A 49,661-nucleotide genomic window follows, 5' to 3' on the forward strand; every position below is an offset into this window, starting at 1 on the left:
CGCGGAACGGAGCGATGCGGAGCTTCTTGATCAATTCAAACTTGAAAATGATCAGGATGCACTGGCGCATTTATACCTGAGATACAGCGATTTAATATATGGTGTATGTCTGAAATACCTGGAAGATCCGGAGGATGCAAAAGATGCTGTTATGAACATTTACCAGGAAATCAGGGAAAAGCTGCCCCGGCATGAGGTACAGCATTTTAAAAGCTGGCTGTATGTGCTGGCTAAAAACCACTGTCTCATGATCCTGAGAGCGGCCAAAAAAAATATAACGGTAAATTTAGATACACAGGTTGTGCAATCAGGCGATCTTTCGCATCTGGATAGTGTTATTGAAAAAGAGGAGACCTTTAAAAAACTGGAAAAATGTATGGAGTCGCTTCCCGGTGAACAGGAAAGAACGATCCGGTTGTTTTACTATGAAAACAAATGTTATAATGAAATAGCGGAAACAACCGGGATGGAATGGAATAAAGTGCGGAGCCTGATACAAAACGGGAGAAGGAATTTAAAAAACTGTATGGATAAAAATGTCAACTGATCCTACATATCAGTATACAATTGAGGATATCCGGCGCTATCTGAGCGGCAGTATGTCTCCTGCAGAAATGCATGAAATGGAGAAGGCTGCGCTAACAGACCCATTCCTGGCAGATGCGCTGGATGGGTACCGGAATGCAACACCATCCGTTACAGATGCACATCTCAACGAGATCCGGAGCCTTGTCGCCGGGCAGGGAAAACAGAAAGCCTCAGCACCTCCTGTAGTGATACTGCACAAACCCCGTGCAAAATGGTGGCGGGGACTGGCTGCTGCGGCCGTCATCGGCATTATGGCCGCCGGCGCCTGGCTCTTTATGAAGCCGGAGCCTGCCCCTGCTCCCCTTGCAAAGAATACAGCAGCTGCAGCGCCTCCGGCCACCGCTGAGCAGGCAACGGGAACGGGTGCCGGCGCAGCAGATACTGCCATTAATACGCCGTTATCCAATAAAGTTGCCATTGCAGAAAAAAAAGCAGCCCCGCAATCTTCCGCTAAAAAAACGGTTCCACGGGTCAATGTTCCGGAGTCACCGGCAGACGACGCGAAGGCTATTGCCGCTGACGCTGCCCCCAATGTTGCAACAGCTCCTGTGGTCAGTGCGCTCCGGGGCTCATTACCCCCCGCCAACGCAGAAGCAGCCAACCGTTCAGCCGCCAATCCAATGCTCCGCATACGTGGTATCAATTCTGCAAGAACGACGCCGTTCGGAAACCTGGATACGAAGAACCAGTGGGGAGGCCCCATTGGTGCTACTGCAAAAACGCCCCCCGCTACGGGGAATTTAAATTTCATAATGGCCAAGAACGAGGAGCAATCCTATTACCTGGGCAGGGTTACCGATACTGCCGGTGTCCCTATTGCCGGTGTAACCATTACTACGTCCCGAAACTATTCAACGCTCTCCAATGCAGATGGCAGCTTCCGCTTGCCTGCGCAGGACTCTGCCGGCAACCTCGCTTTTATGGCTCCCGGGTATGGCCTCAGGACACAGCAACTTCTCGCCGGCAAAACAGCCGGGGTACAGTTAACCGCGTCGGATGCCGGCTTAAATGAAGTGGTGGTGGTAGGATACGGAACACAAAGAAAAAAAGCAATAACCGGAAGTATCAGCAGCTATAAAGTAGATACGCTGCCGTATAAAGAATCGCCCTACCCGCAGGGCGGCTGGGACAGTTTTTATAACAAGCTGGCTACCGAAATGGGTGTAAACAGCAGCAATGCCAGCAAAGACCTGCACCTCCGGTTCACTGTTGAAAATGGCGAGCCCGAAAAATTCACCGTCGTTAAAACACCGGACGAAGCCACTGCACAAAAGGCCATTTCCATTATTAAAAAAGGGCCGAAATGGAAGAGCAGCAAGCGTAAAAAGAAGGTGGATCTAAAAATAAAGGTTGATTAGGAAGCGGAATTTGAAAATTTGAATCCCGATCCCGAGGCCTCCCATCGTGTGGACAGATCTTTTGAGGTTGTACCGGAACGATCTTTCTGTGGTTGTTGCTGAAGTGCCCGAAGGGTGCCCTATGCATAACCCTCAGCGTTAGCTGGGGGAAAGAAAATGCGCAGAGGACGCGGCCCCGGAGGGGTCGAATGTGATAAACGCAGATGGGACTCTTGAAATTTAATTGTAAATTTAGAGTGGACAGTGCAATATTTTATAACCTACGAAATAGATATCATGAGCTACCGTCAGATTTTCTACCAGATTGTTTTTGCTACTAAAAACCGACGTAAAACAATTACAGAAGCCCACTGTGAAGAGCTTTACAGGTACATCTGGGGCATTGTAAAGAACAAAAAATGTAAACTTTATCGAATCAACGGTATAGAAGACCATATACATATTTTTTCAGACCTTCATCCCTCCATATCATTAGCGGATTATATTAGGGATATAAAAGCATCCAGCAGTATATGGATGAAAAATAATGACCTGTTTCCTGAATTTGGTGGATGGCAGGAAAGCTACGGGGCCTTCACCTATTCAATAAGAGAAAGAGATATTATTATCAACTATGTCAAGAATCAAAAAGAGCACCATAAAAAGGAAACATTTTACGATGAATATAAACGATTGCTCATTGAAAATGGTGTTGAATTTGATGAAAAATATTTATGGTGAAACAGTATTCGCCCCCTTCGGGGCCGCATCCTCTACACCATCTGCTACCCCTGGCTGCGCCAGGGGCCATACACATGAGACCCTCCGGGTCAGGCCCACTTTATTAAGTCGGGGCAAATCTGTCCCTGATGCAGTTCCAGATTGTTTGATCATCTTCAGGAAATGTGTCCACACGAAAGGAAGCTTCGGAACGGGAGTGAAAAGGTGGAAATGAAAACCCAACACCAAATACGGAACCGGTACCCGACATTCAATCCGCCCCGGCAGGCAGCATTTGTTTACAATTTTTTTTAAGAAACGCCATTGTCAACAAACCCTGCTTCCTGTTTTTTGTTTACAGCTTTTTTGTTTACAAAACACGTGTAAACAAACCTTGTGTAAACAATTACTTACAACGCTTCAATGACAAAGGGCCCGTTAAGGCCCTCTGTTGAAAACAATATTTTTGTAATCGCTTATTTCGCAGGAGTAATCACGATCTTACGGAACTCGATCGGTCCGTGATCACCCTGTATATAGAGCGGGCCCGGCTCTCCTTCGTTGCTATCCAGCGCCCCACCTGTAATACCCGGGATCTCCTGGTTGCTGATCACCGTTTTCCCGTTCACCACTACAGTCACCATCCTTCCTATAAGCGTAACATCATAGCTTTGCCATTGATCCGGCCCCTTGGCATTGATCTCACTGGGCGTTAGGAACCCATAAATCCCGCTGAACAATACGCTGGATGGATGCGCCTCTTTAGGGCTATCCTCGATCTGGGTTTCATAGCGACCTCTTAAATACACACCGCTGTTACTGCCTTTATGATAACGGAATTCTACATGCAGTTTAAAATCGGTAAATTTCTGATCCGAGATCAGGTTGGCACCCGAATGCGGGCTGGTAAGCACCCCGTTCTTTACGATCCACTGGTTAGCTGCCCCTACGGCTTTCCAGCCGGCCAGGTCTTTCCCGTTGAACAGGTTTATCGCTTTGCCCCAAACCGGTGCGGCATCCCTCTTCAGCAAGGGTGCCTTTACCCCCTTCCAGTTGTATTTTTTGCCTTCGCTGGTTACTACCGTACCTTCAATTCCGCCGCCCGCCAGCGCTCCTTCGATCACAAAATCCTGGTCTCCTTCCTCCCATTGCGGAGGGATCGTAAAGCTGAATTTCCCATCGTTAAATTTCACTTTGGCAACCGGCCGGGCACTTCCCGTGATCCCTACAAAATATCCCACAAGTGTGCGGGTTCCGGACAGTTTTACTTCGAGCCAGGAAGGCGAAGGTTTGCCATCCACATCAACAGTGATATCCCAGCGACCGATCAGATCCTTTGCTTCTGCCACAGCAGCACGGGCAACCGGCGGCTTTTCCATAAAGACCGGACTGCCATAAACGGATGCCGCCCCCAACAGGCAACTCACTCCAAAAACAAGAAAACGTTTACGCATAAAAATGATTAATGATTAATAATGCTTTTTTACAGCCGGCAGTGCCCAGCAGCTGCTTATACGGCTTAACAAGAGCGGAAGATAAGATTTATTTTGCTTCCTGCCATTCCGTTTCCATAAACGGCAAACGCCCGGTAACGCGCCCTAATTGCCGGGATAGGCTGTAAAGCTGTCGAAAATCTTTTTGAGGGCCTCCGCCTTCTCCGGGTAACGCCCGATAAGATTTACCCGCTCGGAGGGGTCTTCCCCCAGGTTGAATAACTCTTTTACAGCCGGCACAATCTGGCCGGTAACCGGATGCTCCCATTCCGGAGCCTCCCTGTATTTCCACTGGCCTTGCTTCACCGCCTCGGGCCGGCCATGATTTACAATAAATACAGGGCGGTGCTGAAAGGTACCCGGGGCCATTTTATGCTCCAGTAAAGGACTGATGTCCTGCCCGTCCAGTACCGGCCCCTCCGGCAAACCGGCGCCTGTCCACCGGGCAATCGTAGGCAGTATATCCACATTGCTGATCGCATCTGTAAGGCGGTATCCTGCCGGAACCCGGTTCTTCCAGTATACAATAAAAGGCACACGCGCACCGCCTTCATACGACTGTGCCTTGGAGCCGCGGAATATACCGGCAGCCCCTGCATGAAAACGTTTGGTTACACCGTCCTTCTCCATCCGGGCCGGGTATTCGCTCCAGGGGCCGTTATCACTGGAGAAAATGAGAATGGTATTATCCGCCATCTTTTTCTTTTCCAGCGTTTTCCAGATAGCGGCAAGCCCATCGTCGATTTCGGTGATCACTTTCCCCAGGGGCCCTCCCGGTTTTTCTTTAAGGCGGCTCCGCCCGGCTGCAAACGCCACCGGCAAATGCGGCAGGTTGTGTGCCAGGTACAAAAAGAACGGCTTTCCGGGTTGCTGTTGCTCAATAAAACGGATGGATTCCTGTGTATAAAGCCCGGTCAGTAACGAGTCTGCGGGACGCTCCAGTTCCGGTGTCGTGTTCCGGAAGATCTTAATGACAGTATCGGTATTTACATAGGGGTTCCGGTAATCATGGCTGTACAGGATCCCGTAATAAAAATCAAACCCCTGCCCATTGGGTTTGTTATATGGTTTTTGATCCCCCAGGTGCCATTTACCAACCATCCCGGTTCTATAGCCTCTTTTCTTCAGCATTTCCGCAAGGGTCACTTCTGCATCCGGCAACCCAAGTGCAGAGCCGGGCGCAATCGGATCAGGGAGATTGTATCGCGAGGCATAACGGCCGGTAAGCAGGGAGGCACGGGATGGTGTGCAGGAGGGGCTTGTAACCACATAGTTGGTCGCCAGTAAACCCTGGCCGGCCATCTTATCCAGGAAAGGCGTTTGTATCAAAGGGTTGCCATAGCAACCCAGGTCGGAGTAACCCAGGTCGTCCGTTAGCACAAACACAATATTGGGCCGCTGCTGGCCAAGCCCCCTTGCCCCGATGAGCAACAGTAAGGCAAAAATGTAAAGATGTCGCATGGTTATAAAATTCCTGTTTAATATTATAGGCATTGATCGTTGCACAAGCATTATGCCGCCCCCCTATTTAGATCCAGTACCGCGTTCAACACTGCACTCTCTATCCGCTTTTGCCGCCGGTTGCTGCTGTCGATCGCATACAGATCGATCTTGTACTTTACAAAATCCTTCCCCAGCTCGGCGATCCTTACGATCACCTCTGCACCCGCAGTCAGATCAGGCATTGTTTTCAATACCGGGTCCAGCCTGGCGCTTAATGTTTGCACATCCATTTGCTCCGCAAGCGGCAGCTCAAACCGGACGGTAAGTTTATTGGAGATCTGCGCCGACTTGTTGATCACCGTAGCAGTAAAGACGAGGTTATTGGGGACCAGCACCATATCCTCCTCTTCATTGAGCACCACAATATTTGCAAAAGTGATGTCAATGATCTTACCGGAATGCTCTCCGATACGGATATGATCACCGATAGAGAACTGTTCTGAGAACATAACGATCAGCCCGCTGATCATATTGGTAATGTATTCCCTGAAAATGACCGCAATCGCCATAGCTACAATGGTCATACTGGTAATGAATTCCCTCGGATCGATCCCCAAAGCGATCATCACAGCGATAATGGCGAAAATCGCATTCAGGATAGCTGCAAGCCGGCTGATCCCTAAAACAAAATTACCCCGCACCTTATGCGCAGCATGACGCCGGTTATAAAACGCAACAATAATGAATTTCCCGATAGAAATGATCACGCTGGCCGTCAGAAAAGTATTCAACCCGTAAGCAACTTGCAACAGGTAGGGGTGCTGCGTATAAAAAGCTTCAAAGAACGGGAACGAGATGCTCAGCAGGATCCATGTTATAGCCCTGAGGATAAAAGAAACAGGTATCGTTTTTTTATGTTGCTCCATCACTATCGGATTGAAGCGCCAAACTAATCAATTTGCCCGAATTTATGAACAGGATGCTTCTGCGCCTGCTTAAAATTCCTTTGCCGGCGTTCTTATCACCCACTTTGACTGCGACTTTACTTAATTTTCCGTTGTGGCGGCCTAAGTATAAACCGGTCCCAAACCTCCGGAATACCCGGGGCCGCTCCTCTATAAAGCACTGCCATAACATTCAGGCAAACGCTTATGCACGGCTGTGGATTTTAATTTTTGTTCTGCAGGGCACAGCCTGTTATCTTTGACCTGATGGAGGATACAAAAGAAGTAAACGCATTGCTGAATCTGATTGACGACCCCGATCATGAGATCTATGAGGCGGTCAGTGACCGCATTATCACTTATGGGCTGCCCATGATCCCCAACCTGGAGCACCTGTGGGAAACAACAGCCGATACCGCCGTACAGGAACGTATTGAGCTGCTGATCCACCGTTTGTATTTTTCCGGGCTGTACATCGATTTTAAAGAATGGAATGAGGCGGGCCATCATGAGCTGATGCCGGCATTGCTTTTAATTGCCAAATTCCTTTACCCGGAACTGCAGGCAGCAAAAGTGCTGCATCATGTAGAACGCCTGCGCAGGAATATCTGGCTGGAGATCAACAATTATCTTACCCCCCTGGAACAGGTACATATTATTAACAGTATTATTTATAACTACATTGGTCTAAAGGGAAATACCAACAATGCTGACCACCCTGCGGAGTACCTGATACCACAGGTGCTGGAATCCAAAAAAGGAAACCAGACAGGCATCGGCTCTCTTTATTTATTGCTGGTCGAGATGCTGGACATTCCCGTAAAGCTGATGCGCATTCCGCATCAGTTTGTGCTGGGGTATTGCAGGCCGGGCCTGGGCAATGCAACGGGTAACTACGAGGTGGATTTTTTTATAGAGCCCTCCCTGGGACAGATCTTCACACATACAGACCTGCAGCACTATCTTACCAAAATTGCAGTGGAATATACGCCGGAACTGCTACGGCCCCGGTCCAACCGGGAGGTCATCCAACAGGTGCTTACAGACTTCAGGGCCTGTTTCGACAATGACCTTCAGAAAGTACAATACCAGGAACTGGGAACACTGATCCGGCTGCTGGATTAATCAGTATTCCCTGGTTTTCTTTCCTGTTTTTTTACTTTTATTGAATCATCCGGGAAGCCTTCCGCCCGCGCTGAGCTGCGGGAAAACCCGCCACACCGGAAAGTTGGCACAACTTCACCGAAAGAAATTTGACATTTTCTTAAAGCAACCCATGCTTTTATTTGAAGGTCTAACCTATTCACAAACGTTGAATCATGAAAAAATACGCGAAATCCGTCCTTATATTTTTGATTGCGGCAGGCGCGGCCATTACCTGCAAAGCCCAGGTTGCCGCAGACTCCACCGATCAACACCTGGTTGCCGCAACAGCACCCGGCAGCGCGGACAGCAGCAAGAGCCCGAAAGAGCTGGAAGCAAGTCTTACAAAAGCAGCCGCTGCCGCAGAAAAGGCCGCCCGCAAGATCAAAATCATTGCAGAGCAAAAAGCCGATAAGCTCGCCAGGACCAGTCAACCCTATATTGAAAGCCTGGCGGCATCAACTGCCACCCTGATCGAAAAGCTGGCGCAGGAGCTGGACAAGATGGTAGACGAGCCTGCGCCGAAGAAAGCCCGGTAAGTTCCTATGTTTGTTTCAGGTTTCAGGTTTCAGGTTCAACGTCAGATCGTTGTGCATGCCTAAATGTTCTATTGATGATGATTATGTTTTTCCCGATGATCAAAACTGATAACTGAAGACAGACCGCTGAAAGCTGGATACGCTCCATAGGTCCAGCGGGCATTATTTCACCGGGTGGCATTCCACCGCCCCCGTCATCGTTTCAGAAAAAGCAGGGCTGATATAAGGTATGCCCAGGTTAAGTCCCCTGAGGATCATCAGCACTGCTACAGCCGCTACAAAAAAAGGCAGGAACTTTTTAATACGGAGCCGGAGCGAAAAAGAAAGGTGATGGCCGGTAAGCATTAACATCGCCATCAGCGGAATGGTTCCCAGGCCAAATGCCGCCATAAAAACACCGGAGTCCAGGGGTCCTCCCATTACCAATGCCGCTGCAATGGCCATATAAACCAGGCCGCAGGGCAGCAACCCGTTCAGCGCGCCGATCATTAAAAAAGACAGGGGCCGGTTACGCCTCAGCAGGAAACGGGCCAGCGTCTTTTTGAGCTGCTGCTGAATCTTCCTGAATCCCTTTATTTCCGGCAGGTACCCCGGAGGAAGCAACATCATCAATAAAAAAACACCTGTGATAATGGAAAAGTATTGCTGGTACCCCGTGATGGCTACACGGTATCCGGCCCATCCCAACACTGCGCCTATTAAAAAATAAGTAACCGTTCTGCCCAGGTTATAAAACAGGATGGAAAACAGCCTTGCTGTGGATGAGGTCCCATTCAACGGGATGGACAGCGCCAGCGGACCACACATCCCGATGCAGTGAAAGCTGCCGGCCATTCCCATGCCCAACCCTGCCAGTACTGCTGCTATCATTTACCGGATCTGAAAATTTTGTTCATGATAATAATCGACGCCCTTGCTTATCCATTCTATCCGCACCCGGTACCATCCTTTTACAAAAGAGGCAAGAGGCAGGGAATAAACCGATTTTCCGGCAATGGCCATCGGGATCCTACGGTCTGCCTTACTGGATGATAACCTCAGGAACTCGATATGTCCTGAATCCAGGTGCTGCACTGCAATTTCCGGAAGCCGGACCCAAACCCCGCCTGCAGAATCGCTGATCATCACCGGCTGCGCCAGGGCCGCCAGTTGCTTTTTTCCGTCGATGACCTTTTGATACTTTAATTCCTTACTGTAATAATCGGCATCTATCGTTTCATTGGTCTGCCGCATTGCCAGCGCCACCATATAGGTCATTCCCGCCAGGAAAAGCGCTAATATGATCACCACCCTGATTCCCCAGTTCATAATAGACTATTTTAAATGAAGGGTCCTAAAAATTTTGATTTTATGGTCGCCGTTTTTTTCCCGTTGGTATAAACGCCGATCCGGATATCTGTGGAGCGGGCCTTTATTTTAGCAACCGGCACTACGATAAAGAAGGTACTGTTATTCAAACTTTCTTTTTTCAAAACATGATGGGTTGCATCAACCATGCGCACTTCGCCCGGCACAGGCCCCTCTACCCTGAACTCAAACGACACGTCCGTTCTCGTTTTATTGATGATCTTAGCCTGGAAAAGATTCGAAAGAGAGTCCTTCCCTACCTCCTGGTACAGCTGTCCCTTTACCCGGGAGATAGTCGTGTCGATACTTTTGCGGGACAGAATAAGCGTACTCATTACTCCTACCAGGATCAGCAGCACTGCGGAATAAAACTTCATCCTTCCGTTAAACCGGAAGGCTGTTTTTTTCGAGATCTGGTTCCCTGAGGCCATCCGGATCAATCCTTCCGGCCGGCCTATCCGGAACATAACATCATTACAGGCGTCAATACAGGCTGTGCAGCCCACACATTCCATCTGCACCCCGTTGCGGATATCGATCCCCGTAGGGCATACATGCACGCAAAGCTTGCAGTCGATACAATCACCCAGTGACTGCTCCAGTTTTTTGGTCATTTTGCCCCTTGGTTCTCCCCTGTTATAGTCATAAGACACCTGCATGGTATCCTTATCGAACAATACCCCCTGGAGCCGCCCGTAGGGGCATACCGTGGTACAAACGATATCCCTAACAAAGGCAAAAACAAAATAAAAAAGACCTGTAAAAAATAATAACCCCGCAAAGAGACCGATATTCTCCGATACCGGGCTCCGCATCAACACCAGTACTTCATGAACCCCAAGGATATAAGAAAGAAACGTGTGGGCGATCAAAAACGAAACCATAAAAAACACCAGGTGCTTAACCGCCTTTTTGGTAAACTTCCGCAGGCTCATCGGTGCAGCGTTGAGCTTCTTCTGCTGCGATGGCGTACCCTCGATAAGCCATTCGATCTTCCGGAAAACAAACTCCATGAACACGGTTTGGGGGCAAACCCAGCCACAAAACACACGTCCATAAATTACAGTGAACAATGCCACAAATACAATAGCCAGCACCATGGCCACCGCGAAGATGAAAAAATCGTCCGGCCAGAATATTTTCCCGAAAAGGATAAAACGGGCTTCCGGGAAATTCAGTTCCACGGCAGGCATCCCGTTGATCTTTATAAACGGCAGGGTAAAAAACAGCAACAGGTAGCCCGCCGACAGCCATTGGCGGTAACGGTATAACTTCCCCCTGGGCTTTAATGCATATACCCAGTTGCGTTTTCCCTTTTCGTTTACATTGCTGTGCCGGTCTCTAAAGCTGTCACTGACTTTTTGCGGACCAACGGCGTCATCATCTGCCTTCATCCTTGTGTATTTCTTTTTTTAATGAGTTACCGGGCTGCGCTGCTATCACTTTTTACAGCGGCGCCTGTACTATCGGCCCCGGCGGCCGCTTCCTTATAGATATCCCCCTGCGGCTCTTTTGCCCCCTGGGGATTAGTGCCGTGGATCGATTTGATATAGCTGGCGATCTCTGCAATCTGTTCGGCAGAAAAAACATCTTTCCAGCTCATCATTCCTTTTTCAACCACACCCAGTTTGATGGTTTTAAATACCTCCTTTACGGAACCACCATGCAGCCAGTAATCATCAGTAAGGTTGGGACCTACCCCGCCCTGTCCTGCGTTTCCGTGGCAGGCTGTACAGTTAGCCGTGTATAACTTCTTGCCGGCCTCAATGCCGGCAGCATCGGCCATTACCACGGTATTCTCGTTTACGGCATCTCCTTTTGATTTTAAATAGGAGGCTACTTTCAGGTTTCCCTTTGTAACAGCGATCTCGTATTCCTCGTATTGATTGGGTGCGGCGTGCAGCACATGATACCGCCACAGGTAGCCGATACCAAATACAATGGAGGCGATAAAGGCAATGGTAAACCAGGGCGGTGTAGCATTATCCAGCTCCCGGATGCCATCATAACTATGCCCAACATCCAGCGCATCCTCCTCTTCTATCGGCTTCAGCTTATTGGCCCTGCTCCACCAGGTGCGCAGCCCCTTATAGCGTTCCTTTTTGGCCACTGCATGGGCTTTACGCAATTCTTCTATGCCGGTAAAAAAGCGGATCCAGTAGATAAAGGCAAAAATGGTAAGCAGCTCCAACGCAATAACCCCTACCAAAATATAGCGCAGGACCTTTGCTTCGGTAAACGGGTTGGGAACCGCGGTAACAGCCGCCGCGTCCTCCTGTCCGAATACCTGCATGCCCACAAATACCGCCGCAAGCGTTAACAGGGGTTTGAGGTATTCCGGGCCTTTGTTTTTCCCCTTGTCCTCATTTGCAGCCTGAACTTTTTTCCGTTCGCGGTACACATCTATAGATGCCCTCAGCGTAAAGCCCAGCATCCCGATGATCAGCAACAGGAAAATGATCACGATCAGCAGTACCATATTTACATCCAGTAGCAGCCGGGGCGTTTGCTGCGCCTGGTCTGCCGCCATGGCCGGCAGCGCTGTGCAGGCGCTTATCCCGGCAAACAGCATCACTTTTTTTAAACATTGTTTTTTCTTCATTGCAGCTTTATTTAAATTCATCAAATGGCAGGTTTTCCATTTCCGAAATGCTCTCCTTGCTGGTCTTCATCGCATAGATAAAAACGGCTATGAACAGTGCCGAAAATAATACCAGTGAAATAACCGGGTAGATGCTTACCCCGCTGATCTTTTCTAAATAGTTTATAAATTTCATAATAACAATTGTCCGGGTTAATGCGTTGCTGCTTTAATATCTTTACCCAGGCGCTGCAGGTAGGCGATCAGCGCTACGATCTGCTTATCGCTGCCGATGGTGATCTTCTCTTTTTTAAGCCGCTCTGTAATTTCTGTTGCCTGTTGTTTCAGGTCCTTTACAGCCTGCGCCTCATACCCCTCAGGATAAGGAACGCCCAGTTTGCGCATGGCATATATTTTGGAATTGGTAGATCCTATATTGATCTCCTTTTCAAACAACCACGGATAAGGCGGCATTACAGAACCGGGCGCCATCGAAACAGGCTCCAGCATATGGTTAAAGTGCCAGCTATCCGGGTATTTTCCTCCCACACGCGCCAGGTCGGGACCGGTACGTTTACTGCCCCAGAGGTGCGGATGATCATATACAGACTCTCCTGCCTTGGAATACTCACCGTAGCGGGCTACTTCATACCGGAACGGGCGGATCATCTGTGTATGGCAGTTATTACATCCCTCCTGTATATAAATATCCCGTCCCTGCAATTCAAGCGGCGTATAGGGTTTTACGCTGGCAATAGTAGGTACGTTCTCTTTAACCAGGAATGTAGGAACCATTTCGATCAGCCCCCCGATGGCCACTACAATAAAACTCAGTATCAGCAACATCACCGGTTTCCGCTCAATTTTGGAATGCCAGTGCGCCTTTGCGGGAGCCTTGTAGCCACGCAGTAACGGCGGTGCGCTGGCCTCTTCACTTTCCACGAAACGTCCCTGCCGGGCAGTTTTAACCAGGTTGTATACCATCAGCAATACACCGATCAGGTAGATGCTTCCCCCGATGGCCCTGAGGGCATAAAACGGCACCACCGACTGCACCACATCTATAAACTGGTATTGCAGCTGTCCTTCCGGAGTAAAGGCCGTCATCATAAAATAGGTCCTGAAAGCCGCCCAGTACATAGGAACGGCATAAAGCACAATACCAAAGGTCCCGATCAGGAAATGTGTGCCTGCCAGCTTTGTTGAATACAGTTTGGTATTGAACAGCCGCGGAATCAGCCAGTATAGCATCCCGAATGTCAGGAACCCGTTCCAACCCAGGGCACCTATATGCACATGCGCCACCGTCCAGTCACTGTAATGCGAGATCGCATTTACATTCTTTAGCGAAAGCATCGGCCCTTCAAAAGTGGCCATCCCGTAACAGATCACCGCTACCACTATAAATTTCAGCACAGGATCTTCCCTTACCTTATCCCAGGCACCTCTTAATGTAAACAGCCCGTTCAGCATACCACCCCAGCTGGGCAGCAGCAGCATCAGTGAAAGTGCCGTGCCCAGCGACTGGGCCCATTCCGGCAGGGCGGTATATAACAGGTGATGCGGGCCTGCCCATATATAAATAAAGATCAGGCTCCAGAAATGGATAATACTTAACCGGTAGGAATAGATCGGCCGGTTAGCCGCTTTTGGAAGAAAGTAATACATCATCCCCAGGAAGGGCGTCGTAAGAAAAAATGCTACGGCATTGTGTCCGTACCACCATTGCACCAGGGCATCCTGTACACCGGCATACCAGGAGTAACTTTTCATAAAGGAAACCGGCAACTCAAAAGAATTTACGATATGCAGCATGGCAACCGTAACCCAGGAAGCCAGGTAAAACCAGATGGCCACATACAGATGCCGCTCCCGCCGGGTAAGAATGGTACCCATCATATTGATCCCGAATACTACCCATATAATCGTAATGGCAATATCAAGCTGCCATTCCAGCTCGGCATATTCCTTGCTGGTCGTGTACCCCATCAGCAGCGAAACGGCTGCCGCCACAATGATCAGCTGCCAGCCCCAGAAATGTATCCGGCTGAGGGCCTTGCTCCACATGGGCGTTTTCAGCAACCGGGGCATGGAATAATATACCGCTGTAAAAATGGCATTTCCCACAAAGGCAAAGATCACCGCATTGGTGTGCACCGGCCGCACCCTTCCGAACGTGGTATACTCCGTGTTCAAATTCATTACCGGAAAAGCAAGCTGAAAAGCGGCCAGCACACCGGCCAGCATACCAATAACACCCCAGCTTATGGTTGCGATCGCAAACAGCCTGGGGATCCGGTTGTCATAACTAAATTTCTGAACTTCCATACATTTTGGTTATTTGTTTTTTGATGCGTTTTTATCGTCAAATAAAATCCGGTTGGGCGGGGCATATTCGTCTTCAAATTGCCCGTCCTTTATACTCCAGATCAGCGCCGCCAAAAAAATGGCAGCGATCAGGAGACTGACAATTGCGGTGACAATAATGATATTCATTTGCGCGGTAAAGGTCCGGTGATAAAAGCGGTTGCATATTGACGCAGCACAGGTCGAAACATGACAGGGATCAGGCCCTGCCGGACCTGAGTTTCCTGCCGTACCACTCTGAAAGAAAAAAGGTGATCAGAATAATACCGATGGAGCTCACCGGCATCAGGATAGCCGCCACTACGGGCCTCAGCATCCCCTGCAAAGCAAAGTACAACCCGATAAGATTGTAAATAATAGAATAGACAAAACTGACTTTTATGATCACTGCTGCTTTCCCCGCAAACTCCAGCATCTGATCCAGCCGGGTAAGTACATTACCCCGGATAATGGCATCGGATGCCGGCGTAAAATGCCCGCCTCGGTCCATTACTGCAATTCCCACATTACTCTGCCGGAGCGCACCTGCGTCGTTTAGGCCGTCACCGGCCACCAATACATGCTGCTGGTGATCCTGGAGCGTCTTTATGTAGCGGTATTTATCCTCGGGCGACTGATCGAAGCGGATGACCGCACCGGGTCCTGTCATTTCGCGTAAACGGGGATATTCTGCACTATTGTCTCCACTGAGTATTGAGAGTGCTGTTTTCTCCTGAATCCTTTCCATAAAATCAGCCAGGCCTTCCCGGTAGGTATTCTGTAGCTCAAAAAAGCCCAGTACCATACCATCTGTACTGATAAAAACCCGGGAGCTTCCGGCTTCGGCATCCGGAGCCGTATCCCCCTGTACAAACTGCCGGCTTCCGATCTTCAGATGCTGATCGGCCACCCACCCCTCAATGCCCATCCCGGGTACATTCCTGAAACTTTCCACCGCAACCGCCGGGGCTGCTCCCAGGTTTTGCAGAACCGCCCTGCTTAAGGGGTGCGTAGAATGCCGGAGAAGGGAGGTAACCAGGGCTACCTGATCCGGGGCCAGCCCCCGGCCCCTGTATGTAATTTTAAAATCCCTGCTTAAAGTAATGGTTCCTGTTTTATCAAGCACCACATGGTTAATGGCCGCCATTGCTGGAATGACGCCTGCATTCCTGAGAAAAAGGCCCGATCTTTTTAAGATCCGCATTACATTCCCGTTCGTAAAAGTGGCCGCCAGCAACAAGGCACAGGGACAGGCAACGATCAACGTAGTGGTCAGCGCATTCCACATCAGTGTTGTTTCTCCACGGACAAACCAGTACAGGCCCGCCGCCAGCGTCAGCAATAATACACCCAACGTAAACAGGTTGGATGCCCGGTACAGGAAACTGTTCTTTCCGTCTTTTTCTGTAAACGCATCCCGGTTCCATAAATGGGTCAGGTACCCCTGGTCTGATCTTTTTATCACCATCAGTTCCAGCCGTTCTCCTACCTGTTTTCCGCCGGCATAAATAATGCCCCCGGGCTCTATATACTTTGGCAGGCTTTCCCCTGTTACAAAACTGTAATCCACCGATGCTTTTCCTTTTACCAGTATCGCATCAGCAGGAACGATCTCCTGGTCGTACACTTCGATGATGTCTTTTTCCTTTAAAGCGCTGATCAGGACCGGTGTTATTTCATGCCCTTTTTTCAGATTGACCGCAATCGGAAAAAAAGACCGGTAGTCCCGGTCAAATACCAGGAAGCGCTGGGTTTTATCCTGCGCCCATCTCCCGATAAGCATAAAGAAAACAATACCGCTCATACTATCAAAATAAGTGCTTCCATCGAGCAGCAACAGGTTATAGAGGCTCCTTAAAAAAGTAACCAGGATCGCCAGGGCAATGGATAGATCGATATTGAGTGTCCGCGTCTTCACCCCTTTCCAGGCGTTCACAAAAAACTCCCGGGCGCAGTAAAAAAAAACAGGAAGGGCCAGCACCAGTCCAATATAACGGAATGCAGCCCCGATCTGGTCCTGGAGGTACCCGGCCACCGAAAAATATTCCGGCAGGCTCAGCATCATAATATTTGCAAAACAGAACCCGGCAATGCTGATCTGTACTGCGCGTACATTGTTCTTTTCGGCAATACGCTTTGTACCCTGCGGCGAAAGCCAGGGTTCGTACCCGATATCCGCCAGCGTCTCTACCACTTCCCGCACTGTGGTTTGCCCCGGATCCATTATAATAAAGATCTCCTTTGCAGAAAAATTAACTCTCGACGAAAGGATACCGGGCTGCAGCCGGTCCAAATGTTCCAGCAGCCACAGGCAACTGCTGCAATGCATCTGCGGAACCGACAGGGTCAGGTGCGTTTGTTTTCCGTCCGTAAATGATACCAGGCTGCTGATCACGGCTTCATCCTCCAGAAAAGCGAACCGCCCTTCGCGGCCACGGTGCCGCTGCGACTTACCCGGATGCGCATTCAGGTCATAATAGGTGCAGAGCTCATGCTCGTTCAGCACTTCATAGACCAGCTTACATCCTGCGCAGCAGAAATGTTTATCTCCTATTTCTAAATGTGTATCCGAACAGGGATCCCCGCAATGGTAACAGGCTATTTTTAAATCGATCATTTTCCGGCGCTGTTTTCTTCAGCTCGGGCAAAGGTCCTGAACACCGGGAGGAGGTATTCTGTTGTCCGTCATACCGGAACATGATATCGGTCACCCCCTCCGGGCAACAATACCCGCTATAACGGGGTTCAAAATTTTGTTAAAAAGCCCATCCCGGTCCCCTTTATACGAAAAAGATCGTAAATTGCAGAAAAAGGAAATCTTATGCCGGATAACAAATCACTGAAACCCACAGAAAGCGAACTGGAAATTTTACAGGTACTATGGGACAAAGGAAATGCTACCGTACGGGAAGTACATGAGAACCTGCTTACTTTTAAGGATGTAGGGTATACAACAACGCTGAAGCTGATGCAGATCATGAACGAAAAAGGACTGGTGAAGCGCAATGATTCGTTCCGGACCCATATTTACAAGGCCGCAGTTAATAAAGAAGTGACCCAAAAATATATGCTGAACAAATTTGTCAGCAACCTCTTTGGTGGCTCTTCTTCCCAGCTGGTGATGCAGGCCCTGGGAGATGGCAAAGTGACGCCTGAGGAGCTGGATGAAATTCAATCAATGCTTGATCAGCTTAAAAAGAAAGATTAAATCATGCAAGAGGGATTGTACCATGTGTTTACTGCTTTGGGAAATGCGCTGTTCAGCAGTGTGTGGCAAATGGGGATCATCTGGCTGCTGATCACTATTTATATTTACCTGCGCCCGGCCACTTCTGATGCAACAGGCAGCCTGCTGCGCTTTGCCGGCCTGGTTACCGGCTTTATCCTGTTCCTGGTCACCTTTTTCAATGCGCTGCATACTCCACAAACGGCAAGCGGGCCGTTAAAATGGATGACCCGGCCGGATTGGGTTCGTCCCTTACTCAACTATGGGGCGGTTCTTTACCTGGCCTTACTGATCCTGCCGCTGCGGAATATCCTGAAGAACTCGCTCCAGCTCCGGCAGCTGCGAAAGAACGGCATTGGCCGCGTACCGGGTGTGCTGAAGATCTTTATGCTGGATGCCGCCGGCTATCTTAATATAAAAAGGAAAGTACAGCTGTATGCGTCCTCCATTATTTCTTCCCCGCTGACCATCGGCTTTTTAAAGCCCGTGATCCTGCTTCCGGTAGCGCTTATCAACCAGCTTACCCCACAGCAGCTGGAGGCCATTATCCTTCACGAGCTGGCCCATATTAAACGCAACGATTACCTGATCAACCTGATTTCACAAATCATTATTACCTTCCTGTATTTTAATCCATTTGCGCGTTTGCTGGTAAACGCCCGGGAACTGGACTGTGAAAGATCTGCAGACCGCTGGGTACTGCGTTTTGAATACGGGCAGTATATGTATGCTTCTACCCTGCTGCAGCTGGCCCGGGGCCGCTCCGCCGGTAATGGGTTTGTGATGCGGGCATCCGGCAAAGAAAGCCAGCTGAGCAACCGTGTGGCTGCCATTATGGGAAGCCCCAGGAAGGAAACATTTCCCTTAAAAAAAACAGGAATGCTGGCCTGCCTGCTTTTATTGTCCGGCGGCCTTTACCTGATCCGGACTACCCGCCCGCAGCCCCAGGCAAACATGATCGCCTTTGCCCCCACCAGCCAGTCATGGACTCCCGCTACGGCAGCACAATATAGCACGCTGGTATCCCGCGCAGAAAACACTGCTGATACCGATGCCCAAAAATATTCCATCCGGCCCATACCGGCAATTGAAAAACCGGATACCCGGCCCGGAGACAATGCGATTTACCTGAAGATCCACGAAAGCCCCGATGGCAGGGTCCAGGCGCCTGCACCTCCGCCCCCGCCACCGGCAACACCTGCTTCGGAACCAATAGTCCTTTTTGCAGATCATCCTACGTTTATTGTGCCGGATCTTGACAGTACGGCGGAGGAACAGGTACAGCAATCGATGGGTGCCTTTAAGAAACTGGTGGGCGAACTTAGCTGGAAGCATGTTGAAAACAGCCTTGCCGAAACAGTAACAGAAGCCCAAAAGAAGGTACTAAAAGACAAACTCAACCAGTTATTGGCCCAGGTGGACTGGAATCAGAATGCCAACCTGCTGCGCTCTTTTTACAAAGAGATCAACTGGCAACAGACCGACGAACAGCTAAAGGCCAACCTGGATGCATTGTTCCAGGCCCAGGCTGCCCGGAGTGGTACTTTGAAACAGATGGATGCGAAGGACTACCGCCAGCTGGCCGACAGCCTGCTGAAACAGGTTAAGACTACGCACCACCGGACCGATTCCCTGCACCAGCAGGCCCCATTGAATAAAGCAGTTGACCTTTAGATTGCTTCTAGTTCAAGGTTCCTGACAATATGGAAATGTGAAAATAGGGCTCCCGAAACTCCCCATACACGTCAAGATAAAAAACAGGACTATTACTATAAAATGTAGCAAGAATGCTCCCTTGGAGGCCCAAAAGGACCTGGTCTTTTGATAGCAAACAGGCACAGCACGACTAATGATTGTAACAGGAACTGCCAGGGGCCTGCCTGTAGCCGCAACGCAGCGGGAATCTATTGAAAAAGGTTTCTATTACCGGTGCGCTGCACCTCCATTCCATCTTATGTTCGTTGCTAATAAGCGTAACGCTGCGCTGCAGCTTTTGCCTTTGACCACTAACTTTATAAAATCAACTTTACGCGTATGAGAAACTCCGGGAGCTCTTCAAACATAAAGCCATTTTATACTCAAGGGGCTATTAACCTGTCTGAGCTCACCACTGAAAACTGCCAACTGAAGAGTCCCATGTTTGTTTAAAGTTTAAGGTTCAACGTCGGATCCGTGTGCATGCGGGGTGTTCTATCCACTATTGACTATTTCCCATTGACGCAGCCCTGATCTGGTTTGATGCCGGGAGCTTCTTTTCCACATTTTCAAATTACACTGATAACTGATTGCCGATAATTGAACCTGATAGCTGACCGCTGAAGCATACAGCCCGCCTCCTCCTTTTTATTGATTATCTTTACCGTTCAATTAAGATGAAGTATGAGAATAACTGCAGACAACCGGTTCAGAAAATTAATCGTGATCGGCGACCGGCTTTTGATCCAGCCTGTAAAAGGAAATGAGCGTACTGCGAGCGGCCTGTACCTGCCTCCCGGTGTTCAGGAAAAAGAAAAGGTACAGCAAGGCTATGTGATCAAGACGGGACCAGGTTATGCCATTCCCGTACCGGTAGAGGATGAACCATGGAAATCAGATGAAGACCAGGTAAAATATGTTCCGCTGCAAGCCAGGGAGGGCGATCTTGCCATCTTCCTGCTGAGCGCTGCCACCGAGGTCCTGTACGAAGGTGAAAAATATTTTATTGTGCCCCAAAGCGCGATCCTGATGCTGGAACGGGAAGAGGAACTATAATCAAAAAACAAATGCGATGAAAGGCTTTCATACAAATATTGAAAAAGACACCCTGCAAAACGATGCATTCAGAAAGGTATTATATACGGCCTGGCAACTTCAATTGGTGCTGATGACGCTGCAGCCGGGAGAAGAGATCGGTACCGAGGTACATACCGAAAATGATCAGTTCTTCCGCTTTGAAGAAGGCACCGGCAAATGTATGATTGATGACCACGAATATGCTGTTAGTGACGGATCTGCGATTATTGTGCCCTTAGGTGCCCGTCACAACGTGATCAATACCGGCAGCGGGCCATTAAAAATGTACACCCTTTACGCCCCTCCGCATCATAAGGACCGCATTGTCCGCACCACTAAAAAAGAGGCTGAAGAGAACGAGGAGGAATTTGACGGTATTACCAGCGAATAAGCATTGCCTCCATAACAGCGATCCGGCAGTAATAAACGGAATGGGCAGACTGTATTAAAGCCTACAAGCCAGGTTTCGTTTCAGACAGAAAATATTTGATGGGGATACATTATAATATAACGACCGCTTCTTTCAGCCCCGGGGCGCTAAACACCACCTTAACCGCTCCCTTTCCGCTATTTCTTTTTACATAGGCCATCAGGCGGCCGCGATACGCTTTTTGTTTATTATCGGTGTAGTCGCCCATATCACTGTTATTGCCCGCTTCCAGTCCCAGTAAAGTGGCGCCCCCGGTTATGCTGCAGGTAATCTCTGTGTCTGCATGCGTTACGGGCCGGCCATTTTGATCTGTTACCTGCACAGCAACCTGGGCAACCTGATCCCTGCTGTTACCGGATGTGGGAATCAACTTTATCGCATAAGGATCACCCGAAGTTTTTATACTGTAAGCGGACACTATATTGCCGGCCGCGTCCATCCCCTCTGCTTTTAATTCCCCGGGCCGGTACGGAACATCCCAGTAAATGATCCCTGTTTTACTATCATACTCCTTTACGGCTCCTGCCTGCCTGCCATCCAGCATCAGCCGGGCTTTGGGAGCATTGGTGTAACATACCACGCGAATGGTTTGTCCGTCTTTATAATTCCAGTCGGACCATGCATCCATTGAAAGCGTTTCATCTTTTTTTCCCTCCGTCCGGGATAAAACATCTTCTGAGCCGCTGCCTCCCCTTACAGGGTAAGTGCCGATATATAGAACCGGCTTTTCGCTCCAAAGCGATTGCCGGAAATAGCCCCTTGGCTTGATGAAGCCTGCAAAGTCCAATAGCCCCGAATAAAAACCGCGCGACGGCCATCTGCCCGACTCACCGAGATAGTCAATACCCGTCCACAGGAACTGCCCGAAAATATGGGGGTTGCCGGTAACGGCTTTCCAGGCACTGATATCATGGCGGTTTTCACTGCCGAAAATTACGCGGTGCGGATATTTCCGGTGATCGCTGGTATAGCGGCTTTCCGTATAGTTATAGCCTGCAATATCCAGTGCGTCCGGGTACCCGGTTTCATTTGACATAGCAACGCCTGCAAGGCCGGCAGTTACCGGGCGGGAGCGGTCATATTCCCGTACAACTGCAGCCAGTTTTTTGGCGATCACCCCCAACCGCATGGCATCCGGCGCATCTTTTTTATAGCCGCCAAAGATTTTTTGGGTAAACCCGTTCCCGGAAGAGCCATCAAGCACCGGGTGCGAGTAAGGATCGTTGGGGTAATCCACTTCGTTGCCAATACTCCAGGCAAAAACGGAAATATGATTCCGGTCGCGCCGCACCATGTCTGCCAGGTCCCGCGCACCCCATTCGTCAAAAAAATCATAGGTACCATCATAACCGGGCGTACCCACATTCCACCCCTCCAGCCATTTCCGCTTGGGGTATTCCCATTCATCAAATGCTTCATTCATCACCAAAAGGCCCAGCTCATCACAAAGATCATAAAACACGGCAGCCTGTGGATTATGGCTGGTTCTTACCGCGTTTACACCGATCTCTTTCAGATTCAGCAAACGCCGGCGCCACACTTCTTTATACATGGCCGCACCCAGTACACCCGCATCATGATGCAGGCAAACACCTTTTATCTTCATCCATTTACCATTCAGCGCAAAGCCCTTATCCGCATCAAAGGTCAGCTGCCTGAAGCCGGTAGTGGTGGTAGTGGCATCAACGAGTTTACCTCCCATAAGAATACGGGTACGAAGCTGGTACAATACCGGCGCATCAAGACTCCACAACCGCGGATCGGCAACATGTAATTTTGCAGACACCTCGCCAGGGCCTCCGGCATTTATTTTTAAAGCATCGCTGCTCTTTGCTACAACAACGCCCTTATCGTTCAGCAGTTCGTTCACTACGGTAACGGACCTGGACTGCTTTTCATTATTATCTACCTGAACTTTTACCTGCAGGCTTCCGGAGTTTTTACCTACTTCCGGATAGGCATATACGCCCCATTGCGCAATGTGCACAGGGGGTGCATATACCAGCCACACATCCCTGTAAATACCAGCCCCCGTATACCAGCGGGAGTCTGCCGCCCGGTGATGATCCACGCGAACGAGCACTTCATTCTCCTTACCAAATTGAATGTAAGGGGTAATATCATACATAAAAGATATATACCCATTGGGCCTTTTGCCGATCGGCCTGCCATTGATGAACACTTCGCTCCGGTTATAGACCCCCTCAAAATAAAGATAGACCTTATTGTTTTGTTTTGGAATAAGCAGCGATTTTTTATACCAGCCGATACCACCCGGCAAATACCCCATGCTGCTGGCGTTCCGGGGACTGAGCGGTTGCCGGACACTCCAGTCGTGGGGGAGCGCCACCTGTTGCCAGCTTATGGCAGCAGCAGGCCGTAAAGCCGCTGTATCGCTGCTTAACGCAAAGCTCCAGCCGTCGTTTATTTTTCTTGCATTTCCAAATCCAGGCTGGGAATAAGCAATGGTGCTGCACAACAATAATGCTGCAAGGCCCGTTAAAAAGACTGTTTTTATTTTTTTCATCCGCATATTTTTACGATCCGTTCCTAAAACTTTTTTGTGTTTACTGATATCCTTCATTTTGTTGTAATTTGTTATCCGATGCCAATATTTCCGGGCGGGGAATCGGGAGCCAGTAATTCTTTGCACTAAATGCCTTACCCTCCAAAGCTACTTTTCTTTCATAAGAAAAACTGCCATTGGCGTTCTTTGTAATGATCATACCATAAGCGGGCGTATTTTCCACCACATCCGCGATCTTCCATCGACGGACGTCATAAAACCGGTGCTCTTCAAAAGCAAGTTCTACCTGCCGCTCTTTTCTTATAGCCCCCCTCATTTGTGTCTGCGACAGCCCTGAAGGCAGCGGAGGCTGCCCCACACTGGCCCTTTGTCTGACCTGGTTTACCGCATCATATACGGTTTCGTCGGGGCCAGAAGCCTCGTTTTGCGCCTCTGCATAGTTCAGGAGCACTTCGGCATAACGGATATAGATCCAGGGCTGCTGCCCCGCCGATGACCAGGGGTTTTGAATGGGGTTGGCATCATTCATAAACTTACGCAGGTAGTACCCTGTTTTGGTAGTGTTCCAGTTAGACGGCCCGTCTTTACTATCCCGCCCGCCCGGTATATAGGCTTCAAGAGCGCGTCCACGGTAGGATGCCCCGTTATAAAGAATCGTATAATAAAAACGCTTGTCCCTGTTTTCATAGGGTTTAGCAGCATCATACCCGGATGTGGCATCCGTTATATCCTTTCCATCATCCATCTGGTAGGCATCTACCAGGTTTTGAAGCGGGGTATTTCCGGCCCAGCCATCGTATCCGTTAGGCCCGTTGGAGATCTCCATTCTTACATGAGGCGCCGTTATGGTGTACTGACGGCCAAAGATAATTTCGTTGCCGGCCATTGTCTGATCAATAAACAGCGCACTGTAGTTATCCTGGATGGCATATTTTTTCAGGTCGATAACATCCTGTGCTGCCTTTGCGGCCGCTGCCCATGTGCCACAATTGTAAAGCGGGCTTGCCGCATACAGCAGCAACCGCGCTTTCAACGCCAGGGCCGCGCCTTTGGTAGCCCTCCCCAATGGCCAGCTCCCTCCATTGTCCCTGGGTAATAACTGGGCCGCCGTATCCAGCTGAGCCACGGCATAATCAATCGATGCCTTAAGAGAAGCCCTTGTGAAAAGTGCCGGATCGCTGTAGTTATCTTTTAATTCATATACCCTGTCGCCCACGAGGACTGCGCCCCCGTAATTCCTGATCAGATCCTGGTACCGGAATGCCCGTAAAAACTTCAGCTCTCCAATAATATTTTTTTTGTGCCCGTCACTCATGGTAACCGAAGCAATATTATTAAGCGCCCAGTTACAGTCCCGTATTCCGCGGTAGCTTCTGCCCCAGAAGGCGCCGGCGTTTCCCAGGTTTTCAGGCGCTATCTGCCCTCGCTGTATCAGCCAGCTCCCGTCATCATTATTATAGATCGATTCGTCGGTATTGGAGCTCCACATGCTGTATTCAAAGGCCCGGCCAAACCCCGGGAGCGTTCCTTCCCCTTCTTTATCGATGATCTTTATTCCCATATACCGGTTTATAACATAATCTTCAAACAACGCCGAATCCTGCAAAATGGCAACATCAGAAATGGTCGTTGTTGGTGTCAGATCCAGAAAATTTTTTTTGCACGAAAATAGCATGATACTCGTTGCAAATATGGATACAATTATCTTTTTCATGTTTTTACTTTTATTTTATTGTCGCCGGATTTTGCAAAAACAATCACGGCAAAGGCAGTGCTGGTATTTCCGGTCAGAACCTCAGGTTCAGGCCAAGGTTGATGATCCGCTGCTGCGGGTAAAATTGCCCGGAGCCACTGCTGCCTTCCGGGTCATAGTCTTTTACTTTTGTAATAGTGAACAGATTGAACCCGCTGGCGTATACCCTGACGTTTGATAACTTTATGCGGGTCAGCAACGGGTTTACGATGGTATAACCGAGCTCTACATTTTTCAGCCGGATAAAGGATGCATCATTCAGCCAGAAAGTGCTGGGATAAGCGCCGCCATTGACCGAGTTGGATGCGCGTTCATCCACCCTGGGGTAACTGCCGCCCGGGTTGGAGGGGCTCCAGCGGTTATCGGCCCAGGAGCTGTAGAAATTCCCGATCGTACCCGATTCGGGCAGCACATACTGGCTCACCCGTGCCTGACCGGCAAATAATATCGTCAGATCTATATTCTTATAATCCCCGCCGGCGGTAAAGCCATAGGTAACCTGGGGGATATTCCCATATTTTGTACGTACCATATCATTGGCATCAATTTTACCATCCTTTGTATAGTCCTGGTAAACCAGATCGCCCTGGCGCGGTGTGGTTGTCGGATGGGGGTAGGTTGAAAAATCGTCTGTTGTCCGCATCATCCCGATGCTGTTATACAAAAGATAGGTATTTAAAGGACGGCCGGTCTGCTTTTGCCATTCCGGTGTTCCGGGTGCTTCATCTATGTCAACAATTTTGCTTTTTGCATAGGTAAGGTTTCCCGAAAAGTAGATGCCGGCGTCCTGATCCAGCCGCTTATTGTAGCCCAGTGTAAACTCAAACCCGTTGTTATCTACTTTGCCTATATTTTCAGCGGGTATGATGGCACTGTTGATACCCGACAGCTGGGGAACGGAAGCATTCCGCTGCGCAAGAATATCCGTGCGCTTTTGCTGGAAGTAAATGAACTCCAGGTTAAAGTGTTTCAGGAAAACAGCGTTCAGGCCTATATCCAGCTTTTTGGCTTTTTCCCATGTTATATCCGGGTTTGCCAGCAACGTAAGATCATAGCCAGGCACGATAACTCCATTGATAACATACTGGCTGTTTAACGAATAATTATTAAAATACTGGAAAAGCCCTACGTTATCATTGCCCAGTATACCATAGGAGGCCCTTAACTTAAGATCATTGATAACGGCACCTTTATGAAACCAGTCCTCGTTGGATATGCGCCATGCTGCAGACACTGCAGGAAAAAAGCCGTATTGGTGACCGGGCCCAAAGGTGGATGAACCGTCCACCCGCGCCTGTACCTCCGCCATATACTTCTCGCTGTAATTATAGGCAACCCGTCCCAGGTAACTCTTCCGGGTGTAGGTATAGCTTCCGCCATCGCTCGACTTATCTGCATCGGCGGTTCCGCCCTGGCTTAGCTCCGGCGTGGTATACGTTGGAAAATGCTTCCTGTATGCGGAAAAATTGTCACTGTGATAGTTGCTTTGCTCGTAGCCAACAAACGCATTGATGCTGTGTTTGTCAAACCGCCGGTCAAAATTAAGACGTATATTGGAAACATACTGATACTGGTTGGTCTGAGACTGGTATAAGGTAGCCTGCTTGTCGATACCACCCAGCACATTGGGCGTGTAGGTACCGGTTGCAGCGTTGTATTGATACAGGTTATAGGGGGTTGCAAAATTCTTATCAAACCCGGAGGATTTATCAACGCTGAACATTCCCTCCAATGCCAGCCCCTTTACGCCTGGTATTTCATATGCGCCTTTCAGAACACCGTTAAAAACAAGCGTAGGATTGTAATTGGTGCCCGGGATATCGGTTACCATAATGGCCGGGTTGCCGTTTTCGATACCGGTAGTGGGCAGACCGTTGGGATAGTAGGCGGCAACCGTTGGATAGGCCCTGTACAGAAAACGGAAGATATCGCCGGCTCCCGATTGAGGAAACATCCGGTCTTCCTGCCGGCCCGATAACAACAGCCCCACCTTCAGCCGTTTAGAGATATTGGCATCAACATTTGACCGGAAACTGTATTGTTTGTACCGGGTAACACCGTTCTTATACAACCCGTCCTGGTTCAGGTAGCCTGCCGACAGGAAATATTTCACATTCTCTCCGCCACCGCTCACGGAAATATCATGCTTACTTTGCAGGGCCATTTTTTTCAATACCAGGTCCGGCCAGTTGGTATTCGGGTAGTTTAACGGATCGCTTCCGTCTTTAAACTTTTGCAGCTGCTCTTCCGAATAGATCTGGTTCATCCCCTTATCCTGGCTATTGTAGTAGGCGATCTCATTTTGAATGGTAGCATAAGTAAAGGCATCCGCCAGTTTTGGCAACCTCGTTGGCGAAGTAAAGGCCTGGTTAAAATTATAGCTTATCTGGGGCTTCCCCGACTTCCCCTTTTTTGTAGTAACCAGGATAACACCGTTAGCCGCCCTGCTTCCATAAACGGCGGCAGAGGCGTCCTTCAACACAGAAATATCCTCAATATCATTGGGGTTCAGTCTTGACAGCCCTCCTATCTGGCCGGGGACGCCATCTACGACTACCAGCACGTCATTATTTCCTGTTGTTGCCAGGCCCCTTATCAATATGCTTGATCCGTCGTAACCAGGCTCCCCACTCCGGTTATTGGCAATAACCCCCGACACCCGCCCCGCAAAGCTGTTGGAAACATCCGGCTGCGGGCTTTTCTTCAGTTCATCTCCTTTTACAGAAGATACGGACCCGGTTAACGTAGCCTTTTTTTGCGTACCATACCCGATCACCACAACCTCATTCATAGCCGCCACCAATTCATTATCGAGCACCACATCAATATTCTCATCCCCCAGGACAGCTACCTCCCGCGCTGCAAAGCCAATACTGGTAAATTGCAGCCGGTCTCCCTTAGCCGCAGGAATAGCATAATGACCTGTTCCATCGGTCATGACGGCTGTTGTTTTGCCTACTACAGATACGGTTACCCCTGCCAGCCTTTCTCCCCGGGAGCTGGTAACGGTTCCTTTGACGGGGCTTTGCGCAAAAGCCCGGGGTGAAATAAGCACGAGTAAAAACAGAACAATTAAAGCATAAAAAGAAGATAACCTGCTTTTTCCTGAATAGTTTTCCATTAAAACAATCGTTTAATTTTTTTTGATTTGATTTTGTAAACCTGGCTGGTTCTAAAGCTTGAAACAGAATTTTAGTTTTCTGCCAATAAAATTATACAGCAACACCCCCTTTAGAGGGGGTGTTTTCTGAAAAAAGGGGGTAATTTTCGTATTTTTTACTGCTGAGAGGTGTTTTTTCTTTTTCCCGCTTCACTGATCGTGTAGCTTTTTTGGAACTGGCGCCGGTACTTCCTGATATATTCTGAGGGGGTGCAACCGAAAAGCCTGGTAAACTGTGTTCTGAAGTGCTTGATATCATTAAAGCCGGCCTCGGTGGCGGCCTCTGTTACATTGCAATTTGTATTAATAAGTAAGGCTGCGGCTTTGCGCAGCCGGATCATCCTTACAAAACTGCTGACGGTATGCCCGGACAGCTGTTTAATTTTCTTGTACAGGGCGGAATGGCTTTTTCCCATTTCCCGCGCCAGCATATTTATGGCAAACTGTTCGTCATACAAATGTTCCTCTACCACTTTGATGCACTGGTCTAAAAAGAGTTTTTCACTTTCCAGTACATTCAGATTGTTTTCCTTAAGCGTCACGTGGTTTAAAAAGTACTGCTGCAAATGGGTCCGGGAAGCAATAAAGTTGTTCACTTTTGCAATGAGCAGCTCTTTTTCAAATGGCTTCAATATATAATCTGCGGCACCGCTTTTTATACAAAGCAGTTTCATTGCCGCAGAGTCCTCCCCGGTAAGTAAAATTATGGGGATATGCTTCAACCGGTTATCGGCCTTGATTTTCACGCAGAGATCATACCCGTTTATGGCTCCGGGCATATTAAGGTCTGTAATGATGATATCCGGCAGCTCTGATATTGCCAGGCTAAAGGCCCGGGCTCCATCCAATGCTATTAATACATGATATTCCGGCGAGAATATACCTTCGATATACTGTACCAGTGTTTCATTATCATCAACGATCAGTATCTTCTTCTTGTCGGAGGCAATTGCATCCAATTTTGGAGCGGGTTCCGCAGAAGGCAATTCCAGCTCTCCCGCCAATATCTCTTCGGCTAAGTGTTTTTCGGGTTCCTCACCGGCGATCAGCACATTTTCCGGAAGATGTGTTTTCCCTTTAAAAAGCCGGATATAGAAAGTTGTACCTTTTCCGACTTCCGTTTCATAATACAACTGTCCATGATGAAGGTCTATAAAGTTCTTAACCAGGTAAAGACCGAGGCCAAAACCTGGCTTTTTCTTTGACTCCAGCGTTTTCACCTGGTAATACTGGTCAAAAATCCGGTTACCGATGGTCTTATCAAACCCCGGCCCCGAGTCCGATAGCGCTATCAGTACCGCATCTGGGGTATCCCGGATGTTCAACCGGATCCTTCCCCGTTCCGGCGTATACTTCAGCGCATTGGAGAGAAGGTTAAAAACCGCTATCTCTATTTTCTCGGCATCTGCAAAAATTTCGGTCGCCTCGTTATCGCAGCAAAGCTCGTAGCTGATATTCTTTACTTTAGCCTGGTAATAAAAACTGTCAAACACCTCTTTGCACAGGTCGTAGATCTTATAATTCCCGATCGAAAGGCCGGATGCATTGGCATCCGCTTTTCTGAAAAGCAATAGCTGGTCCACAAGACGCAGCATTCTGCGGGAATTGTTGTAGGCAACTTTGATCTCCACCGGCTTTTCATCTTCGCCTCCATTATGTATGAGCTCATTAATGGGATTAATGATCAGCGTGAGCAAGGTTCTGAACTCATGGGTTATATTGGTAAAAAATGACGCCTTCCGTTCACTCAGCTCTTTCTCATTCTGTGCTGTTATCCGGGCCAGCTGTACCTCATATTTGAGTTTTTGCCGGTTCGTTTTATACTTTAAATACCCGTAAATGACCGCAACGGCAATGCTTGTGTACAACAGCCATGCCCACCAGCTCCGGTACCAGGGCGGCAATACGGTTATTTGAAGTCTTGTTAGATCCCGGCCCCATTCCCCGGATTCATTGGTGGATTTAATATATAAGGTATAGGTTCCCTCTCTCAGGTTATTATAGGTCAAACTACGGGACAAAGTGTGGTTCCAGCTCCTGTCCCACCCCTGCAGAAAATAAGCATACTGTATCTTGCCCGGCGAAGAAAAAGCCATCGTAACAAAAGAGATGTCAAGATTGGCATCTTTGAACGGCAGCTCTACTGCCGCTATATTTTCAACGGGCACTTCCTCCCGCCAGTACGCAGTTTGTTCAATAGGTATTTTATTAACCTTTACCGAAGTGATCGTTGGCGGGCGCATTGTGCTGTTCCGCTCAATGATGGTTCCGGGATCGAATTTATTAAACCCGTCGATACCCCCAAAGATCAACTGGCCATTACGGAGGCGCAGCGCGGCGTTATAGTTAAATTCATTGCTTTGCAATCCGTCGTCCACATCAAAATTATGCGCCTCCCTTTTATCGGGATTAAATCGAGATAAGCCATTGTAGGAGCTGCACCACAAATACCCGGCAGCATCTTCCAGCACATTCAGGATGGTGTTTCCGGGCAGGCCATCGGCTTCTGTAAAATGCCTAAACGTATGCTTCTGTTTATCGAAGAGCACCAGCCCGCCGCCCTCGCTCCCCAGCCAGATCCGGTTCCGGGAGTCCACATAAATACACAGAACCGGGTAATCGACCGGGTAACGCAGGTGCCGCTTATCCTTTGTATCTACCGCAATCAGCTCTTTATAGTTACCAGCCCACAGCCCACCTTCCTTATCCTGGTTAATGGCATGGATATTGGTAAGCCGGCTATCAAAAAGCTCCCATTTATTCAATGCTTCATTAAACAGGTACATAGCCCCACCCCTCGTGGCCCCCGCCCATAGCCGGTGTTCCCGGTCCTGGAACAGCTTCCAGAAATTGATGTCATACTTTTTTAAGGCCGGGTTATAGCAGGGATAATTCACAAACGTTCCGGAGGTCCGGTCCATCAGCTGCAACCCGCCTCCAAAAGTGGCCACCCACAGTCGGTTCCGGTAATCAGCCAGGAGGCTTACAACAAAATTGCTGCCCAGGGATCCCGGGTCACCGGCGTTATGTGTAAAATTGGAAAAGCTATTGGCTCCCGGATCCCAGCGGGAAAGGCCGCCTCCATCTGTTCCGATCCAGATATCATGCCCGGCATCCTCACTAAACGACAGGGTAAAATTGCTAACCAGCGAATTTTTATTAAACGGGTCCTTTTTAACTGATTCAAATAACAGCTTTTTGTTGTCGGCAATACCGATACCCCCACGTAAAGTTGCGATCCATTTCCTGGATTCCCGGTCTTCAAAAACACTGTATACAGCACCACTCTTTAACTGGCTGGCAGCATTGCCCGCCGTTATGTAGTCCATCGGGGCACCTGCTGTATTGAATACGGCGATTCCGCCGCCATCCGTACTTACCCAGAGCCGGCCATTCCTGCTCAGCAGTAAGCCGGTCACATTCCGGGCAGGTATATCTTTGTTATATATGCTTGCTTCAATTTTGCGGGAATGGATATTATATTGAAATAATCCATTTTGTGAACCGATGTAAATCAAATGCTGCCCAGGAACCGGCAACAATTTTCCACCATCCGTAATACGGTCAGATACCAACCGGATACGCCGGGTCTTTCTGTCGAAAGAACACAGCCCGATATTCTTAATAAACAGATACAGCGTGCCGTTGTATTCGCATATACCCTGCACATTGTAGTCGGCAATGGTATTATACAGGATCTGCGAAAACCATTTCCTTCCCGGTTCCAATATCAAAAGGCCTTTATCATCGGTACCTAAATATACCGTATCATTGGTAATGAACAGCTCGTTACACCGCGCCTCCAGTTTTTGAATGTTCCCCGTGTTAAAAGGCCGGTAATTGAACGATTGAAAAACCTGGTGCGCATAGTCAAAAAAGCTCACACCTTTCAGGGAACCGGCCCATACGCCCGTTTTGCTGACGCCTAATGTTACAATATGGTTATTGATCAAAGAAGCGGTATCCCGCCATTTATTCCGGAACACTTTAAATTCAAATCCATCGTACCGGTTCAGCCCATCAAAAGTGCCGATCCAGATAAAACCAAATTTATCCTGTACAATGCTGGTAGCCGAATTATTGGAAAGCCCCTGGGAGATACCAATACTCTGAACAGGAATATTTTCTGCTGATAAAATGGTACAGCTCAATAACAGCATAACAGAAAATACACCCAAGCGCATATATACCAGGATTTGATTATTCAAATTGAAGGATACCGACCTTTAAATACCCCTGTTTACGGGAAAACGAATCTACGTATTTTTTGCCAGCAGGAGCCGGCTGTAGCAGCGCAAACACATCTGGATCGGGTGAAAAGAGAGAACCAGGAACTTTTTCAGTTATTGCAGGGGTCCCGTGTTTATAGTGGGCATTCCCCGGCCCCAGCAGGAGCTGCGTAAAATTTAAGGGCCAAACAGACCCGCCCCCCAGGGGCGGATCAATGCTAATCAGATGCATTGTTTCCCCCGGTATCAACCGCCACAGCATTGTTTCTTTTTTGCTTATTTTTAACGCCCCGTTCTCTTTCGGGAAACAGAATTTTGACCGGCTTCTTTAACGATCATTTTATCATACCCCTTAATTCATTATTACGATGCTTCCAAAAAGATTATTGTCCCTCGATTTTCTCCGCGGTTTCATTATGGTACTACTGGCACTGGAAAGCGCCGGGCTTTATGGCATTCTGTCTGATCATTCGGAAGGCACATGGTTCCACAACATCGCCAGGCAGTTCGATCATCATCCCTGGCACGGGCTTCGGTTCTGGGACCTGATCCAGCCGGGCTTTATGTTTATTGCCGGTACCGCTATGGCCTACTCATTACACCGGCAAAAACAAAATGGCGTACCCTGGTCCGGATCTTTTAAAAAGGCGTTGAAAAGAAGCGGGTGGCTATTCTTTTGGGGAGTGCTGGATTATGCGGTAAGAAAAACAGGCTTGTCATTCGAATTATGGGATGTGCTTACACAGCTTTCTTTTACCATGCTGCTGGCATTTTTAATCTTTGACCTCAGCAGCCGTACCCAAATAATAATAGGTGCAGGCATTCTCTTACTTACAGAACTCTTATACCGCTTTACCCATATACCCGGTTTTGATCAGCCGTTTACCGATCAGCACAATTTTGGCAATTATATTGACCTGCTGCTGATGCATAAGATCAACCCCGGCGGCTGGGTAGCCATCAATTGCCTGCCCACTGCGGTACATACCATAGCCGGGGCACTTGCGGGCAAGCTTTTATTAAGCGATCGCAGGGACAAAGTAAAAACATTATTGATAGGATCGGGCATTTGTCTTTTACTGGGTTTTGGAATGGACGGGCTACACATCACTCCGATCATTAAAAGGATCGCTACCACTTCGTTTACACTTGCCTCACTGGGTTGGTGTTTACTGGGGCTGGCAGTATGCTACTGGTGGATCGATATTAAAAACCACCGCAGGTATCTTTTCTTTTTTACAGTAGTAGGTATGAATTCTATTTTTATTTACCTGTTCTTCGAGATCGTAGGGCACCGGTGGTTTAATGAGTATGTTGGGGCAGTTACCAACGGGCTGATGGATTTGGCCCGGTTTCCTCCGCGGTTAATGCAATATATTACCGCCCTCAGCATTTTTGCACTGGAATGGGGCATCTGTTATTTCCTGTATAAGAAAAAAATATTTTTCAGATTATAAGAGCCTGTTTAAATTTTATTGATGGAATTTATTATGAAGCTATTTTGGAGCGAAACAAGGAAAATTTTGCAGGCATAGTAGGCCACTATGGCGAAAAATTTAACGCAGTTGCAGCCCAAAACAGCCATAATAAAGCCATTGAATGAATTTTAAACAGGCTCTAAGTACGGTTTAAAAAACGGGGCTGCCAGGATACAGTTACCATGCCGGCTGCATACAGGCAAAGGGTCGCATACAGCAGCGCAGCCCATGAGCACCAGCTGCGGTGAGTACCTGTGCTTATATCCGCATTACGAAAAACGACCGGGGCCGGCAGCGGATAAAAGCTGGAGTATCATAACGGACGGATACCTGAACAGCCAAAAGATCTTCATAACCGGAACATATTCTATTAAAGAGCATACGCGTAAGCAATACGGTAATGACTAATCCAGTAAAAGGCTTACCACCGAAAGGGGTGGGAGCTGCACCGTCAGTTCACCGGCTTTCAGTTGTGCACCCTTAAACGCAACAGGCGTTACTTTTGTTTTATGCTCAAAGCTATTTACGTCGGTAAATGCCCCCGAGTGCAGGAGTTTCCCGTTGATGTTCCGGTACCCCGTACCCGGCAGCGGCGTGTGGATGGTCATATTATTTTGCGGGTCGATATTAACCAGTGTTATACACAAACGACCTTTTGCATCCAGGGAAGCCGAGGCGTTAACGGCCGGGATCTTTTGTGTACCGCTTATATAATCCGGTGCTGTGATCTTCAGCGGTACCAGCCGGGCATCCATATGCTGCTGGTACATATCAAATACGTGATAAGTTGGGGTCAGCAGCATATCGGCTCCCTTCGTCAGTATCAATGCCTGGAGCACATTAACCGTCTGTGCCAGATTCGCCATTCGTACACGGTCTGCATGGTTATTAAAAATATTCAGGGTGGTAGCAGCGATCAGCGCATCACGGAGGCTATTCTGCTGGTATAAAAAACCGGGATTGGTTCCGGGTTCTACATCGGTCCAGATCCCCCACTCGTCCACTACCAGTGCCACCCGTTTTCCAGGATCATACCGATCCATAATGGCAGCGTGCTTTGTTACCAGCTCATCCATAAAAAGACAGTTCTTCATGGTATTGAAATACTCCTTTTCATCAAAGCGGGTGGCAGATCCTTTCTGGTTCCATCTCCCGGTGGGCACAGTATAGTGATGCAAACTAAGTCCCCACATCATATTGTGGGGTATGCTCTTCATCAACACCTCGGTCCAGTTGTAATCAGCCGAGTTAGCGCCGCCAGCTATCCTTTTTAACGAAGCGCCCGGGTAATTCCTTGCAAAGGTGGCATAGCGTCTGAATTCGCCGGAATAATATTCCGGGGTCATATTGCCACCGCATCCCCAGCTTTCATTGCCCACGCCCCAGAAACGCACCTTCCAGGGCTGGTCCCTGCCGTTCCCCTTCCGCAACCGCGTCAGCGGCGTATCGCCATCTGCATTAAGATACTCTACCCATTTCGACATTTCTTCCACGGTGCCGCTGCCTACGTTCCCGGCAATGTAGGGTTCCGTGCCCAGCAAGGCACAAAGCTCCAGGAATTCGTGTGTGCCAAAACTATTATCCTCCGTAACGCCGCCCCAATGCGTATTGATCATTTTGGGCCGCTTACTCCGCTCCCCGATCCCATCACGCCAGTGGTATTCATCTGCAAAACAACCACCGGGCCAGCGCAGGTTGGGGATCCGGATCCGCTTGAGGGCCGCTACCACATCCAGCCGGATCCGGTCTTTTTTTGGAATATTCATTGCCGGATCTACCCAAAAACCATCATAAATACAGCGGCCAAGATGCTCCGAAAAATGGCCATAGATATGACGGCTGATGGTGGTTTGCGTATCTTTTAGCTGGAGAGTGAGTGTAGTCTCCCGCTGTGCATTCAAAAGCGCAACAACCGGTAAGCATACAAAAAGAAGCAGGCTTCGTTTCATTTTATCGTTTTTAGCTATTCTATTAATTGTCAAAAAAACAATTATAAAAAACTAAAATTACAGCTTCTTCCCGATTACTCCAAATAGTTTTTACGCTGCCGGGGGCAGCTGCTGTTGATATTACAAATGAGGGAATTGCTAATTTAGCTGAAGGGGGTGGAAGCGCCGGAGCTACCTGTGGTTGGTGGGTTTGCGGAAACCCCGGAATAGTTTGCTCAAAAGTATAGAAATTAGTATTAGATGCTAACCCACATTAGATTTTAGGAACCGGGTGTACTTAAATACCCCATTCCCTTAGTTATTTAAAAACAAATACTTTTCAGTTTTTTAAAATCATTTATTCATATTTTAACATTATATTGTATATGATTTTCTTTTCATAATCATTCAGAATTTTTGACGCATTATTCTGAATGAAATGATGCTTGAACCCAATTATGGCATTTTCTGGGACACTTATATCATAGCCAATTACACGTAAAGCTAATAAGGGATTAAAATTTGGAGGAGGTTGTTTTAAATTGCTTATATCATACCAATATCCAAATCCAGCAGAAGCAAGCTGGGACCATGGGAAGAGGACACTTGGGTCGTTCTTTCTCACCGGAGCAAAGTCTGAGTGCCCAATAATGTTCCCTGTTGGTACGCTATATTTTTGCTTTAAATAAGCGAGTAGTTTTATAAGCGCATTCATCTGGACACTTGTAAACTGATCTTTTTCGCCGTCATTGTCAATTTCTATTCCAAGGCTGCACGAATTCATGTCACTAACATTTCCCCATTTACCAGCACCGGCGTGATAAGATCTGATATAATCGTTGAGCATTTGATAAACCTTACCATCCCTGCTGATTACATAATGCGTACTGGTCTCTGATTTCTTTCGAACAGAAAAAGTAAAAAGCGCCTGTTCGACACTGCTTTGAGCAGTGTGATGTAATATAATAAAATGAGGCTTCCTAATATTAAAATCGATAGCTGCGTACCAGTTATCGGTATTAACTGCAGGGCTTCGTTTATCATCTGGCGTTTCGGAAATTTGATCTATTATTGTTTGGAGGTTGTCATAATAAACCTTTCTTGAGAAAGTTCTTTGCAAACTATCCGTTAGACACAAATAGTGCTGAGGGCTTCCCAACACTAAAGTCCTAGGGTTAACGTCAGCGTTTTTGGATATGAATGATTTATACCTTAGGGAGGCAGGGGCTTCAGAAGAAGCTTTGCTTGTAATTTCCGAAGGTGGAGGCTGTTGCATAATGCCCAGAAATCAGCAATAGTATAAAGTACTAAAAACGGAGATGGAGATTCTTTCTTTTTTAGTAACTTGGTGATACAGTTTTAGCTTCTTATAAAGAACATATCAAAAATGAAGACCTGTCAAATTTGCTTTTTAGTTTTCTTAATTTTTTTCTGCAATAGCTTACTTGCTCAAAATACAACTGTTCAGTATTTCGGGAAAGAAAAACTTAATTTTTATCAGATCAATGAGCTTTTAATTAATGATATGGTTCAATTTGATAGCGGCAATAGGACCTTCAAAACAAATATCCTCTTTCCAATGATATATGATCAAACGGGGTTTCAACAACCATTGATTCTTTTTCCAAATGATTCTATTCGATTGGAGGTTAAAAATGGGGCTGCCATATTTTCTTCATTTAATAATTCCCAAAGGGATCAGGAAATTTTATGTGCTAAAGAAATTTATGATAGATACGGTTCTTTTATCTATGAAGATTATTTTGCGCTGGACAGGATACCATTTGTTCCCAAAAGTGTAAAAAATGATATGGAATTTGAAGCATATAAAGTCAAATATCCCAAGACCCAAAAAAACAATAATGCCAGGGATTCTGCAATCTATTCTATATATGAAAAAAGAATGACGATACTGGATAAATATAAGAATAGCGTAAGCAAGGAATTTTATTCTTTAATTAGCAATTGGTTATTGTATAGATACTTATATCTATCATTAAAGGGATACGAATACTCTTTGGAAAATTCCTTGCCAATTAGACTTAGACAACTTCTCTCAAATAAGGCTATCTATGACGAGACTTTAGCCCAAAATATAAACACTTATCGCGCTTTTTTAGGTTTCTATAACAGCTACTTAACTGCAATTAAACTTAGCCGGAGCCCTACTCCTAAAGAAAAGCTTCTAAATGCTGATACTGCTTTTACCGGCAATAATAGAGACCGTATAATGTTTTCGATAATATATGAGCACTTGCAGGGCAAGCAAATTGATTCAACCCTTCTTCCTCTTTTCTATTCAAAATGCAGAAACGACACCTATGTAAATAGAATAAAAAATTACCTAAAAGGAAAGCAACTAATAAATGTAGATGCAAAATCTGAATTATTAAATAGACAAAAACAATTGGTTGGAATTAATGACATTCTAACAAACAAAAAGGGAAAGCTGATATACATTGACTTTTGGGCAACCTGGTGTGGTCCCTGCCTTGCCGAAATGAACGATTTCAAAAAACTGAAAAAACATTATAAAGAAAAAAATATTTCTTTTATATCTATAAGCATGGATTCTGATAACGGGAACTGGGAGAAAATGTTACAGAATACATTTTTAGATGATTTGCCCTCACAAAACGAACATTTTTTATTAATCAATAACTTTCAATCAAAATTTGCGAAGAGTTTTAATATCGTTTCTATTCCAAGGTTTTTGCTTTTTGATCAAACAGGGAAGCTAATTAGTTTGAAAGCTCCGAAACCAAGCGATAAGGATATATATGAGTTTATTGATAAATTATTGTAATATGAATTATTCCTTCTTAATAATTTAACCACAACACTGCACTACTATAGAAGCTCTTCTGAAGCTAAAAGAAAAATTTTAAATACTTATATTTACCAAGCCTTATGGATAAATGTATTGATCATTTATTTAAGTTTGACACAATATTACATAGGCTGATGCATCATCCACCGCTCGATATATGCCGCAAGCTGTTCATAAGGCATTTTTGGAGTAACGTAAGCAGCGGGGCCATCCGGTTTTCGGATCCATTTATTACTCCCGTCTTTCGCTACTTCAATCGCCCCTTTCTGGATCCCAAAGAAATTGTGACAGCCTTTAACGGCTATCAACACAGCAGTCTGATCCCAACTCATACGCCCGTTGTGATCAGATGCCGCCTGGGGTATGGATATCCTGTAGGCATCTTTTACCGGGCTATTCCTGATGGAAGCATCGTTGATCAGTTTTAGTCCTGTCCTGATCTGCTGGCCGATCTCCCAACCGGTGAACAATACGGGTTTGGGCCATACTTTAAAAAGATCGTATGCCGCAGCAGCATCCTTATATACATTGAACTCCTTTCCTTCCGGGAATTTTCCGGCCATACTTACCAGGTTCTTTACTTTCTTTTTTACCAGTTCCAATCCATTTAACCGGGAATACTGATCCGGACCGGAATGAACCAGGTTGTTCAGGTTGGTAAAAAAACCAACGGTAATAATGGTTACACTGTTATCAGGCTGCCCGGCCAGTATTTTCCGGTACAGGCTCACCGCATCCGGAACCTGCGCATTGTTTTTTATCGTATGCGGATAGCGGGCAATTAACGAATCCGTCCAGTGCTGCGGATCCTTGTCTGCGTATGCCCACTGCCCGGGCACACCCACCGGGATGCCGGGCCGGTTAAAATAGGTATTGAAAACATTCAGTACACTGGCTACTCCTTCATATTTTGTACTGGCAATGGTGCCCAAAATAGTTACATAACCACTGTCTGCAAAAGCATGCAGCATAGCAATAGCGCCTACGTCATCATAATCCGGCCCCATATCCGTATCAAAAATGACACGCAGCTTTTTGCTGTTCCGGGTACCCGGGCCTGCATCTTCCGCGCCATGGCTGTAGACCGTAATACTACAAAACAACAGGCACAGCACCGGGTATAAAGCAATCGTCCGTATTTTCATCGTTCATTTATTTTTATTTCTAAATCAGATCACCACCCCGGGTTCTGGGTCAGGTTCTTGTTTTTTACAATGGCTGATGCCGGAATGGGATAATAATACTGGCGGCCATCAGCATACCAGGTACGGGTTTGCGACCTAAACCACTCCAGGTGTTTGTCGGCGGTAAGCGTTTGATAATTGGTACTCTTTCCGCCGATGGGTACCTTAGCGCAGCCTTTGGGAACATCAATGGTGGGCCCGCTCTGCGCACCATCATAAAAAACAACATCGGGGGTACCATCCTGGTCCAGATCCATCAATGTATTTAAAGCCGGTACGTAGATGCCACTCCATTCCAACGTGGCCATCAGTTCTCCTCTTTTCCAGCGCTTCAGATCGTTGAAGCGAAACCCTTCCAGTGCCAGTTCTACCTGGCGCTCCCTGCGAATCTCTAACAGCACCGGATCATTAATATCCGGGAAAAACGTTTCCTTCAGATACGTATCCACCATCGTGGGTTTCTGCGTCAAACCACCGGTTACCCCGGCGCGTTTTCTTAATTCCCCTATAGACTTGCTCCAGTCCTGATCCGTAAGCGTTCCCAGTTCTGCCTTTGCCTCTGCAAAATTCAACAACACTTCAGCATACCGCATCAGGGGCAGGTTGTTCGTATTATATCCGCCGTTATCAAAATAGCTGTCATCCAGCGTATATTTTATAGGCTGGTATCCCGTATAGGAATAGCTGGCAAAATTAGGGGGGGCGGCGCTGCCGTTGCGGGTATAGCCCGGGGTACGGATCAGCTGGCTCAACCGGAAGTCGCGGTTCTGGCATTCCTGGTAAAAGGTTTCCGTTTTATAGTTGGCACGGCTGGTATAGGGAGTTCCGTCCCTGTTGAGTATCGTGTTGATAAACGGGCGCACCAGGCTGTAGCGGGGGCCATAAGTAGCCGAGGTCCACCACCAGTTGGCATCGCCCAAAACAGCCAGGTCCTTGCTTAACACCACTGCCAGCATTACCTCCGAAGTAACCGGCTTATCGGAAATAAAGAGTTGCCGCTGGGAGGCCTGGGGGCCGCCCCCGTTGTAAATCGTATAGGGGCCTTTATTCATCAGTTCTGTTGCCGCATCTACTACGTACTGGTAGTATTTATCGGCAGTATTGGCAAGTGACAGCTCGGTATGATATTTACGGAACGAAGCTTCGAACAATGCAGCCCTCGTCTTCAGCCCCAGGGCTGTCCACTTTGTGATCAGTGACCCATCAGAAGTGATGGCACTCATGTTCTGATATGCAAAATCAAGATCCTCGATAATATGGTCAATGATCATGGTACGCGCCTCTCTTTTACCATATAAAACATCACTCTCTGTTACCTGAAGCGGATGATCGATCCAGGGCACTTCCCCAAAACGGATCAGCTTATCCAGGTAGAAATACGCCCTGAAAAAACGGGCGATCCCAAGATAATTATTCTTTACAACGTCGGTTACATTTGCCTTTTGCGCATTCTCAATAAAATAATTAACATTCCGGAGGTTGCCCCAATCCCAGCCCGAACTGTTTTCTGCCTTATAAGCACCGTCCTGTATAAAAGCGTTCAACCCATTCACTCCGCCATAATCGGCCATCGCATCCATCGAATAGGCATTGGTTCCGGAGGGCAGCATATTATAAAAAGAGTAACAGTAGGTTTTCATCCCGTTCTCGCTTCCGAAGATATCTTTTACGGATGCCGTTGCTTCCGGAAGCTCTTCCATCTGGCAGGAAGAGAATAATATAGTTGACAACGAAAATATATAGACTAACTTTTTCATCATTTTCTGTTTATAGCGTAATCAAAATATTAAAACTGTAACTCTTCATCGTGGGATAGTTGAATCCATCTCCATAACCACTGCTCACATCCGGGTCTGAATTTCCAATATTTGTAACATCGATATCTTTTGTTCGCTTATACAATGGCGACCAGGTAAACAGGTTCTCACCCGAAAGACCAAGCCGTACCGCCTGAAGCCCTATTCTCTTCACCATCACAGCAGGCAGGCTATATCCGACCTGGATGTTTTTGAGCCGCGTATAAGAAACATCCTGCAAATACCGGGTTTGCGCATTCAGTTTTAATGACTCATTATACCCCGCATACCTTGGAAAATACCCGTTGGGGTTATCCGCCGTCCAGTAATTGTTCAGGTGCCAGGTGGGTAAATTATTGTATGGCCTGTTATACTGTCCCCAAAAAATGGACTCGTTACTGGGATACCAGTTCTGCTTGCCTACCCCCTGAACAAATGCAGAAAAGTATATATTATTCCAGTCGAGGCTAACCGTAGCACTGTATAAATAACGTGGCGTCTTATTCCCGATTATTTTTTTATCTCCGTGGCTATACAGGGTATTGCTTCCATAATCAATAACACCGCTGTTATCTAAATCGGCAAACCGGATATCGCCGGGATAAATTTTCCCGGAATTGGATGACTTAATAACCGGCTGCCTGGGCGCTTTATCAATTTCCTCCTGGTTCTGAAAAAGCCCCTGTGTTACATACCCCCATATTTCGCCGATCTGCTGACCTGCATAATAATCGCCCAGGCCTCCGGTGGTATTATTATACCGGTCGATGCGCGAGTGGTTGTCGGCCAGGGTTGCCTTAACACTATAATTAAAAGGCCTGTTAGCCATAAGGAAAAAGTCGGTGTACCCAAGCGAAATTTCAAAGCCTTTGGTTGTCATGTCGGCGTAGTTTCCTTTGGGTGAGCTTGCACCAAACACATCCGGTAAGGTTTGACCTACGGTATACATATTGAGCGTTTTGCGGATGTAATAATCTCCCGTAAAAGTAAGCCGGTTCTTCAGGAAGGCGATATCCAATCCATAGTTTGCGGTTTGAGCCGTTTCCCAGGTCAGGTTATCGGGGATCACCCCTGGTGCGCTGGTTTGAGGATTTTTGGCCCCGTTTAAAATACGCCCGGACGTACTGATCGAAAACTGTTCCAAATAAGAATACGGATCAATATTTCCATTACCCAGTGCGCCATAAGATCCCCTCAGCTTCAGATCAGCAATAACAGAGGGACTCACATTCCAAAAATGTTCCCGTGAAATACGCCAGCCTGCGGATACGGAGGGGAAGAACCCCCACTGCTCATTGCCGGGAAACTTGGAGGAACCATCATAACGGCCGTTCACCTCAAAGAGATAGCGTTCATCAAAGATATAGTTCAGCCGGTAAAAGAGGCCGGTAGTGCGGTATTTGTTATATCCGCCTGTTGCTGTAACGGAATTTCCCAGCGCCAGATTGATATTCTCCGTTTCGGGAGATAATAGTCCATTCTTCGTGATATACTTTGAAGAATAAACCCTTTGATCATAGTTATACCCCAACAGTCCTTTTATATAGTGTTTTGCAAAGCGCTTTTCATAATCAGCATACAGGTTGGCGGTTAAATAATTCCAACGCTGATCCGCTGTATAAATGTTATCATTGGAAGACGTTTCCAGGAATAAGACCTGGCCTTGTTTTACGCTGTAAGGCACCGGAACCCTCACACGGGTGAGCTCGTACTTTTGAGAACGGAAGGTGAAATCCCCTTTAATATGAAAGCTGTTGTTAAAAAACTTTGTTTCAAAGCTGGTCGTATTCCGGAGATTGGATCCCGCATTATTCCGGACATTTTTACCATAGATAAAATCACCCACCGTATAAGCAGCAGAATAGCTGAACGTGCCATCCGGGTTAAAAATGGGCGATGTGGGATGCCCTTCGTCGGCAATATTTCTCCAGATAACGCCCCCCTCCCCCGCGGTAATAGGATCGCGGTAGGAATAGTAAGAATAATCCATATTATTCATCACCTTTAACCAGTCGGTTACCTGCAGCCCCTGTTTGGCACGCATGCTGTAATTCTTATACAGATCCGGGTTATAGTTGTAAATACCATCGCTGCCAAAATAACGGCCCGACAGGTAGTACTCAAACTTATCAGAAGTGCCGCTTACAGAAAGATTATGCTGTTGTGTAAAGGTTGATTTTTTGAGCAGCGCACCATAATAGTCGGCATTACCATAATAAACATAGTTGCCCTTGGCATCTACCGTTACTTCTTCTGTATTTCCCTGTTCTTTTCTTTTTTTGAATTCCGCTAACCAGTCCAATGTAAAGATCTGGGTCTTGTTCAGCTTTGCGGGTACCGAAGAATAATTATTCCAGGCATTATATGCTTCATAAAAATGAGATGCATATTCATACCCATCGGTAACAAAGTCCGGCCGGGTCGTCTGTTTTTGAATAGACGCGCTTCCTGAATAGGTAACGGAAGCCTTTCCTTTCTTAGCATTCTTTGTTGTAATAAGCACTACCCCAAAGGTACCTTTTGACCCATACACGGCTGCAGATGCCGCATCTTTAAGTACGGTAACCGCCTCCACGTCATTGGGGTTTAATGTTGAAGGATCCCCCTCAACCCCATCGATCAGGATCAGCGCGCTTCCGCCCTGTCCTACCGAAGTTGCCCCGCGGATGTTATAAGACACATCCCTGTTTGGCTTTCCGTCGAGCGGATTTACATTGAGGTTAGGTATTGCGCCCTGCAGCATTTGTGTAATGGAAGGCTGCACGCGGCCCTCAAGGGCGGCCCCGCTCAGCTGATCCACCGCACCGGTAAGATTGATCTTCTTTTGGGTTCCATAACCCACTACCACCACATCTGCCAGCTGGTTGGTTGCCGGGTCTAATGTATAAGATAACCGCAGCGGATGTGTACCGTCATATTTGACATTCTTTACCGAAAGTGGCTCGAACCCAACTGAAGATACCTGGAGCTCATATGTACCTTCTTTCATTCCGGAAAAAAAGAACCGTCCCTGCTCATCAGCAAGGGCCTGTGTCGAAAAGGTATTGTCCCCGCTTTTTAGGGCAATGGTGGCATTGGGTACTGCATTGCCTGCCTTATCGCTGACAGTACCGCTAATGGATCTGCTTTTATCCTGCGCAAAACTATTGAGTGCAAGACTCAATATTACACATAAAAGAGAAAAGGACTTCATCCCGTTTTTAAAACTTACTTCCCTGAGCATCTTATTCCTTTTTGGTTAAAAAAAATCAACTGTTCAATGAGATCTTACAGAAGATATACAGTACCGCTATTGTTGAAATTTAGCGGTTGCAAAAATATCGTCCGTACTATGAAACCTAATGAATACCGCGTTAACAAATTATGTTGTTTCTGTTACCCGCTCCCTGCCTTTATGATCAGCACCAGCCCGGCAATAAATAAGGCAAACATGATAAAAAGTATTTTGAATACCGGGGCCGGGGCGCCTCTAAACTCCTTCCAGACAAATACGCCCCATAGCGCTGCAACCAGGGTAGCGCCCTGTCCCAGCCCGTAAGAAATTGCGGGGCCTGCTTTTCCCGCTGCAATAAGGTTAAACAGGTTTCCAAGCCCCCAGATCCCACCTCCTACAATACCAGGAATATGCAAACGGAATCTTCCTTTAAAGTACTCGGCATAGCTTCCGGGGTTACCAATGAACGGCTTTTTTATCAGGATCGTATTAAACAGGAAGTTACTGCCCAAAACACCGGCTGCAAATATTACGGATGCGGTGTAGGGTGTCATTTTGCCGGCTTCGGGCCTTATAAAATCATTCAGATCCATAGATGCTGCAATAAACCGGTAAAAGAACGCCATTAAGATCCCGGCTATTACCGAAAGCATAATTCCCTTCATAGAAACAGCAGCATGCCGGGTCTTGGTTTTGTAGGCAATCGAATTCAAGATCACGGCAATGATGATCAATACTGTTCCTGTAAATAACAGGGCCGCATTCCCTTTAGGCAGGGTCATATAATTTACCAGCACTCCAATGACCAAGGCCAGTCCGATCCCTATAGGAAACGCTACCGCCATACCGGCTATGGCGATTGCCGCAGATAAAAGGATGTTTGCTGCATTAAAGACAACACCGCCAACCAGTGCGCTGGCGATATTGGCGCTGCCCGCCTGCATAAGGTCCGCTTCAAAGCTCCGCCCGCCCTGTCCATGGCTTCCCAGAGTGAAAGCAGCCAGCAGCGAGAAGAGCACCATTCCGATGACATAATCCCAGTAAAAAAATTCATACCGCCAGTTTTTACCGGATATTTTTTGTGTATTGGCCCATGAGCCCCAACAAAGCATGGTTACGATACAGAACAGCACCGCCAGCTGGTAATTATCTACTATATACATAAAGAAACGCTCTTTTTATTCAATCGTTATGCATTGGCTAAAAATACGGACCGACCGATCCGTTCTCTATCCGCTATACCTGATATTCGCTACTCCACCTATCTCATAACCCCGGCAATCACTTCATTATAGTAGGGAATGGAAGCCTGTGCACCCTGCCGGGTTGTGGAAATAGCGGCAGCCCGGCAGGCGAACCGGATAGCATCTGCAACCGGCTTGTCATTGGCCAATGCCACCACCAACGCTCCATTAAATACATCCCCTGCAGCCGTTGTGTCTACCGGGCTCACTTTTAAAGCAGGGATCAGTGTCATCCCGCTCTCATCTCCTATCAATGCGCCCTCCGCCCCCAATGTAATAATGACCTTTTTTATTCCCCTGGCCAGGAGCACTCCTGCAGCGGTCTTTGCAGTTTCCGTATCTTTTATTTCAACCCTGGCCAGCAGCCCTGCCTCAATTTTGTTGGGCGTAAGAATATCAATGTATGGGTACAGGCTCCCGGGCAGTTCCTGCACAGGAGCGGGGTTAATAATCACCTTTAATCCTTTGGACGCAGCATACCGGGCTATAAAGTGTACGGTTTCCATTGGTATTTCAAATTGCATCAATACCATTTTGCATTGTTCCAGTTCATGCAGCAGGGGCTGGGTAAAATCATCGGGTAACAGGGCTTTATTTGCGCCCTGGCTTACGACAATACTATTTTCCCCCTCCTTGTCTACGGTGATCAGCGCAACACCGGATGGAAGTTCAGGGTCTTCCAGCATAAAACGGGAGTCAATTCCTTCTTCGTCAAATAGCCGGGAAGCCTGGCGCCCAAATACATCGTTGCCCACTTTTGTAATGAACAGGGCATCTCCACCCAACCGGGCCACCGTTACCGCCTGGTTGGCGCCCTTTCCACCGGGATTCATAAAAAACTGGCTGGCCAGCGTGGTTTCTCCCGGAACCGGTATCCGTTCCGCTTTTACCACCATATCCATATTGGTACTTCCGACAATCGCTATTTTTCTGGCAGGCATATCGTGTTCCATTATTTTTCAAAAACTAATATGGAAATAAAATTAAAGTTTTAAAAACCTTATTTAAAGCAAAATTTAATTAAATTTAATAATTGCAAATCAGGAGAAAACCTCAAGACAATAGTGCAATACGATACATATCAATAAATTACGAACAACAAACTTCGGCAAATAAGATAATTATGAACTTAGCATCGGTTATTGAGTTGGCGAATACATTATCTGTTGCGGAAAGACGACAATTCAAACTCATTACCCGAAAATCGCAGAAGGGAAAAGTGTACCTGCAGCTTTTTGACCTGGTTACGCAGGCAGGCGATCCTCTTGTTATAAAAGAGTCTTTCAAAAAAATATATCCCGCGGCTTCTTTAAATATGGCAACACAATACCTGCACAAACTGCTATGTGATATGCTTGTGAGGAACCAGTTAAAAAATGATGCGGGGCTGCTGCTGCTTTATGGCATGATGAAGGTTAAAACCCTCCGGCAACGGAACCTGCCCAACCAGGCAATAAAACAAGCCCGGGTCCTGCTATCGGGCTCCAACACAACCGACGACTTTTTATTAAAATATATCCTTAAGCGTGAAGAGCTCAGCCGGCTCTCCGAAATAAATTTCAGGGGTATCTCGGAAAAACAATTGATTGCAGAGCAACAGACAGCCAGAGACCTGTTAAAAAACACCAGGAGTCTCCAGGAGCACTATGCCCTTTATGAATTATTAAAGCACCGGCTTATTCATTCAACACCGGGCGGAAGCCCGGCTGCTCCGGCCGGTTTCGATGACCTGCTGTTTGAAGAAATGGCTATTATCAACAACCGGGTAAAACAAAACCCCGAATCACAAAAGCTGCATCTCTTATTTCAATCCTTTTATTTCAGCCATACGGGGAACTATAATGCCGCGTTAAAGACCTTTTACCTGCTGAACGGGTTATTTGAAAAACATAAAATCCCCCTGCAACACCCCCCGCTGGACTACTACGATACATTGGACGGGTTACTGGAAAATTTAAAAGCTGTTCATGCATTCGATCAGATGCCCTATTTCATCAAAAAACTTTCGCTGTTAGAGCACAAAGCATACCCTGATTATTTCAACTACCTGGTAAAAAAGACAACCCTGTTATTCGAACTGGAGGTATTGGTTGCGAACGGAGCCTGGGGAAACGCCCTGCAGCAGATCCGGTCCGTTTCCTCCCTGGTACTCAGTGAATTTTCATCCGTGCATCCCCAAAAGCAATTAAAGCTCCTGTTCTACTGCTCACTGATCTATTATAAAAATCAACAACCCGGTAAAGCAAAAAAAATACTAACCCCTGTCATTACAGCCCGGCAACCCGACCGCAGTTCCTTTTACAATATCTGCAGATGTTTTAACATCGTACTGCACTATGAATCCCGGGACCTGGAATACCTCGATTACGAGGTCAGGTCTTACAAACGTTTTACGGCATCCCGGCCATCCGGTATCCCCAATATCGAAAAATTACTTTTCAAAGCGATTGCATTGCATCCCTGGCAAAATTCAGCGTTCCGGAACCGGCAACAGGCGGAAAAGCTTGCTGACCTTGTAACTGCGATTCATAAGAACCCTGCCGAAAGCAGGATCCTCAGCTCTTTCAACTTTGTTGAATGGGTACTTTCCAAATTTGTATCATAGCCGTGGTCATTGTGATGGAGATTGCGGCGGGGTCTTGTAGCGGGATAGCTCCTGTATGGTACCCATACACACAAAAAAAGAATGGCAGCCGGAGCAAAGCGGAGTCCCGATAGCACAGCGTATCGGGATACCTACACACTTATACGCACAAAAAAAGCCTCACATCTCTGTGAGGCTCTTCAATAAGAATGGCAGCCGGAGCAAAGCGGAGTCCCGATAGCGCAGCATATCGGGATACCTACACGCTTATACGCACAAAAAAAGCCTCACATCTCTGTGAGGCTCTTCAATAAGAATGGCAGCCGGAGCAAAGCGGAGTCCCGATAGCGCAGCATATCGGGATACCTACACGCTTATACGCACAAAAAAAGCCTCACATCTCTGTGAGGCTCTTCAATAAGAATGGCAGCCGGAGCAAAGCGGAGTCCCGATAGCGCAGCATATCGGGATACCTACACGCTTATACGCACAAAAAAAGCCTCACATCTCTGTGAGGCTCTTCAATAAGAATGGCAGCCGAAGCAAAGCGGAGTCCCGATAGCACAGCGTATCGGGATACCTACACACTTATACGCACAAAAAAAGCCCCACATCTCTGTGAGGCGCTCAATAAGAATGGCAGCCGGAGCGAAGCGGAGTCCCGATAGCGCAGCGTATCGGGATACCTATACACATATACACACAAAAAAGCCTCACATCACTGTGAGGCTCTTCAATAAGAATGGCAGCCGGAGCGAAGCGGAGTCCCGATAGCGCAGCGTATCGGGATACCTATACACATATACACACAAAAAAGCCTCACAT

General features: G+C 47.5%; 34 protein-coding genes (1 of these 34 only partly in view). 12 read left to right on the forward strand and 22 right to left on the reverse strand.

Features of this window, described 5'->3' with window-relative positions:
• From BLS44_RS22270 to tnpA, 3 genes are all read left to right on the forward strand, one after another.
• Positions 1–547 carry the 3' portion of an RNA polymerase sigma factor gene (locus BLS44_RS22270; RefSeq protein ID WP_090392586.1) on the forward strand. Its footprint begins 29 nt before the window's first position, so 547 of the gene's 576 nt are visible here — the last part of the coding sequence; the start codon falls outside the window, past its left edge; the stop codon is at positions 545–547.
• Positions 537–1,946: a carboxypeptidase regulatory-like domain-containing protein gene (locus BLS44_RS22275; RefSeq protein ID WP_090392588.1), complete on the forward strand. Its 1,410-nt coding sequence runs from the start codon at positions 537–539 to the stop codon at positions 1,944–1,946. Before BLS44_RS22270 ends, BLS44_RS22275 begins: the two co-directional genes overlap by 11 nt.
• A 276-nt stretch (positions 1,947–2,222) precedes the next feature.
• Complete coding sequence (tnpA, locus tag BLS44_RS22280; protein ID WP_090392590.1) at positions 2,223–2,666, forward strand: IS200/IS605 family transposase; 444 nt, start codon at positions 2,223–2,225, stop codon at positions 2,664–2,666.
• Positions 2,667–3,121: 455 nt separating this feature from the next.
• Here tnpA and BLS44_RS22285 read toward each other — a convergent pair whose 3' ends face one another.
• The 3 genes from BLS44_RS22285 to BLS44_RS22295 all read right to left on the reverse strand — a co-directional run bounded on the left by BLS44_RS22285 (position 3,122) and on the right by BLS44_RS22295 (position 6,507).
• Complete coding sequence (locus BLS44_RS22285; protein WP_090392592.1) at positions 3,122–4,099, reverse strand: 3-keto-disaccharide hydrolase; 978 nt, start codon at positions 4,097–4,099, stop codon at positions 3,122–3,124.
• A gap of 144 nt (positions 4,100–4,243) precedes the next feature.
• Positions 4,244–5,599: a sulfatase-like hydrolase/transferase gene (locus tag BLS44_RS22290; protein WP_090392594.1), complete on the reverse strand. Its 1,356-nt coding sequence runs from the start codon at positions 5,597–5,599 to the stop codon at positions 4,244–4,246.
• Between the two features lie 50 nt (positions 5,600–5,649).
• Positions 5,650–6,507, reverse strand: a complete 858-nt coding sequence (locus tag BLS44_RS22295) for a mechanosensitive ion channel family protein (RefSeq protein WP_090392596.1) — start codon at positions 6,505–6,507, stop codon at positions 5,650–5,652.
• Between the two features lie 285 nt (positions 6,508–6,792).
• On the opposite strand from BLS44_RS22295, the gene BLS44_RS22305 reads away from it, so the two are divergent.
• Both BLS44_RS22305 and BLS44_RS22315 read left to right on the forward strand, forming a co-directional pair.
• Entirely contained in the window at positions 6,793–7,650 is an 858-nt protein-coding gene (locus BLS44_RS22305) for a transglutaminase family protein (RefSeq protein ID WP_090392663.1), read from the forward strand.
• Positions 7,651–7,844: 194 nt separating this feature from the next.
• On the forward strand, positions 7,845–8,207 hold the full coding sequence (locus tag BLS44_RS22315) for a hypothetical protein (RefSeq protein ID WP_090392601.1): 363 nt from the start codon (positions 7,845–7,847) through the stop codon (positions 8,205–8,207).
• A gap of 162 nt (positions 8,208–8,369) precedes the next feature.
• On the opposite strand, the gene BLS44_RS22320 is transcribed toward BLS44_RS22315, so the two are convergent.
• The 8 genes from BLS44_RS22320 to BLS44_RS22355 all read right to left on the reverse strand — a co-directional run bounded on the left by BLS44_RS22320 (position 8,370) and on the right by BLS44_RS22355 (position 17,098).
• Positions 8,370–9,077 carry a sulfite exporter TauE/SafE family protein gene (locus BLS44_RS22320; RefSeq protein ID WP_090392603.1) on the reverse strand — a complete coding sequence of 236 codons (708 nt, stop codon included), beginning with the start codon at positions 9,075–9,077 and terminating at the stop codon, positions 8,370–8,372.
• Positions 9,078–9,515, reverse strand: coding sequence for a FixH family protein (locus BLS44_RS22325; RefSeq protein ID WP_090392607.1), 438 nt, complete (start codon positions 9,513–9,515; stop codon positions 9,078–9,080).
• A gap of 11 nt (positions 9,516–9,526) precedes the next feature.
• The gene (gene ccoG, locus BLS44_RS22330) at positions 9,527–10,948 is read right to left on the reverse strand and encodes a cytochrome c oxidase accessory protein CcoG (protein ID WP_090392609.1); all 1,422 of its coding nucleotides are present in this window, start codon (positions 10,946–10,948) and stop codon (positions 9,527–9,529) included.
• A gap of 26 nt (positions 10,949–10,974) precedes the next feature.
• Positions 10,975–12,156, reverse strand: coding sequence for a c-type cytochrome (locus BLS44_RS22335; RefSeq protein ID WP_176954520.1), 1,182 nt, complete (start codon positions 12,154–12,156; stop codon positions 10,975–10,977).
• 7 nt (positions 12,157–12,163) lie between these two features.
• The gene (locus tag BLS44_RS22340; RefSeq protein WP_090392613.1) at positions 12,164–12,331 is read right to left on the reverse strand and encodes a CcoQ/FixQ family Cbb3-type cytochrome c oxidase assembly chaperone; all 168 of its coding nucleotides are present in this window, start codon (positions 12,329–12,331) and stop codon (positions 12,164–12,166) included.
• Positions 12,332–12,348: 17 nt separating this feature from the next.
• The gene (gene ccoN / locus BLS44_RS22345) at positions 12,349–14,463 is read right to left on the reverse strand and encodes a cytochrome-c oxidase, cbb3-type subunit I (RefSeq protein ID WP_090392614.1); all 2,115 of its coding nucleotides are present in this window, start codon (positions 14,461–14,463) and stop codon (positions 12,349–12,351) included.
• Between the two features lie 9 nt (positions 14,464–14,472).
• Positions 14,473–14,631, reverse strand: coding sequence for a cbb3-type cytochrome oxidase assembly protein CcoS (gene ccoS, locus BLS44_RS22350; RefSeq protein ID WP_090392616.1), 159 nt, complete (start codon positions 14,629–14,631; stop codon positions 14,473–14,475).
• Between the two features lie 70 nt (positions 14,632–14,701).
• On the reverse strand, positions 14,702–17,098 hold the full coding sequence (locus BLS44_RS22355) for a heavy metal translocating P-type ATPase (protein ID WP_090392618.1): 2,397 nt from the start codon (positions 17,096–17,098) through the stop codon (positions 14,702–14,704).
• Between the two features lie 204 nt (positions 17,099–17,302).
• Between BLS44_RS22355 and BLS44_RS22360 the strand changes: the two genes are divergently transcribed.
• From BLS44_RS22360 to BLS44_RS22375, 4 genes are all read left to right on the forward strand, one after another.
• Positions 17,303–17,689 carry a BlaI/MecI/CopY family transcriptional regulator gene (locus BLS44_RS22360; RefSeq protein ID WP_090392620.1) on the forward strand — a complete coding sequence of 129 codons (387 nt, stop codon included), beginning with the start codon at positions 17,303–17,305 and terminating at the stop codon, positions 17,687–17,689.
• A 3-nt stretch (positions 17,690–17,692) separates the two neighbouring features.
• Complete coding sequence (locus BLS44_RS22365) at positions 17,693–19,381, forward strand: M56 family metallopeptidase (protein WP_090392622.1); 1,689 nt, start codon at positions 17,693–17,695, stop codon at positions 19,379–19,381.
• A gap of 705 nt (positions 19,382–20,086) precedes the next feature.
• A complete protein-coding gene (locus BLS44_RS22370; RefSeq protein ID WP_090392624.1) occupies positions 20,087–20,458 on the forward strand; it encodes a co-chaperone GroES in 372 nt (123 codons plus the stop codon).
• 16 nt (positions 20,459–20,474) lie between these two features.
• Positions 20,475–20,870 carry a cupin domain-containing protein gene (locus tag BLS44_RS22375; RefSeq protein ID WP_090392625.1) on the forward strand — a complete coding sequence of 132 codons (396 nt, stop codon included), beginning with the start codon at positions 20,475–20,477 and terminating at the stop codon, positions 20,868–20,870.
• A gap of 109 nt (positions 20,871–20,979) precedes the next feature.
• Here the strand turns inward: BLS44_RS22375 and BLS44_RS22380 are convergent, their stop codons facing one another.
• The 4 genes from BLS44_RS22380 to BLS44_RS22395 form a co-directional block, all read right to left on the reverse strand.
• Positions 20,980–23,436, reverse strand: coding sequence for a glycoside hydrolase family 2 TIM barrel-domain containing protein (locus BLS44_RS22380; RefSeq protein ID WP_090392665.1), 2,457 nt, complete (start codon positions 23,434–23,436; stop codon positions 20,980–20,982).
• Between the two features lie 40 nt (positions 23,437–23,476).
• On the reverse strand, positions 23,477–25,150 hold the full coding sequence (locus tag BLS44_RS22385; protein ID WP_090392627.1) for a RagB/SusD family nutrient uptake outer membrane protein: 1,674 nt from the start codon (positions 25,148–25,150) through the stop codon (positions 23,477–23,479).
• Positions 25,151–25,223: 73 nt separating this feature from the next.
• Positions 25,224–28,310, reverse strand: a complete 3,087-nt coding sequence (locus tag BLS44_RS22390) for a SusC/RagA family TonB-linked outer membrane protein (RefSeq protein WP_090392629.1) — start codon at positions 28,308–28,310, stop codon at positions 25,224–25,226.
• A 155-nt stretch (positions 28,311–28,465) separates the two neighbouring features.
• Positions 28,466–32,533 carry a hybrid sensor histidine kinase/response regulator transcription factor gene (locus tag BLS44_RS22395; RefSeq protein WP_143019893.1) on the reverse strand — a complete coding sequence of 1,356 codons (4,068 nt, stop codon included), beginning with the start codon at positions 32,531–32,533 and terminating at the stop codon, positions 28,466–28,468.
• 413 nt (positions 32,534–32,946) lie between these two features.
• On the opposite strand from BLS44_RS22395, the gene BLS44_RS22405 reads away from it, so the two are divergent.
• Positions 32,947–34,035, forward strand: coding sequence for an acyltransferase family protein (locus tag BLS44_RS22405; RefSeq protein WP_090392634.1), 1,089 nt, complete (start codon positions 32,947–32,949; stop codon positions 34,033–34,035).
• Positions 34,036–34,460: 425 nt separating this feature from the next.
• On the opposite strand, the gene BLS44_RS22415 is transcribed toward BLS44_RS22405, so the two are convergent.
• Entirely contained in the window at positions 34,461–36,005 is a 1,545-nt protein-coding gene (locus BLS44_RS22415; RefSeq protein WP_090392638.1) for an alpha-N-arabinofuranosidase, read from the reverse strand.
• A 337-nt stretch (positions 36,006–36,342) separates the two neighbouring features.
• A complete protein-coding gene (locus BLS44_RS22420) occupies positions 36,343–37,260 on the reverse strand; it encodes an N-acetylmuramoyl-L-alanine amidase (RefSeq protein ID WP_090392640.1) in 918 nt (305 codons plus the stop codon).
• Between the two features lie 111 nt (positions 37,261–37,371).
• On the opposite strand from BLS44_RS22420, the gene BLS44_RS22425 reads away from it, so the two are divergent.
• On the forward strand, positions 37,372–38,790 hold the full coding sequence (locus BLS44_RS22425) for a TlpA family protein disulfide reductase (protein ID WP_090392644.1): 1,419 nt from the start codon (positions 37,372–37,374) through the stop codon (positions 38,788–38,790).
• Between the two features lie 146 nt (positions 38,791–38,936).
• Here the strand turns inward: BLS44_RS22425 and BLS44_RS22430 are convergent, their stop codons facing one another.
• From BLS44_RS22430 to rbsK, 5 genes are all read right to left on the reverse strand, one after another.
• Complete coding sequence (locus tag BLS44_RS22430) at positions 38,937–39,959, reverse strand: nucleoside hydrolase (protein ID WP_090392646.1); 1,023 nt, start codon at positions 39,957–39,959, stop codon at positions 38,937–38,939.
• A gap of 29 nt (positions 39,960–39,988) precedes the next feature.
• The gene (locus tag BLS44_RS22435) at positions 39,989–41,758 is read right to left on the reverse strand and encodes a RagB/SusD family nutrient uptake outer membrane protein (RefSeq protein ID WP_245729359.1); all 1,770 of its coding nucleotides are present in this window, start codon (positions 41,756–41,758) and stop codon (positions 39,989–39,991) included.
• Between the two features lie 7 nt (positions 41,759–41,765).
• Entirely contained in the window at positions 41,766–45,017 is a 3,252-nt protein-coding gene (locus tag BLS44_RS22440; RefSeq protein ID WP_090392648.1) for a SusC/RagA family TonB-linked outer membrane protein, read from the reverse strand.
• A 152-nt stretch (positions 45,018–45,169) separates the two neighbouring features.
• Positions 45,170–46,171, reverse strand: coding sequence for a GRP family sugar transporter (locus BLS44_RS22445; RefSeq protein WP_090392650.1), 1,002 nt, complete (start codon positions 46,169–46,171; stop codon positions 45,170–45,172).
• A gap of 98 nt (positions 46,172–46,269) precedes the next feature.
• Positions 46,270–47,193 (reverse strand): ribokinase, encoded by a 924-nt coding sequence (gene rbsK / locus BLS44_RS22450; RefSeq protein ID WP_176954521.1) that lies wholly within the window; start codon positions 47,191–47,193, stop codon positions 46,270–46,272.
• A 182-nt stretch (positions 47,194–47,375) separates the two neighbouring features.
• Here rbsK and BLS44_RS22455 point away from each other — a divergent pair, with 182 nt between their 5' ends.
• Positions 47,376–48,857: a hypothetical protein gene (locus BLS44_RS22455; RefSeq protein WP_090392653.1), complete on the forward strand. Its 1,482-nt coding sequence runs from the start codon at positions 47,376–47,378 to the stop codon at positions 48,855–48,857.
• Positions 48,858–49,661: the final 804 nt, after the last annotated feature.

The sequence above is a fragment of the Niabella drilacis genome, assembly GCF_900101395.1.
GTDB classification, from domain to species: Bacteria; Bacteroidota; Bacteroidia; order Chitinophagales; family Chitinophagaceae; genus Niabella; species Niabella drilacis.

Coding starts and splice junctions, on each gene's coding strand:
- BLS44_RS22275 (WP_090392588.1), top strand. CDS start 537: ATGTCAACTGATCCTACATATCAGTATACAATTGAGGATATCCGGCGC.
- tnpA (WP_090392590.1), top strand. CDS start 2,223: ATGAGCTACCGTCAGATTTTCTACCAGATTGTTTTTGCTACTAAAAAC.
- BLS44_RS22285 (WP_090392592.1), bottom strand. CDS start 4,099: ATGCGTAAACGTTTTCTTGTTTTTGGAGTGAGTTGCCTGTTGGGGGCG.
- BLS44_RS22290 (WP_090392594.1), bottom strand. CDS start 5,599: ATGCGACATCTTTACATTTTTGCCTTACTGTTGCTCATCGGGGCAAGG.
- BLS44_RS22295 (WP_090392596.1), bottom strand. CDS start 6,507: ATGGAGCAACATAAAAAAACGATACCTGTTTCTTTTATCCTCAGGGCT.
- BLS44_RS22305 (WP_090392663.1), top strand. CDS start 6,793: ATGGAGGATACAAAAGAAGTAAACGCATTGCTGAATCTGATTGACGAC.
- BLS44_RS22315 (WP_090392601.1), top strand. CDS start 7,845: ATGAAAAAATACGCGAAATCCGTCCTTATATTTTTGATTGCGGCAGGC.
- BLS44_RS22320 (WP_090392603.1), bottom strand. CDS start 9,077: ATGATAGCAGCAGTACTGGCAGGGTTGGGCATGGGAATGGCCGGCAGC.
- BLS44_RS22325 (WP_090392607.1), bottom strand. CDS start 9,515: ATGAACTGGGGAATCAGGGTGGTGATCATATTAGCGCTTTTCCTGGCG.
- ccoG (WP_090392609.1), bottom strand. CDS start 10,948: ATGAAGGCAGATGATGACGCCGTTGGTCCGCAAAAAGTCAGTGACAGC.
- BLS44_RS22335 (WP_176954520.1), bottom strand. CDS start 12,156: ATGAAGAAAAAACAATGTTTAAAAAAAGTGATGCTGTTTGCCGGGATA.
- BLS44_RS22340 (WP_090392613.1), bottom strand. CDS start 12,331: ATGAAATTTATAAACTATTTAGAAAAGATCAGCGGGGTAAGCATCTAC.
- ccoN (WP_090392614.1), bottom strand. CDS start 14,463: ATGGAAGTTCAGAAATTTAGTTATGACAACCGGATCCCCAGGCTGTTT.
- ccoS (WP_090392616.1), bottom strand. CDS start 14,631: ATGAATATCATTATTGTCACCGCAATTGTCAGTCTCCTGATCGCTGCC.
- BLS44_RS22355 (WP_090392618.1), bottom strand. CDS start 17,098: ATGATCGATTTAAAAATAGCCTGTTACCATTGCGGGGATCCCTGTTCG.
- BLS44_RS22360 (WP_090392620.1), top strand. CDS start 17,303: ATGCCGGATAACAAATCACTGAAACCCACAGAAAGCGAACTGGAAATT.
- BLS44_RS22365 (WP_090392622.1), top strand. CDS start 17,693: ATGCAAGAGGGATTGTACCATGTGTTTACTGCTTTGGGAAATGCGCTG.
- BLS44_RS22370 (WP_090392624.1), top strand. CDS start 20,087: ATGAGAATAACTGCAGACAACCGGTTCAGAAAATTAATCGTGATCGGC.
- BLS44_RS22375 (WP_090392625.1), top strand. CDS start 20,475: ATGAAAGGCTTTCATACAAATATTGAAAAAGACACCCTGCAAAACGAT.
- BLS44_RS22380 (WP_090392665.1), bottom strand. CDS start 23,436: ATGAAAAAAATAAAAACAGTCTTTTTAACGGGCCTTGCAGCATTATTG.
- BLS44_RS22385 (WP_090392627.1), bottom strand. CDS start 25,150: ATGAAAAAGATAATTGTATCCATATTTGCAACGAGTATCATGCTATTT.
- BLS44_RS22390 (WP_090392629.1), bottom strand. CDS start 28,310: ATGGAAAACTATTCAGGAAAAAGCAGGTTATCTTCTTTTTATGCTTTA.
- BLS44_RS22395 (WP_143019893.1), bottom strand. CDS start 32,533: ATGCGCTTGGGTGTATTTTCTGTTATGCTGTTATTGAGCTGTACCATT.
- BLS44_RS22405 (WP_090392634.1), top strand. CDS start 32,947: ATGCTTCCAAAAAGATTATTGTCCCTCGATTTTCTCCGCGGTTTCATT.
- BLS44_RS22415 (WP_090392638.1), bottom strand. CDS start 36,005: ATGAAACGAAGCCTGCTTCTTTTTGTATGCTTACCGGTTGTTGCGCTT.
- BLS44_RS22420 (WP_090392640.1), bottom strand. CDS start 37,260: ATGCAACAGCCTCCACCTTCGGAAATTACAAGCAAAGCTTCTTCTGAA.
- BLS44_RS22425 (WP_090392644.1), top strand. CDS start 37,372: ATGAAGACCTGTCAAATTTGCTTTTTAGTTTTCTTAATTTTTTTCTGC.
- BLS44_RS22430 (WP_090392646.1), bottom strand. CDS start 39,959: ATGAAAATACGGACGATTGCTTTATACCCGGTGCTGTGCCTGTTGTTT.
- BLS44_RS22435 (WP_245729359.1), bottom strand. CDS start 41,758: ATGATGAAAAAGTTAGTCTATATATTTTCGTTGTCAACTATATTATTC.
- BLS44_RS22440 (WP_090392648.1), bottom strand. CDS start 45,017: ATGCTCAGGGAAGTAAGTTTTAAAAACGGGATGAAGTCCTTTTCTCTT.
- BLS44_RS22445 (WP_090392650.1), bottom strand. CDS start 46,171: ATGTATATAGTAGATAATTACCAGCTGGCGGTGCTGTTCTGTATCGTA.
- rbsK (WP_176954521.1), bottom strand. CDS start 47,193: ATGCCTGCCAGAAAAATAGCGATTGTCGGAAGTACCAATATGGATATG.
- BLS44_RS22455 (WP_090392653.1), top strand. CDS start 47,376: ATGAACTTAGCATCGGTTATTGAGTTGGCGAATACATTATCTGTTGCG.